This is a genomic window from Shewanella sp. SM32 (assembly GCF_025654235.1).
Lineage (GTDB): Bacteria > Pseudomonadota > Gammaproteobacteria > Enterobacterales > Shewanellaceae > Shewanella > Shewanella oncorhynchi.
This window is the reverse complement of sequence record NZ_JAKKRO010000033.1, coordinates 1-53641: the sequence shown is the minus strand read 5'-3', so window position 1 is coordinate 53641 and position 53641 is coordinate 1. Positions and strand designations below refer to the sequence as shown.

Annotated in this window: 45 protein-coding genes and 2 pseudogenes; 27 read left to right on the top strand and 20 right to left on the bottom strand. The window is 44.7% G+C overall.

Annotated features, from left to right (window positions below; translation table 11 throughout):
* The 4 genes and pseudogenes from L5M10_RS14220 to L5M10_RS14205 form a co-directional block, all read left to right on the top strand.
* A pseudogene (locus L5M10_RS14220) lies at nt 1-233 on the top strand (IS4 family transposase); the annotation flags it as partial.
* 110 nt (nt 234-343) lie between these two features.
* Nucleotides 344-1303, top strand: a complete 960-nt coding sequence (gene lepB / locus L5M10_RS14215; RefSeq protein ID WP_263138138.1) for a signal peptidase I — start codon at nt 344-346, stop codon at nt 1301-1303.
* A 278-nt stretch (nt 1304-1581) separates the two neighbouring features.
* Nucleotides 1582-2871, top strand: coding sequence for an acetyl-CoA hydrolase/transferase family protein (locus L5M10_RS14210; RefSeq protein ID WP_263255457.1), 1290 nt, complete (start codon nt 1582-1584; stop codon nt 2869-2871).
* Nucleotides 2872-3277: 406 nt separating this feature from the next.
* On the top strand, nt 3278-4180 hold the full coding sequence (locus tag L5M10_RS14205; RefSeq protein WP_107946996.1) for a cell division protein: 903 nt from the start codon (nt 3278-3280) through the stop codon (nt 4178-4180).
* A gap of 300 nt (nt 4181-4480) precedes the next feature.
* Here the strand turns inward: L5M10_RS14205 and L5M10_RS14200 are convergent, their stop codons facing one another.
* Together L5M10_RS14200 and L5M10_RS14195 are read right to left on the bottom strand one after the other, a co-directional pair.
* On the bottom strand, nt 4481-5029 hold the full coding sequence (locus L5M10_RS14200) for a DUF1415 domain-containing protein (protein WP_263255456.1): 549 nt from the start codon (nt 5027-5029) through the stop codon (nt 4481-4483).
* Between the two features lie 26 nt (nt 5030-5055).
* Nucleotides 5056-5649, bottom strand: coding sequence for a LysE family translocator (locus L5M10_RS14195; protein ID WP_263255455.1), 594 nt, complete (start codon nt 5647-5649; stop codon nt 5056-5058).
* A 400-nt stretch (nt 5650-6049) separates the two neighbouring features.
* On the opposite strand from L5M10_RS14195, the gene L5M10_RS14190 reads away from it, so the two are divergent.
* Nucleotides 6050-6733, top strand: a complete 684-nt coding sequence (locus tag L5M10_RS14190; protein ID WP_317630143.1) for a DUF4136 domain-containing protein — start codon at nt 6050-6052, stop codon at nt 6731-6733.
* 248 nt (nt 6734-6981) lie between these two features.
* Here the strand turns inward: L5M10_RS14190 and L5M10_RS14185 are convergent, their stop codons facing one another.
* From L5M10_RS14185 to L5M10_RS14175, 3 genes are all read right to left on the bottom strand, one after another.
* Nucleotides 6982-7803, bottom strand: coding sequence for a DUF2797 domain-containing protein (locus tag L5M10_RS14185; protein ID WP_105249677.1), 822 nt, complete (start codon nt 7801-7803; stop codon nt 6982-6984).
* Between the two features lie 161 nt (nt 7804-7964).
* On the bottom strand, nt 7965-8618 hold the full coding sequence (locus L5M10_RS14180; RefSeq protein WP_168823092.1) for a DedA family protein: 654 nt from the start codon (nt 8616-8618) through the stop codon (nt 7965-7967).
* Between the two features lie 469 nt (nt 8619-9087).
* Nucleotides 9088-9588, bottom strand: a complete 501-nt coding sequence (locus tag L5M10_RS14175) for a glycine cleavage system protein R (protein WP_028760534.1) — start codon at nt 9586-9588, stop codon at nt 9088-9090.
* Nucleotides 9589-9788: 200 nt separating this feature from the next.
* On the opposite strand from L5M10_RS14175, the gene L5M10_RS14170 reads away from it, so the two are divergent.
* The 4 genes from L5M10_RS14170 (at nt 9789) to phoU (ending at nt 15398) form a co-directional block, all read left to right on the top strand.
* Nucleotides 9789-12047, top strand: coding sequence for an ABC transporter permease subunit (locus L5M10_RS14170; RefSeq protein ID WP_263255454.1), 2259 nt, complete (start codon nt 9789-9791; stop codon nt 12045-12047).
* A 59-nt stretch (nt 12048-12106) separates the two neighbouring features.
* Nucleotides 12107-13765 (top strand): phosphate ABC transporter permease PstA, encoded by a 1659-nt coding sequence (gene pstA, locus L5M10_RS14165; protein ID WP_028760532.1) that lies wholly within the window; start codon nt 12107-12109, stop codon nt 13763-13765.
* Nucleotides 13766-13798: 33 nt separating this feature from the next.
* Nucleotides 13799-14617, top strand: coding sequence for a phosphate ABC transporter ATP-binding protein PstB (gene pstB, locus L5M10_RS14160; RefSeq protein WP_028760531.1), 819 nt, complete (start codon nt 13799-13801; stop codon nt 14615-14617).
* Nucleotides 14618-14687: 70 nt separating this feature from the next.
* Nucleotides 14688-15398 carry a phosphate signaling complex protein PhoU gene (gene phoU / locus L5M10_RS14155; protein ID WP_028760530.1) on the top strand — a complete coding sequence of 237 codons (711 nt, stop codon included), beginning with the start codon at nt 14688-14690 and terminating at the stop codon, nt 15396-15398.
* A 616-nt stretch (nt 15399-16014) separates the two neighbouring features.
* On the opposite strand, the gene L5M10_RS14150 is transcribed toward phoU, so the two are convergent.
* The 3 genes from L5M10_RS14150 to L5M10_RS14140 form a co-directional block, all read right to left on the bottom strand.
* On the bottom strand, nt 16015-16299 hold the full coding sequence (locus tag L5M10_RS14150) for a hypothetical protein (protein ID WP_198572159.1): 285 nt from the start codon (nt 16297-16299) through the stop codon (nt 16015-16017).
* Nucleotides 16300-16358: 59 nt separating this feature from the next.
* Complete coding sequence (locus L5M10_RS14145) at nt 16359-18107, bottom strand: caspase domain-containing protein (protein WP_263255453.1); 1749 nt, start codon at nt 18105-18107, stop codon at nt 16359-16361.
* A gap of 421 nt (nt 18108-18528) precedes the next feature.
* On the bottom strand, nt 18529-18924 hold the full coding sequence (locus L5M10_RS14140) for a VOC family protein (protein ID WP_219250221.1): 396 nt from the start codon (nt 18922-18924) through the stop codon (nt 18529-18531).
* A gap of 185 nt (nt 18925-19109) precedes the next feature.
* On the opposite strand from L5M10_RS14140, the gene L5M10_RS14135 reads away from it, so the two are divergent.
* From L5M10_RS14135 to L5M10_RS14125, 3 genes are all read left to right on the top strand, one after another.
* Nucleotides 19110-19691, top strand: a complete 582-nt coding sequence (locus L5M10_RS14135; RefSeq protein ID WP_028760527.1) for a DUF502 domain-containing protein — start codon at nt 19110-19112, stop codon at nt 19689-19691.
* A 398-nt stretch (nt 19692-20089) separates the two neighbouring features.
* Nucleotides 20090-22066: a BCCT family transporter gene (locus L5M10_RS14130; RefSeq protein WP_105249669.1), complete on the top strand. Its 1977-nt coding sequence runs from the start codon at nt 20090-20092 to the stop codon at nt 22064-22066.
* Nucleotides 22067-22226: 160 nt separating this feature from the next.
* A complete protein-coding gene (locus L5M10_RS14125; protein ID WP_028760525.1) occupies nt 22227-22589 on the top strand; it encodes a YajD family HNH nuclease in 363 nt (120 codons plus the stop codon).
* 44 nt (nt 22590-22633) lie between these two features.
* Here the strand turns inward: L5M10_RS14125 and L5M10_RS14120 are convergent, their stop codons facing one another.
* Nucleotides 22634-22867 carry a DUF1289 domain-containing protein gene (locus L5M10_RS14120; protein WP_263138148.1) on the bottom strand — a complete coding sequence of 78 codons (234 nt, stop codon included), beginning with the start codon at nt 22865-22867 and terminating at the stop codon, nt 22634-22636.
* A 177-nt stretch (nt 22868-23044) separates the two neighbouring features.
* On the opposite strand from L5M10_RS14120, the gene L5M10_RS14115 reads away from it, so the two are divergent.
* The 6 genes from L5M10_RS14115 to L5M10_RS14090 all read left to right on the top strand — a co-directional run bounded on the left by L5M10_RS14115 (nt 23045) and on the right by L5M10_RS14090 (nt 30193).
* Entirely contained in the window at nt 23045-24394 is a 1350-nt protein-coding gene (locus tag L5M10_RS14115; protein WP_263255452.1) for an SAM-dependent methyltransferase, read from the top strand.
* 253 nt (nt 24395-24647) lie between these two features.
* Nucleotides 24648-25697: a 3-oxoacyl-ACP synthase III gene (locus tag L5M10_RS14110; protein ID WP_028760522.1), complete on the top strand. Its 1050-nt coding sequence runs from the start codon at nt 24648-24650 to the stop codon at nt 25695-25697.
* A gap of 173 nt (nt 25698-25870) precedes the next feature.
* Nucleotides 25871-26779 carry an alpha/beta fold hydrolase gene (locus L5M10_RS14105; protein ID WP_263255451.1) on the top strand — a complete coding sequence of 303 codons (909 nt, stop codon included), beginning with the start codon at nt 25871-25873 and terminating at the stop codon, nt 26777-26779.
* A complete protein-coding gene (oleC, locus tag L5M10_RS14100; protein WP_263255450.1) occupies nt 26779-28623 on the top strand; it encodes an olefin beta-lactone synthetase in 1845 nt (614 codons plus the stop codon). The genes L5M10_RS14105 and oleC overlap by 1 nt, the downstream gene beginning before the upstream one ends.
* 149 nt (nt 28624-28772) lie before the next feature.
* Nucleotides 28773-29918: a 2-alkyl-3-oxoalkanoate reductase gene (gene oleD, locus L5M10_RS14095; protein ID WP_173245706.1), complete on the top strand. Its 1146-nt coding sequence runs from the start codon at nt 28773-28775 to the stop codon at nt 29916-29918.
* 35 nt (nt 29919-29953) lie between these two features.
* The gene (locus L5M10_RS14090; RefSeq protein WP_105249662.1) at nt 29954-30193 is read left to right on the top strand and encodes a DUF3624 domain-containing protein; all 240 of its coding nucleotides are present in this window, start codon (nt 29954-29956) and stop codon (nt 30191-30193) included.
* Nucleotides 30194-30218: 25 nt separating this feature from the next.
* On the opposite strand, the gene L5M10_RS14085 is transcribed toward L5M10_RS14090, so the two are convergent.
* The gene (locus L5M10_RS14085) at nt 30219-31844 is read right to left on the bottom strand and encodes a peptide MFS transporter (RefSeq protein WP_263255449.1); all 1626 of its coding nucleotides are present in this window, start codon (nt 31842-31844) and stop codon (nt 30219-30221) included.
* Between the two features lie 689 nt (nt 31845-32533).
* On the opposite strand from L5M10_RS14085, the gene L5M10_RS14080 reads away from it, so the two are divergent.
* From L5M10_RS14080 to L5M10_RS14045, 8 genes are all read left to right on the top strand, one after another.
* Complete coding sequence (locus L5M10_RS14080; RefSeq protein ID WP_263181162.1) at nt 32534-33520, top strand: TerC family protein; 987 nt, start codon at nt 32534-32536, stop codon at nt 33518-33520.
* A gap of 195 nt (nt 33521-33715) precedes the next feature.
* Nucleotides 33716-35254: a hypothetical protein gene (locus L5M10_RS14075; RefSeq protein WP_263255448.1), complete on the top strand. Its 1539-nt coding sequence runs from the start codon at nt 33716-33718 to the stop codon at nt 35252-35254.
* Between the two features lie 253 nt (nt 35255-35507).
* Nucleotides 35508-36386 carry an ABC transporter ATP-binding protein gene (locus tag L5M10_RS14070; RefSeq protein WP_263255447.1) on the top strand — a complete coding sequence of 293 codons (879 nt, stop codon included), beginning with the start codon at nt 35508-35510 and terminating at the stop codon, nt 36384-36386.
* Nucleotides 36387-36398: 12 nt separating this feature from the next.
* Nucleotides 36399-39956 (top strand): ABC transporter permease/M1 family aminopeptidase, encoded by a 3558-nt coding sequence (locus tag L5M10_RS14065; protein WP_263255446.1) that lies wholly within the window; start codon nt 36399-36401, stop codon nt 39954-39956.
* Nucleotides 39957-40128: 172 nt separating this feature from the next.
* Nucleotides 40129-41850 carry a phospho-sugar mutase gene (locus L5M10_RS14060; protein WP_263255445.1) on the top strand — a complete coding sequence of 574 codons (1722 nt, stop codon included), beginning with the start codon at nt 40129-40131 and terminating at the stop codon, nt 41848-41850.
* A 174-nt stretch (nt 41851-42024) separates the two neighbouring features.
* A complete protein-coding gene (locus L5M10_RS14055) occupies nt 42025-42408 on the top strand; it encodes a VOC family protein (RefSeq protein WP_263255444.1) in 384 nt (127 codons plus the stop codon).
* An 88-nt stretch (nt 42409-42496) separates the two neighbouring features.
* Complete coding sequence (locus tag L5M10_RS14050) at nt 42497-42946, top strand: GyrI-like domain-containing protein (protein ID WP_263204213.1); 450 nt, start codon at nt 42497-42499, stop codon at nt 42944-42946.
* A gap of 109 nt (nt 42947-43055) precedes the next feature.
* On the top strand, nt 43056-43769 hold the full coding sequence (locus L5M10_RS14045; RefSeq protein WP_028760503.1) for a helix-turn-helix transcriptional regulator: 714 nt from the start codon (nt 43056-43058) through the stop codon (nt 43767-43769).
* A 116-nt stretch (nt 43770-43885) separates the two neighbouring features.
* On the opposite strand, the gene L5M10_RS14040 is transcribed toward L5M10_RS14045, so the two are convergent.
* The 9 genes from L5M10_RS14040 to L5M10_RS14000 form a co-directional block, all read right to left on the bottom strand.
* Complete coding sequence (locus tag L5M10_RS14040) at nt 43886-45178, bottom strand: aerolysin family beta-barrel pore-forming toxin (protein WP_212599863.1); 1293 nt, start codon at nt 45176-45178, stop codon at nt 43886-43888.
* 702 nt (nt 45179-45880) lie between these two features.
* The gene (locus L5M10_RS14035; RefSeq protein ID WP_219250232.1) at nt 45881-46183 is read right to left on the bottom strand and encodes an AzlD domain-containing protein; all 303 of its coding nucleotides are present in this window, start codon (nt 46181-46183) and stop codon (nt 45881-45883) included.
* A complete protein-coding gene (locus tag L5M10_RS14030; RefSeq protein WP_263199264.1) occupies nt 46180-47025 on the bottom strand; it encodes an AzlC family ABC transporter permease in 846 nt (281 codons plus the stop codon). Before L5M10_RS14030 ends, L5M10_RS14035 begins: the two co-directional genes overlap by 4 nt.
* 125 nt (nt 47026-47150) lie before the next feature.
* A complete protein-coding gene (locus L5M10_RS14025) occupies nt 47151-47987 on the bottom strand; it encodes an AraC family transcriptional regulator (protein WP_263255443.1) in 837 nt (278 codons plus the stop codon).
* A 176-nt stretch (nt 47988-48163) separates the two neighbouring features.
* Nucleotides 48164-48820 (bottom strand): Vat family streptogramin A O-acetyltransferase, encoded by a 657-nt coding sequence (locus tag L5M10_RS14020; protein ID WP_263184591.1) that lies wholly within the window; start codon nt 48818-48820, stop codon nt 48164-48166.
* 30 nt (nt 48821-48850) lie between these two features.
* Complete coding sequence (locus L5M10_RS14015; RefSeq protein WP_263184589.1) at nt 48851-49366, bottom strand: ClbS/DfsB family four-helix bundle protein; 516 nt, start codon at nt 49364-49366, stop codon at nt 48851-48853.
* Nucleotides 49367-49423: 57 nt separating this feature from the next.
* Nucleotides 49424-49732 carry a hypothetical protein gene (locus tag L5M10_RS14010; protein ID WP_263181153.1) on the bottom strand — a complete coding sequence of 103 codons (309 nt, stop codon included), beginning with the start codon at nt 49730-49732 and terminating at the stop codon, nt 49424-49426.
* A gap of 354 nt (nt 49733-50086) precedes the next feature.
* Complete coding sequence (locus tag L5M10_RS14005; protein WP_263255442.1) at nt 50087-50539, bottom strand: hypothetical protein; 453 nt, start codon at nt 50537-50539, stop codon at nt 50087-50089.
* Between the two features lie 144 nt (nt 50540-50683).
* Nucleotides 50684-51058, bottom strand: a complete 375-nt coding sequence (locus L5M10_RS14000; protein ID WP_173245680.1) for a hypothetical protein — start codon at nt 51056-51058, stop codon at nt 50684-50686.
* A gap of 1049 nt (nt 51059-52107) precedes the next feature.
* Here L5M10_RS14000 and L5M10_RS13995 point away from each other — a divergent pair.
* Entirely contained in the window at nt 52108-53052 is a 945-nt protein-coding gene (locus L5M10_RS13995) for a hypothetical protein (protein ID WP_263255441.1), read from the top strand.
* A gap of 357 nt (nt 53053-53409) precedes the next feature.
* Here the strand turns inward: L5M10_RS13995 and L5M10_RS13990 are convergent.
* Nucleotides 53410-53641: pseudogene (locus tag L5M10_RS13990) on the bottom strand (IS4 family transposase); the annotation flags it as partial.

The window sequence follows — 53641 nt, the reverse complement described above, 5'->3', positions numbered from 1 at the left end:
TGATGGTTCAATGCCTGTTGTGGCTAGTTGGTTTACACGCACAGCAACAGGGCTGGGATAAGCATTTTCAGGCCAATACCATTGGGCATCGAACGGTACTCTCAACGATTCGCTTGGGATTGGAGGTACTCAGGCGGCCTGATTATCAAATCACGGAGAAAGAATTGCTGGCGGCCTGGGTATTATTCGCCAATCAGTTGCTCAAATATGGCTATGCTATGGCTGATTTATGAGGGGATCCTTCAGCGCATGGCAGGCTATCTGCAACTGGGAATGAGGTTGTGCTAGGTTAGGCAGTGAATTATGATGCCGTTTTCCAAATCTAGGGTGAAACGGAGTTCAATTGGATATTCAATGGAAGCCAAAAGCTTGGCTCGCAATATTATTAGGTCTATTTTTTCAGCCGTTTGTATTTTTATACGTTAATCAATTTAAATATTTTATTCGATATTTTATTGGTGCGCTGATTATCGCGGCCGTTGATGTATTTTTACACTCAAACTATTTCCCATTTAAATCGGGAAATATGGCTTGGCTTCAAAATATTTACCTCTCTTGGTTATTTATTGTTATTTGTCCCATTCACGGGTTTATGATCGCCCGTCGTTACGATATTACTCAACCCCGCCGCTGGTATGCTCGCTGGTGGATAGTGTTAGCGAGTTACGCTTTGATGATGTTACCGCTGATTGTGTTACGAGGTTTTTTCTTTGAGCCTTTTAGTATTCCGGCCTCTTCCATGAAGCCGACGTTAGCACCTGGCAATCATGTGTTGGTGAGCAAGTATGGTTTTGGTAACTATCGATATTTAGGTTTTCAACTGGCTAAGTCGACGCCATCGGTAACACCCGCAAGAGGGGATATATTGGTATTTCAATACCCTGCAAACCCGACGATTGACTATGTAAAACGTGTAATTGGTCTACCCGGCGATAGGATTATCTATCGCGACAAAACCATTTTTGTGCAGAAAGCCTGCAATGTATCGAGGGAAGCGTGTGCAGGATTGGACTCTCAATACGATCTTATCGATAAAATCTTATTACCCGAGTTGAGTACTGAGACTCAAGCTGTTTACCAAGAGTCGCTGGATGATATTCGCTATCAGGTATTATTACTCCGCCATCAGAAAGAACTGGTTGATCGCTATTATGTGCAGGAAAACACATTAAGGGATGAATGGTTAGTTCCCGCTGGTCAGTATTTCGTCTTAGGTGATAACAGAGACAATAGCTTAGATAGTCGATATTTTGGGTTTATTCCTCAAGACTTGATTATTGGTAAAGTAATATATATTTGGTAAGGCTGAGCGCTGATGGGGATAACCAATACGGGCTTATTGGTGTTATCCCTAATCAAATTTCTGCAAAGCATTTTAGCCAGAGGCTTTATTACCCTCTAGTGCCAAAACAGGTTGAATGTGTATTTTGCGATCCAATTAATAATCTAGAGTTTGATATAGCGCAAACTATAGATAAACAGTCGCGCTAAGCCATTGAAATCGATGTTGCTTAATTAGGATATCCCTTACACTGCCGCTAGGGCGATTGCCGCCATCATGCTTAGCGAAGGGAATTCATTATGCCTCCAATCATTTGTCATAGCGCGCTCGATGCGGTTGCTTTAATTCAAAGCGGCGAGACGCTGTGGACTCATTCCATGGGCGCCACTCCGCGCATTTTATTAGATGCGTTGGCGCAGCATGCACTCACCAAAGAAAATCTCACCCTGTTACAGTTACATACTGAAGGCGCCGAATCCTTAAGCCATCCCAGTTTACAGGGGCATTTACGCCATCGATGTTTTTTCGGTGGGCTGCCAACGCGGGCATTACTGCAAAGTGGTGACGCGGATTATGTGCCGATTTTCCTGTCTGAAGTGCCTAAGTTATTTCGTTCCGGCGAGCAAAAAATTGATACCGCAATTATCCAAGTGTCGCCACCCGATAAGCATGGCATGTGTTCCTTAGGCATTTCGGTTGAAGCAACGCTCGCAGCTTGCCAAGTCGCGGGTAAGATCATCGCTCATATTAATCCACAAATGCCACGCACCCATGGTGACAGCTTTATCCATATCGACCGTTTTGCCGCTGTGTATGAGCAGAGCGCGGCGTTGCCCATTCATTCCTTCGCGACGGGCGATGCCGTGAGTCTGGCGATTGGCAAAAATGTCGCCCAATTGGTGCGTAATGGCGATTGTTTGCAAATGGGTATAGGTGCGATCCCCGATGCCGTGCTGTCTTGCTTAACCGAACATAAAGACTTAGGCGTCCACACAGAGCTATTTTCTGACGGCATATTGCAACTGGTTGAAAAGGGTGTGATTAACAACAGCAAGAAGTGTTTTTATCCGGGAAAACTCGTCACAGGTTTCGCCTTGGGGAGCCAGAAATTATACGACTATGTTGATGATAATCCTGCGGTCATCTTTATGGACATAGAGCAAGTTAACGATACGGCCATTATCCGTAAAAATCCCAATGTGATGGCGATTAACTCGGCGCTGCAGGTCGACCTTTCAGGCCAAGTGTGTGCCGATTCCATTGGCACTAAAATCTATTCTGGTGTCGGGGGCCAGATGGATTTCATCCGCGGAGCAGGGTTATCTGAAGGTGGTCGTTCTGTGATTGCGCTGCCCAGCACTGCCGCGGGGGGAACGCTTTCTCGCATTGCCAGCGTGTTATCACCTGGCGCAGGGGTTGTCACCACTCGGGCCCATGTGCATTACATTGTGACCGAATACGGCGCCGCCAATCTACGCGGCCGTTCACTGCGCGAACGGGCACAAGCGCTGATCGCCATCGCTCACCCAGATTTTAGGGAACAATTAAGTCGTGATGCCTTTGAGGTGTGGGGATTAAGACTTCTTTGAGTGATTGCTTGAATCTGAATCGTTGCCTGTTGTAAATCGAGTGCAGTTGCTTCCGTGACACGCCGTGAAGCCATCCATGGCGGCTCTACGATGACATCCATGTCATCGAAGGTCACGTCAGCTACTACATTCGATTCTTATTATAAAATTTGATATTTATCATCATCTTTGAGTCGGTTTAAAGAATAGTTAAAATTTTAATTTGATAGAGGTGCTAACCATTTGAAAATTTTTGGGGCTTACTTTTATTAATATTGCTAAGTTTAGCGGCATTTAAAATCAATCATATATTGTAAGGTTGATGTTCAGGCTGCAGGTTTGGAGGCTGAGCGTGTGCATTTTGTTGGTTTAGTTAAGGTAAACGTGCAGTACATCAATTAAAGGTTAGCTTCAAAAAGGAATCTGAATGACCAAGGATCAAGATTGTAATAGTAGGAATATACCTCTCCCTATTCAACGAGAGGTTAGGCAACGTTGTGGCTTCGGTTGTGTTATCTGCGGAATGCCACTCTATGAATATGAGCATATGGAGGAATGGGCTAGCGTTAAGCGCCATGTCGCTGAAGAAATAACGCTATTGTGCGATCAACACCATAGAGAAAAAACGGGTGGGTTCCTGCCCAAAGAAATGGTACGCAATGCTGATTCAGATCCATTTAATCTTCGTGAAGGCGTTTCTAAACCATACTGCCTTCATTTTTCGGGAAAAACTGCTGAAATTGAGATTGGCGGAAATAGCTTCACATGTGAGGATCAAGGATATGGAACCGCAATGGTACCTATTAGCGTAGATGGTACTCCCTTGATTGGGCTGGTTATGGCGGATGGACATTTACTCTTAAATCTTGTTATTTTTGATGAATTTAATGCACCAGTTCTTCATATTAAAAATAATCAGCTTTATTACTCTACTGCACCATGGGATATCCAGCTAGTTGGTACAAGGCTTTCAATTCGGGAGGCACATCGTAAGATACTTATAGAGATAGACTTCAAACCACCAAATAAAGTTGTTATAAAACGAGGCCGATTTTTAAGAAATGGGGTAGAGATTTTAGTAAGGCCGAGTAATATTTTGATTACAAATAATGCAACCTTGCTCAGTGGTTGTCATGCGCATAATTGTTACGGCGGCTTAATTGTCGGTCATCACGAACAAAGTTTAGGTGGCTTTATGGCATTAGGTTGTCTACCTCGGTATCTCGGTGATCGTTCCGAAGCTCTTAAGTTTGAACGTGAATCAATGGCTGAAATTGAAGTGAACAAGTCTAACAATAATAAGGGTGGTGTGAATGCGACCCGCTGTTGATGTGTCAGCCGTTATTGATAAGTTTATATAAGAAGATCAAAGAGTTAAGGTAGTGACAGTGTATTTGGGTTAAATATTTGTTCTGGCTGGGTCGAAGATATGTGCAAAGGTTAACTGAATTAAGCACTGGCATGTAAGTGACCGTTGGCGGCATGGATGCCGTCGTCGAGCCCTCATGGACGAGTTCACGGCGTGTCACTGGAATGATAGTGCTTAATGTCTAACTTGGAATAACGTCAACAGCCCAATAAATCCTGTCTTGCTTTGTATAACTGCTCTCTGTTGTTTAAAGAAACGAAGCTATTTCCCCATGCATTCTGCTAACAGTTTGACGAAAAAGTCGCTGCCTTTGCGTTCGCAAAAGGCGATATTGCGCTCTGGGATGGTTTCGGGATCGTTGTAGTTAGCAAGGGCTAACTCCATGCTGGCTTCGCGGATGATGTGCAGGGTTGGGTAGGGCGCGCGGTTGGTGAAGTTGGCTGCCCCGTCCTGTGGTTCGCCATCGAAACAATAGTCTGGGTGGAAGGTGGCGAGTTGGTAAGTGCCTTCGTACTCGTGTTCGATAAGCGTATCGGTTGCCATGTCGATGAGGTCGAGATAAGCATAAAACCCCTCAAAACCACGGGGTAGAATAAACAGTGTGGTTTCGGCTTCGGGGTGGGCGTCGAGGTATTGGCATTCTTCAATCAATGCCTTGAGTACGAGTTTGACTTTAGTTTGTTCCACCACCAGATACCGAATACTGCCGCGCTCGACTTCTTGTCTGGCGAAGGGGCAAATATTGTATTTCATGATCACTTTTTTCACCCAGTTGTCGGTTTGTTGAGTGATCATGTCAATTTCGTTCATGGCGGTCGTTTGCTCGTGCTTAAAAATTAGGGGGCGATCATAGGGATGATAGACGCCACAAGCAAGAGCGCCATGCTGATATTAAAAATCTTCTGTTGGCGCTCATTTTTTAAAATGCGTTTAAGGGCTACGCCAAAGCCGAGCCAGACGATAGCGCAGGGAAAGGCGACGCACAAAAATACCGTTGCAATAGTGATGACCTGCGGGGTCAAATCCTGCTGTACTGACGTGAACGTCGCAATCGCGCCCACGGCCATGATCCAGCCCTTAGGGTTGACCCATTGAAAGGCCGCGGCTTGGATAAAACTGAAGGGTTTAGCAATGGCTTTGCCTTCCATCTTGCTACTGCTGTTGGCAATCAACCAAGACAGATACAAAAGGTAACCTATGCCGACGACTTTAATCACTTGATGGATGATAGGATAGCTTTGGAGTAGGGCGCTCAAGCCCAAACCTATCGCGAGGATCATGGTCGGGAAGCCAAGGCATATTCCCATAAGATGCGGAATACTGCGTTTTACGCCAAAGTTTACCCCTGAGGTCATCAGCATAATATTGTTAGGCCCCGGGGTGATCCCCGATGAAAAGGCAAACAACGCGATAGCGAGTATTAACTCCATAGATAGATCCACACCTTTTATTTTAGTTTTATGGCATTGTGATTATTTGCCGCATTGAGCCTGCGATTTACTCATCTGACGTTACGCAATACTGTGTTGCTATTATTTATAATTGCGACATTTGATTGCAACGCAGGCGAGGCATTCTAGCGATTAAATGTTGCCGCGCCTATACGACATAGTGAGTTTATAAACTAAAAAGAATAACAAAATATGTACATGCCTCGATGGGATTAATGGCGTGAGAATAGGGCTAGCGCAGTTTGATGGTTTTCTGTGTTAGTACGAAAATCAAGATATATTGGAATATGCTGATTTAACACTATGATGGATATCAGCTTTCAGTTTTAGTAATAGCAACTATCCTTAGACAGCATTTTATAGATTGAGGTAACAGGGCATGATGAATCCATCATTACATAGTGAGCTAAGTGGAGTGCTAAATCGACAGTTCAGTCGAGTTCCTTGCTGGGCTCCCGACCGAGTGTTAAGTCGGTATTTGAGAGTGTTAATACTGCTTTTTAGCAGCGTTTTAGGTCTTACTGGGTGCGTAACTGTGACGGATAACGCGGCGCAGCCGTTGCGAACCACAATCGTGATGTCTGGTGATCTCAGTGAATTACCGTCAACGGCAATGACATTCACTTGGCATCCTAAATTTCAAAAAATCATCACAGATAAACGCTTAGATCCGCAGCCAGTGTTGCAACACATGCAAGCCGTATTAAAGCAAACTTTGCAGAGTAAGGGATATCGCTGGGTTGAAGATCCACTACTGGCGGATTTTCAGGTTGGCTTTGGCGTCGCTATGGGAACTGAAATGAGCGATGAACAAATTTTGGCAGTGACAGGGTTAGTCGCTGGGCTGTCAACCGACGGTGTGAATACCCAAAAGTATGACAAAGGTACCGTGGTGATAGCGCTCTTTAAACCCACTAAAATACAGGGCGTTGATGAGCCAATTTGGCGAGTGCTTGCCCAAGGTTTTGGCAACATTAAAAAGATGGATGAACTAACCGAAAATTTCGACAGTCTCATTGCCAGTATGTTGGCTAATATGCCGTCGGTTAATGTGGCTCCTTAGTCAGCGTTTGAGCTTTAGTTCAGTTCTAAGTGAATTGAGTCAGCATTTGGGTAGGAGCATTCGCCAGATAAACGGGATTAGTGCTTAATTGAGGTATCTTGGTCCCATGTTTGCGGTGCTAGCTCCCATTTTTGAACTGTGGAACATGGTACTTTAGTGACAGCCATCTCAATAAAGGGCGCGACAGTGAAAACTGCCGCGCTTTTTCATTTTAATGGAGGGAAGTTCCATTTTGATTTCAGACTGTTTCAGTCGTGCTCGACTGTGATCTCGTAGGATGAAAATTTACGAATGTTAATCACGCCCGTATCAAACATTAAATACTGTCCCTTGATCCCCTGCAAAATTCCGCTGACGACCACATCTTTATCGAAATTGTGCGAAGTGATCTTCTTCGGGAAGGTGTCAATTGGATAATGAATTGGCTGAATCGTTTCGTGCAAACGCTCGATACTGTAATCGCCTTTTTGCATGCCGATTTCGTGCAACTTAGCCTCAATTTGTGGGATCAGTTCCGCAGCCTTAGCATTTAAATCAATATCGTCGGCATGGCCTTTTAACATGGCTTGCCAATGGGTTTTATCATTAACCAGTTTTGCCAATTCTACTTCGACTAAGCCTGAGAGCTGTCTTGTTGAGACTTTAAAAATCGGTAAACCTTGGGTAGCACCTTGGTCAATCCAACGGGTGGGCAGTTGAGTGTGGCGGGTAATGCCGACTTTAACGCCCGAAGTATTCGACAGATATACATAATGTGGCACAAAACAGTGGCTCTGGGCCCACTCTGGTTCGCGGCAAGTGCCTTGGTCGTAATGACAAGTTTCCGGCTTCATGATGCACATATCGCAACTCGCCAGCTTTTGCATACAGACAAAACAATGGCCCTGCGAGTAACTCTTCTTGCTCTTTTTACCGCAGTTGCAGCAGAAGATATTACCCGTGTGGGTCAAGGTTAATTGCTTGCCTATCAATGGATTGAGCGGGAGTAACTCATCACCAACAACGAGTTGATATTGCACTTGTTGCGCGTCATCTAACTGTACGCGCATCTTTTTTAGCGTTCCTAACATGGTCATCCTAATGTGTTGCGTTCTGGTGCAGCTTAGTCGCTCATCATGCGTTCTAGTGCACGCTTTCGTTATATCGTCATTGCGTGACCGCCAGTATACAAGATTATCCAAGCCAGTTTAGATAGGATTTTTCGATAAGTAAGTCGATTGTCTGAGTGCACCTAAACCTCTTTTGTTTTACTTAACCATTTGTACACTAAGGCAATAATACCGAAAGTAAGCAATGCTACTGGTAAGTAAATGATTATGCTCATAAATTGTGTTTGGTATTTTGTTGCTAATTGGGTATGGCTAATGAGATACCCAAAACCAACAACGGAAAAAATCCACACCATTGAACTGATGAAGTTAATGAGTAAAAAACGACGGGAAGAAATACCCGTTGCACCTAAAATATAGGGGTAAACGGTACGAACAAAAGGAATATAACGTGCGAGTAGCAGGGTTATCACTCCATAGTTATCAATAAGGTGGGTCGCTTTTTCCTGATGTTTGATATCAATATTCGACAGCAGTTTTTGGTAAATTTGGGTATGCCCTAAAAATCGACCCTGTAAATAACCTATAGCTGTACCTGTAAAGGTTGCTAGAACCAATAACGGCATAATACCGATATGAAGAATATCTTGATAAATCAGCACTCCAGTGAGAAAGAGTAGGCTATCTCCGGGTAAAAATGCGGTGGGAATAAAGCCATTTTCTAACACTAAAAAGCCACAAATTAATGCGCTGACCATGAGGGCGATTTTAGGATTGGCTAAAACCGCTAGATCATTGTGTATCATGGCTTGGGCCAGTTCGTATAACTGCTCCATACGTACTACTCCCTAAAATAATTGATAAAACATAAAGATGGAAAAACTCGAAAGCGGCAATTTTGAACCTGAGCTACGGTGTTTCGTGGGTTATTCTACCAAGGGAGCATGAATCGAAAGACAGTTACAACATTAAATTTTGTTGGTGTTAGTGTGTTTATGGTTCAGTAATCGGGTTTTGTGGGCTTTTTATAGTAAAAATATTAAGCATTATTATACGGTTAATAAATTTCGAATGATGGCATCAACTTACAAACCCATTTGCCAGATTCCTATGCGTATTCTAACGATTCCAACTATCCAGTATTGATTGCACTGGCTTAACTTAATTTGAACACCTTGCCGCGAATATCGGTTTTTAAGCATTGTTTTAAGCGCTCTTAAAGTGCTGTTTGAAAGTGCCATTGCGAGTGCACTCTCTAAATGTGTTGACGTCCTAAGTGTTAGCTTGCCGTAAAAGCTAATGGCATTAACGGCTTAATCTATCTAGCACGAGATCATCCCCAAGAGCATAGAGGGATTCAACTAATTGATCTTCTTGTGCGAGATCAGTCAATCCAAGGCCAATGGTCGCCCGAAATAGGGCTATACCTGTGTGGCCTGCGGTTTCATATTGACTACTAAACTGCTCGATATTGATGCCAATTGCATTGATTTTGTTAGATATATCGAGCACAAGTCCGGGTCTGTCATAGGCCACTAGGTTGTAACTTAAGCGTTTGATGGGCTTAAGGGCGACCGAGGTTTTGGAGTAGGTGAGGGACAGGCTATCGATGCATTCTAGGGCCTCAATAAGCTCATCCATGCGCAGTGAAGGCACTTCGAGTAACAATATCGCGGCAAAGACACCGTCAATATGGCGTAATTCTGAGTCGAGCCAGTTGCCGCCATGACGACTTACAGCATGGGCGATTTGTTCTACTAATCCTTTTCTATCAGGTGCTTGTAGTGTGATTAAGTATCGTAGCATAGTGACTGACTCCTATTTTTTGTAAAAGGCACCTGTTTTAAAACGGGGTGTAACACAACTGTCATCTTTGCGTCATATAATCCAACGCACTTAGAATAAAGGATGTTGTTATTGCTCAGTTTACGTTCAAACAGTGTAAGCATAGCACTCGGCAAATCCTAGCGAAAAAACTCGCTAGCTATTAATAATAGAGGTTCTTAATGGAAAGTCAGGTCACTCAACCTGGTTCTGCATCGCACAGTATGCTTAAAGGCGGACGCTCGAATCGCAGGGCATTTAAGGATAAAGCGGCGCAAATCAGCGTCACTATCGGCGGCACTATGGTATTTGTCGCCTTATTGTTGATCTTCTTTTATCTGTTGTATGTGATTAAACCCATTTTCGACAGTGCTGATGTCATACCCGTTAAGAGTGTGAGTTATCAACACGCGGATGTGCCGACCTTAATGGTGGGTGCTGAAGAGCAAAATGAGGTGATGTACCGTGTGAGCGTTCATGGTCAAGTGGACTTCTATACTGTTGCCGACGGTAGCTTACTTTCTAGCTTTACCCCGACGTTACCAGCGGGTGTTACAGTCACCAGCGCCGCCGTTGCTGTACCGAGCGAACAACGTTTTGCGCTGGGATTAAGTAATGGTCAGGTCATAGTGGCGGGCCTAGAGTTTGGTTTAACGTACCCCAATAACAAACGTTTAATCACACCTAAACTGCGTTATCCCGCAGGTGAAACCCCCATTACCGTCGATGAGACGGGCAGCGCGATTCATAAGCTGACCTTCACTTATAGCTCAGACAAAATGAGTTTTGCTTATCAAGATGAAAGTGGTGTTTGGCGCCTCACTCGTCTCGAAGGGCAAGAGAACATGATGACTGAAGAAGTGGAGTGGGTTTCTACGACGTCACAAATTCAAGATGCGCCGAAGAAAGTCTCCCACGAGCTGATGACGCCCGATCAACGTCAATTGATGCTGCAAACTGGCAATAAAATTTTCGTGTACGACATCCGTGATACTGACAGCTTAGATCTGCTGCAGGTGATTGATGTTGAACGTGCTAAGGCACAAGTCAATAACGTGGCTTTGCTGGCGGGAGCGAGTTCATTACTGGTCAGTTATGACACAGGTATTGTGGCGCAGTACTTCCAAGTTAATGGTGAAAAAGGGCGTTTATATCAAGAGATTCGTCAGTTTGATGACTTACCGCCCATCAGCTCAATTACCTCTGAATTCTACCGTAAGAGTTTTGCGACTGTGAGCCCTGAGGGTGAGCTAACCCTACTCTATACCACGAGTCATCGTGAACTGTTTGATGCAAAGTTTGACCTTAAAAATCCCGGTAAAATGGGCTTTACCCCACGCTCAAACGGCATAGTCGTTGAGGCGGACAAAAAGCTGCATATCTTCAGTGTGGAAAACTCCCACCCAGAAGTGTCATGGAGCGCCATGTGGGACAAGGTGTGGTATGAAGGTTATCCAGAGCCACAATATGTATGGCAATCGACCTCAGGCTCTGACGATTTTGAAGCTAAGTTGAGCTTAATGCCATTGGCCTACGGCACAATGAAAGCGGCATTTTATGCCATGTTATTTGCTGTGCCTTTATCCGTTGCTGGTGCGATTTACACGGCTTACTTTATGTCGCCTAAGGTGCGCGGTTTCGTGAAACCGACCATTGAAATCATGGAAGCATTACCAACGGTGATTTTAGGCTTCTTGGCGGGTCTGTGGTTAGCGCCACTGATTGAAGAACATCTCCCCGGCATTTTAATTCTACTGATCTTATTGCCGACCTCGATACTCACATCTGCCTATGGCTGGAGTAGGTTGCCGGGTAAGTGGAAACAACGTTTACCCGAAGTGTACCAAGAGCTGATGTTGATCCCTGTGGTCTGTTTCGTGGGTTGGTTCTCTTTTGCAGTCAGCCCAATCATCGAAGTGGCGCTGTTTGATGGTAATACCCGTCAATTCATCACTAATGAACTAGGGATCACCTTCGACCAACGTAACGCGCTGGTGGTCGGTATTGCCATGGGCTTTGCGGTGATCCCAACGATTTTCTCCATCGCTGAAGATGCCATTTTCTCTGTACCGCGTCATTTATCTAACGGCAGCTTAGCCTTAGGTGCGACGCCTTGGCAGACATTGACACGCGTGGTGTTGTTAACCGCCAGTCCGGGAATTTTCTCGGCCATTATGATGGGCCTTGGCCGCGCCGTTGGCGAGACCATGATCGTACTGATGGCCACTGGTAACACTGCCATCATGGAATGGAGTGTGTTCGAAGGGATGCGAACCTTGGCGGCAAACATTGCGGTTGAAATGCCTGAATCGGCTATCGGTAGCTCGCATTATCGTGTGCTCTTCCTTGCTGCGTTCGTACTATTCATCTTTACATTCTTCTTTAACACCATTGCAGAAGTGGTGAGACAGCGTCTACGTGAACGCTATAGCTCGCTGTAACGGGGATAAGACAATGACATTAAATACTATTTCGCCAGTGACCTTGAGAGGTTTGTGCAATGGGTAAGTGGGTAAAATCAGGCTCGCCATGGATATGGATGACGGGCGGTGCTGTGAGCATCAGTTTGATTGCCGTCTTAGGCTTATTATTGTTAATCGCATGGCGTGGCTTAAGTTACTTTTGGCCTGCAACCGTTTACCAGTGGGAGCTTGAAGATAACACGGGTGTACGTTCGACCTTAATTGGTGAGGTTTACGATAGGGAAGAAGTACCGACTGAGCGTTTGATTGCTGCTGGCCATGTGTTTAAGCAACATCCGGGCGAGTTTGTGACCCGTTACTTAGTGAAAACCGGTAACCGTGAATTTGTGGGTTTGGATTTCCGCTGGATATTAGGTACGGACATTGTTAGTCGTTCTGTGCCAAGCGAGGTCGCACTGATCGAGCGGGCTAAAAACGGTAACTTCTACGGTTATCCGATAGCCGTGATTGAAAATGGCAAGCGTCTTGATTTAGTGAATGATGCGATTGAATCTTCCTTAATGGAGCATATCGAACGCGCAGTTGCCTTATCGGACAAAGCGGTTGATTTGCAGAAGCAAGATATTGGCTCGATTAACTACGCCATTGAAAAATTGCGTTTGCAGGAGCGTCGTTTCGAGCTAGATGGGGAACTGACCGACAGTATTAAAGCTGAGTTGGTCGCCAAGAGAGCTCAACTGCAAGAAGATTACTTAGTGCTTGAAAAAGCGTTATTTGCCCTGCGTGATGATGCGGCGCGTGACTCGGTTATCGTCCGAGATATGCGCGGCGAAGAAGTTGAACTGAAGCTCGATACTGTTCTGGATGTGACCTATGTGAATCACTTAGGACTCATAGGCAAAATTGGTAAGTGGTTTGTCGGTATTGGACGCTTTATGAGTGACGATCCGCGTGAAGCCAACACTGAGGGCGGCGTGTTCCCCGCGATTTTCGGCACTGTATTTATGGTGATGTTGATGGCGGTTATCGTGACGCCATTTGGCGTGGTCGCGGCGGTTTATCTACATGAATATGCTAAGAAAGGCCCTATTACTAAGATGATCCGTATCGCGGTAATCAACTTAGCGGGTGTGCCCTCGATTGTGTATGGTGTATTCGGTTTAGGTTTCTTCGTGTACATGATGGGCGGTTCCATCGACCAATTGTTTTACGCTGAAGCTTTGCCGGCTCCTACCTTTGGTTCACCAGGGGTGATTTGGTCGGCATTAACCCTCGCGATTTTGACACTGCCAGTGGTTATAGTGTCGACTGAAGAAGGGTTAAGTCGTATTCCAAGCGCGGTGCGTCAAGGTAGTTTGGCATTGGGCGCGACTAAGGCTGAAACCCTGTGGCGGATTGTGATCCCGATGGCGAGTCCAGCGATCATGACGGGTTTGATTTTAGCGGTCGCTCGTGCTGCCGGTGAAGTGGCACCGCTGATGTTGGTGGGTGTCGTTAAATTAGCGCCAACTTTACCACTGGACTTTAACTTCCCGTTTGTGCATTTAGAACGTAAGTTCATGCACTTAGGGTTCCATATATATGATGTGGGCTTCCAGAGTCCTAACGTTGAAGCGGCACGTCCTCTGGTGTATGCGACCTCTTTCTTGCTGGTGTCTGTGATTGTGGCACTCAACTTGACGGCCATTAGCGTGCGTAACCACTTACGTGAAAAATATCGTTCGCTTGAGCACTAATCAGCGATTATCCTGAAAGTATTAGGACTAAATATGATTTCTATAGATTCGACAGCAATGAAAACCAATAACTTTGATTTAGCTAACTTAAGCCAGAACGACACCGCGCTGGAGATCCGTAACTTAGATTTGCGCTATGGCGATAAGCAAGCGCTGTTTAATGTATCGATGAAGATCCCCAAGAAGCAAGTCACTGCCTTTATCGGCCCCAGTGGTTGTGGTAAATCGACACTATTGCGCTGTATTAACCGCATGAATGACTTAGTTGATAATTGTCATATTGGCGGCGAGATATTGCTGCACGGCCAGAATATTTACGACAAGAAAATCGACGTCGCGGCCCTGCGCCGTAATGTCGGTATGGTGTTCCAACGCCCAAATCCTTTCCCTAAGTCGATTTACGAAAACGTTGTTTATGGCTTGAGATTGCAAGGGCTGAATAACCGTCGTGAACTCGACGAAGCGGCTGAGCGTTCATTGCGCGGCGCGGCGATTTGGGACGAAGTTAAAGACAGATTGCACGATAACGCCTTTGGTTTGTCTGGCGGTCAACAGCAACGACTGGTGATTGCCCGTGCGATAGCCATTGAGCCAGAAGTGCTATTACTCGACGAACCAACATCGGCACTCGATCCGATTTCGACGCTGACGATTGAAGAGTTAATCACTGAGCTTAAGACGAAATACACTGTGGTTATCGTGACTCACAACATGCAACAGGCGGCGCGGGTATCGGATCAAACGGCCTTTATGTATATGGGTGAATTAGTTGAATATGCTGATACTAATACGATTTTCACCACGCCGAAAAAACGTAAGACTGAAGATTACATCACAGGACGTTACGGTTAATCGCTTGAGTATCGGATAATGCCACCACGGCTTGGTATGGGTCAACAGTTAAGTAACAGGTTGGAACGCAATGGAAAACATGAATTTAAGTAAGCACATTTCGGGTCAGTTCACCGCTGAGCTGGATGATATCCGTAATCGAGTGCTCGCCATGGGTGGCTTGGTTGAACGTCAGCTAGAGCAAGCGATTGATGCCTTAAGCGCCCTCGATGCCGAGTTAGCCCAGCGGGTGATTGCAGGCGATCATAAGGTCAATGCGATGGAAGTCTCCATTGACGAAGAATGCACGCGTATTATTGCTAAGCGTCAACCTGCGGCCAGTGATTTACGCTTGATTATCGCTATTTCAAAAACCATCGCCGATCTTGAGCGTATTGGTGATGCCTGTGTGCGGATTGCAAAAGCGGCATTAGATAAACGTTTGAATAATCAGCAGCCTTTGTTAGTTAGCATTGAAAATATGGGGCGTCATGCGACTCGGATGTTGCATGCGACTTTAGATGCCTTGGCCCGTATGGATGCCGATACTGCGTTAGAGCTGCATAAAGAAGATGCTAAGCTTGACCGTGAATATGAAGGCATTATTCGCCAGTTAATGACCTATATGATGGAAGATCCGCGTTCAATCCCAGACATACTCGACGTATTATGGGCAGCACGTGCAGTTGAGCGTGTCGGTGACCGCTGTAAAAATATTTGTGAATACATCATCTACTACGTGAAAGGCAAAGACGTTCGCCATACTTCCTACGAAGATATGGAAAAGGACATGAAAGGCTAACACAAGCATTAATCTGCAGTTTTAATGCCTGAATAAAACGCTCCGCAGTCTCTGTGGAGCGTTTTGCTTTTAGGGCTTTTAAATGTGGTTTAATAAATGCTGACTGCTTTTATAGACTGATTTGACAGTACTAATAGCAATGATGAGTCAATTCGATTTGGTAAAAACGCATTGGAAAATTCTGCAGGCTAGTATAGCTGAGTGAACTGTCATTTTAGTTGCTAGGCGTTGGCTGGTATCCACACATACAGGCTTGCCATGGTACTTACTCACCGACACGGTGAATAGAAACCTAGGGTTTCTGAGCTTATGAACGAGAGCCATGGACGGCGAACTGGCTGTTAAATAGGGATGTTGTTCAAGTCCGTCCTTGGATGCTCGACCGCCCCGTCCATGGGGCGGACGGTCGTCTCGCTAATCACCATGGCTCACCTTTTGTGCATTCGTGTAATCTGTAGATTTAAAAGACATACGCAACATGCTTTTGGATATTTCCGAGTTAGACTTTTAGATCTAATTCGTGAGTTTCGGATTAGAATTTCTATGGATTAACGTTTGGTTAAGGGACGGACTTTAGCCCGTCCCAGTGAGCGCAGCTAGTGGTTTGAACCAGTTATTAGGCCTTGTCGTAGGCCCTATGAATTTCAGCCAGCGAGAATGGACGAGAGATTCGCTCTTCATCAAAGGCATCAGCTTGTTCAAATGTATCGTGGGATGACCCGCGTAGAGTCCTTGTTACACCATTCGGGAATATCACCTGATAGTTTGGCATGATGCCTTGTCCTGTTTTACCAAAACGTACTGTTGATTTGGAATGTCCGCGCATGTGATCAATCACATGTCGAAGAAATACCCTGCCAAGGGTTGGCACGGTTTCTTCATTCCACTCGATTCCTGACATAGTTACTCCATATTGTTTAGGGCAGTTTTAGGCGTCTGCGTGGAGCCGTTTGTTAGAGTTTAATACCATCTTAGGTTGGTCAATATCTCTTTTTGATAAAGTTCGGCTACCTCTTCATACCTTTCGTATTGACCTCCGAACATCCCAGCTTTTATAGGTCCCCAATCATTTCTATGCTGAGCCGCCTCATTTCTCAACTTTTGAAAAGGAGAAATACGACCCCTGCGATTTTTCCAACCAAACCTACCTATTGGCCCCCAAAAATGGCTGTCTTCTTGTTTCCTGAGGTCAGCCACAACTAACGCGAAAAGGACCTCGAATTCGTCAAAGACATCCTCATACCCCTTACCAAGGAAAAGCATGTCGTCTAGTTCTGGCTGGACTAACTTATACAGGTATTCACTCAAGGGGGTGTATTGGCGTTCGTGATCAGGAATTTTTTTGAATGCATCTGCCAAATCACCTGCGGCATTGCCGGCCTTGTGTACAAAATATGAAGCGCTGCTGTCGTAATCAGTTGACCCCAGCTTTGTAAAAAAAATTGAAGCTAAACTTTTGTAATTTTTTCCCTCTAAAGCAGCAATTCCAGCATGGTACATTACTAAAAGAAGTGGATACCACCTTAGGTTTACCCAAATCACTAATCCCCCGCGGCTCTCTAATAAGCGGTCGCAAGATCTAGAAATAATCTTTGTCAGTGAGTTTAATTGGATCTCGTTTGCCCAGTGTGAGAGACAAGCCACTATCATGGAGAGATCTTTCGAATAAAGCTCATAAGATGATATACGCTCCAAAAACTCTTCTTGAGAGAATTGGCCACTAGTAGCAAAGCTATCTTCACTAGTGGCAGATAAGAAGCGACGAACTTCTTCTATTGCAAAGTCATGGAGTTTAATTTGTGAATTATTTGAAGATATAAGTTCTTTAACGTATCCCACTTTTTCTTCAGTTGTTTTTGAAGATCTAACTTCATCTACGTACGGAATGGTGATTAGCTCATCGGTATCTTTCGTTCCATCATTTTCAACAGTTTCTTTTACTGGTACTGAAATTATAAAATCACCGTCACCATCAAACTGGCCGTAATGCGGTGTTTGATCTGAATTTATGTCATTTGACACTTTTGAATAAACGTAAGCCATTAAACCACTCGCAGTGATAACGCCGTATTCGTTTGAAGCTTTACCTCTAATTCCTTCGATAAAATGGCCCGTAAAGACCGAATGGTTAGGCAGCGGACCACCAGCATCGGCGACAACTTCATTAGCCTTTCCAGCGGTAATTACCTGCCTTGAAAATCTTTGATACATATCCCTTAGGAATCTGCTGCTGCCTGGCCGCAGATCCCTGTGAACGGCGAGACCGCCATAGCATGCATCCATTACGAATAAGATATGCTTTGCCCGAACTAACTCGGCGTTTCTAGTTAATTCGTCCCAGCGAATAAATGTAGAATAGTCAGCCATATCAGCGTCATAGGGAACTAGGTAGCCAACTTCACCCTTTACTCCTGATCTTGTGTGGCCGTGGCCTGCAAAGAAGACAAATAATCGGTCATCTACTTTTACATCGTCGTTTGAAAACCGTAGAAATGCTTTAAGTATGTTAGATTTTGTTGCATTTTGGTCTACAAGGTATGTGACATTATTCTGTTCGAAGCCAAGTTCTTCTACAAGAATCTCACTGACTTCACGAGCATCATTTACTGCATAACCCAAAGGCGAAACACTCTTGTATTGGTTTATGCCAATAACTAACGCTCTACTTGTTTCATACTTTTGTTGAAGTATAAATTTCAAATCACGCACTGAGTTTATTCCTTATGTACTCTAACGTCTTAGTATTTATGCGTTGCGCTGTTTGCAGGGCATAAATCACTTCTTGGCTCAATCTCAAATATGGCCGCTGCCACATCCATGTCAAATGGTATAAATGATGCTATAGGAATTTGCTTTTTTGCGGTAGCGGTTTTTTATACAGTTTGATGGGTAATCACTTGATATCGTTTTAGCTTTCTTATTTCGCTTGCTTACTTTTTTGCTGATTAATTGCGTTCTAATGACTCAAAATCCCAAGGAATACGCCATCCCCTCGGAGTGCCGCAGGGCGAATAGAGCTCTTGATTAAAAAATTAAAATGAAGTTTTGAAAGCTTAACGTCGATATTCCTCGTACTCGCTAGAACTATATAGAAACTAAACTTTAATAAAAATGAAGTTTTTAACTTCGCTTATCCCGTGCAGGCGGGCAGATATTCTGATAACTCAAGCAGGTTATAATCTGGGTCGCGGATATAGACAGAGTTTATCCGGCCTGTGGCGCCGGTTCGTAGCACTGGGCCTTCAATGATTTCAATCTGAAGTGCGTTTAAATGGGCGATCACTTCTTCTATATTGTGGCTGACCACAAAACACAGATCGGCACTGCCGGGTGTGGCTGCTGCGGCTTTAGGTTCAAATTCTGCGCCCGCTTGGTGCAAGTTAATCTTTTGGTCGCCAAAACTTAACGCAATACGCTGATTGCCAAATACCACTTTTTTCATCCCGAGCACGGTTTGATAAAATTCGACACTGACGGCGATGTCTTTTACGGTTAAGACCAAATGATCTAAGCGGGTTACGCGCATTTTACTTTCCTTAGAATTGTTCAGAGTGGGCTCTGAATTTGAACGCTGTCTCTATGCTTGAGACTATTACTGCCAGATACCTTACATCATGTGCTGGTGCAAAAGTGACTCTGTGGTAGCATTTGTGGCGTTTTTTGCGTAAATATTTTATGCCTTCTATATCCCTATGACTGAATGAGAGTGTGATGAAAAAAACCTTAGCCCGCGGCTTAATGAATCTATTACCTATGGCCTTGAGTTTGTGGCTGTTTTGGTCGTTGTTTGTATCGTTAGATGGTTTAGGAATTGTAATTTTAGAGTTGGTAGGGATTAACCAACACTTTGTCGGCGCGGGATTTATGCTGGTGGTGGCATTAGTTTTTGCCGTGGGCCTGTTGTTTTCAGTCAGCCCGATTGTGTGGCTTTATGGCTGGCTTGAGCGCCAGTTGATGCGCTTCCCACTGTTTAAGTCGGTTTATGGCAGTATCCGTGATATCGCCTCTTTGATGAATCGTGATGGTAAGCCAACAAGCCAAAAGACAGTGTTAGTGAAACAGGCGAATGGCAGTTTTGTGGTGGGCTTTATTATGACGGATACGCCGCCACAGCCCTTGTTAGATGCGCTACCAGAGGGCGATTGGGTGCCTGTGTTGTTCCAATTGAGCTATCAAATGGCGGGCGTGACGAGCTTAGTTAAGCGGGATGATTTAATTATGGTTGATTGGTCGTTTGAGGAGGCGATGCGCTTCAATTTAACTGCTGGTATCTCGCAGTCACCGACTAAGTAATCAGATGAAGGTTTGTGCGTTTTAGCGTTTAAAATTAAATTTGATGATTTTTGTGGTATAATTTTTTGGCGACCAATATGGTCGCCATTTTTTATGCTGAATATTCTAGTAATATATTTGTTTTATGCTAAAGGTGGGCGTTAGCTGCCTTAGTGGTGTTAATTCTGTTTATCCATCAATCATTGGCTTAAAAAAGTCGAGTGTTGTTAATCCCGTTGTTCAGATCCTGTCGCGTTTAGCCATAGCGAGTCGTTGCCATGATCTTTGGGATTTCCCCCATACTGGTCATAGATGAGCCACGCAGTATTAACCAAATTTTAAGTATAAGTTTTGTCCTATCTCGCCGTTGGTATGTTGAGATATTTGGAGTGTGAACCCGCTAGAAATAGGGAGAGTCAATGTCAATCAAGTCTAGTATTAATCCGCCGGTATTTTATTCGTCGGTCTTTTTCATCATCTTGATGGTGATGATTTGCGCAGTATGGCCCACAGAGGCAAACACCTTTTTTAGATCAATGCAGTCATGGATAGAAATGAAAGCCGGTTGGCTTTACATTCTAAGTGTGGCGTTTTTCCTGATTTTTATCATATTTGTCATGGTCAGTCGCTTCGGCGATATCAAACTAGGACCAGATCATTCAGTGCCTGACTACAGCTATAAAAGCTGGATCGCCATGTTGTTTTCGGCGGGTATGGGCATAGGTTTGATGTTTTTTGGGGTAGCCGAACCTGTGATGCACTATCTGGCGCCGCCGGATGCAACTCCAGAGAGTCTTATTGCCGCAAAAGAGGCAATGAAGATCACTTTCTTCCATTGGGGACTGCATGCTTGGGCTATTTACGCGGTGGTGGCATTGAGTCTGGCCTATTTCTCTTATCGACATAAGTTACCGTTATTGCCGCGAAGTGCGCTTTATCCCTTAATTGGTGAACGCATCTATGGTCCTATTGGCCATACAGTGGATACATTTGCTGTGCTTGGCACTATGTTTGGGGTGGCGACATCACTGGGCTTTGGGGTGTTGCAGGTCAATTCTGGGTTGAGTTATTTATTCGAAGGCTTACCTAATAATGCTGTGGTGCAGGTGTGTTTGATTATCGGCATTACTTTATTGGCGACATTATCGGTATTTTCTGGTCTCGATAAAGGCGTGAAACGCTTAAGCGAACTCAATCTGGGTCTCGCGATTATTTTATTGCTTATCGTCTTGATCCTTGGCCCTACGGTTATGCTGTTGCAGGCTTTTGTGCAGAATACCGGTAGTTACTTAAGTGATTTAGTGGGCAAAACCTTTAATTTGTACGCTTATGAACATAAGGAAGATTGGCTAGGAGGCTGGACCTTGCTCTATTGGGGCTGGTGGATTTCATGGTCTCCTTTTGTCGGTACCTTTATTGCGCGTGTGAGTCGCGGCCGTACCATCCGTGAGTTTTTGATTGGTGTGTTATTTGTGCCATCGGCGCTGACCTTTCTGTGGATGACGGTATTTGGTAATACGGCGATTGATTCAATTATGAATCACGGCGCGACCTATCTTGCCGAGGCGGTGAATACCGATGTGTCAGTGGCCTTGTTTGTGTTTTTCGAGCACATGCCGTTTCCTACGTTACTTTCTGGGATTGCGATTTGTTTAGTCGTCACTTTCTTTGTGACCTCGTCGGATTCGGGATCCTTAGTGATTGATAATCTAACCTCGGGCGGCGATAACAATGCCCCCGTATGGCAGAGGATCTTTTGGGCACTGTTGCAAGGGGTCGTTGCTTCGGTATTGTTGTTAGCGGGTGGGTTACAGGCGCTGCAAACGGCGGCAATCGCCAGTGCTATGCCGTTCTTAGTGGTGATGCTATTCATGTGTCTGGGCCTATTTAAAGCCCTGAAAAATGATTGGCTGAAGATTAATAGCGTGCAGTTACACAATACTAGTGTGCAATACGCCAAAACTAATATGAGCTGGGAAGAGCGTATTGGGGTTTTAGTCTCGCATCCTACCCATGAAGAAGCGCAAGTGTTCTTGAATAATGTGGCTACGCCAGCTTTGTCTAAAGTGTGCCAACACTTTATGGCTAAAGGCATAGTGGCCGATCTTGAATATTTAGATGGCCGCGTGCGATTAGTGATCAGCAATGAGGTGAACTTGCCCTTTGTTTACGGTGTACGAACGCGTTGTTTTGACATCACTAACCCGATAGGGACTGAAATCGAGCAGGGCAATACCTTGTATTACCGCGCCGAAGTGTACCTTGAACAAGGTGGTCAGCATTACGATGTGATGGGTTATACCGAAGAGCAAATCCTCGCGGATGTGGTGACTCAGTATGAAAAATACTTACACTATTTGCATCTGTCGAATGCTGATCATGCCCACGTAAGTTAAGTAACGTAAGTAAACTAAGCCAGTAACCTAGGTCGGCTTAGCCATTTACGTCTACAAATCGCGCACGATTAACCCGCAAAGTGCGGGAGATATTGCCCCAAGTGATAACTCGGATTATCCTTGGGGCAATTTTTTTAGGGTTTGTTTTAGGGATTACACTATGTCATCAGTGCCAGGCCAGAGTAAGTTAGATAAAGTATTAGCCGATGCGCGGGAGTACAAAGCTAAGCGTGAGAGCGGTTACCGTGAGCAAGCGTTAAAACTCTATCCTTGGGTGTGTGGTCGCTGTACCCGCGAATTTACCCCAAAAAACTTAAGTGAACTGACTGTGCATCATAGGGATCATAACCACGATAACAACCCGTCAGACGGTTCAAACTGGGAATTATTATGTCTTTATTGCCATGACAACGAACATTCTCGCTTTGAAGAATTGATCCGTTACGGTAGCACTACAGAAACCAAGCAAGCGGCGGCGACCTACAATCCCTTTGCTGACTTGAAATCAATGCTGAAAAAATAGTCTTGCAGGTTTTTAGCAGGATGAGCTTGCGCAGAGGGCGGCGTTTAGTCTTTGTCGGTTAAACGCGCTTCGGCAGCTAACCATTTATCACGACTTAAAATATGCTGGTTTTCACTGCCTTCAAATAAAGCTTTACGGGCGGGAAGTTGCTGACAAATGGCCGCCTGTTGCGTTTCGCTGCTCGTGCGCCAACTGACGATTTCATCGATATGTCGAAAGCAGCCCATGCAGTAGTCTTCGTCATTTAAACCGCAGCGTGCGACGCAAGGTGAAAGCATAGGTGTCCTCTTTAGGTATTGCTGACCGCGGTTTGCAGTTAACAGTCAGTTTGCAGTTAACAGTCAGGTTGAGTGCTTTTAATGGGCGCGATACTAACATTTTTTCGCATAAAGTCATCCGTAGGGCTGATTCGCTCAGCCTAATACGAGACAAGTATTTTTTACACTGGGCATGACGTGAACCAAGATAATCTGCAGCAACAATTCACTTACTCACAGCCATTTAGCAAGCTTAATCAGTTGCTTGAAAAGAGTGCAGCCCTGTGGCAAGTGCGTGCATTTGAAGTGAACGCTTTACCTTGGGCACAGGATTTTCCGCAGTTGGCCGAAGCTGTGTGGGCGCTGGCTGATGATGAGCTTGATGGACTCGATGCCGAGCAATCTTTACTGGTTAAGGCGCTGTCACCGGCATTAAGTCACGATCTTATGGCATTAGGCCAAGATTGGGACTTGTCATTGCTCACCACTGCCATTGCTGATATTGCGATTACCGATACCACAAAGGTAGATACAGCGCAGGACCGCGGCTTGTCCTTTGATGATGAGGCGCACTTTAGTGCTCACATTAAAGGCCGAAAATGGCAGCAAATTACCGCCTTTGTGCAGCATTTACCGCAGCTTAATTTACCTGTGCTGGAATGGTGTGCGGGTAAAGGGCATTTGGGCCGCTTGATCGCTAAAGCTCGCGGCGCCGAAGTGGTGAGTTTAGAATGGCAAGCGCCGCTGTGTGAAGCAGGGCAGGCCTTTGCTGATAAGTGGCAGTTATCGCAGACTTTTATTTGCGCCGATGCCTTTGCTATTGGCGCTGAGCACAGGGCTATAGCCACTGTCGAAACACCAGTTGAACATCCCTCAGCAGCGAATCCGTTAACAACTAACCCCTTAACCGCACAGCAGCAAGCGGTTGCTTTGCATGCCTGCGGAGATTTGCATGTTCGGTTGTTAACGCTGGCGGCCGAGGCGGGCACGCAGGCATTGGCGATTTCTCCCTGTTGCTATCATTTAATTCAAGCGAGCCATTATCAGCCGTTATCCATTCTTGCTCAGCAGAGCAGCCTAAAGCTCAGTCGCCATGATTTACAGTTACCGCTACAGCAGAGTGTGATAGCTAATCCCAAACAGCAGGCGCTACGCCATCAAGAAATTGCGTGGCGCTTAGGCTTTGATGCACTGCAACGTGAATGTCGACAAATCGACGAATATTTGCCTTTACCCTCGTTAAAACAGAGTCAATTGAGCGGCAGTTTTACGGATTTTTGCCTGTGGGCAGCCGAGACTAAGGCCGTTAATCTTGCAAAAAACAGGGATTTTGAAGCTTGGCTTGACGTTGGACGACAAAGACAACAATTAACTCGCCGTATTGATTTAGTCGCGCATTTATTCCGCTGCGCACTGGAGCAGTGGTTAATCTTAGATCGCGCTTGTTTTTTGCAAGAACAAGGATATGGTGTTTGCGTGGGTGAATTTTGTGCAAACAGCGTCACACCAAGAAATACGCTGATTTTAGCGCAAAAAATGGCGGTATAATTCTGCGCGTCTAAAAATATGCTGTACTGTGATGTTTTTTATGAATTATTTCTATATTAGCGCATTTAAGTTTAGTGATAGTGAATTCAGGGCCGTCGTGTTTGGAACCTGCGCTGTGAGACAAGTCTTACACTCAAGATGGTTTTTTATTGAATCATCGGGCTTTTCTTGTTCAAATGTCGCATTAATGACGAATAACAACTGAAAGCTGACCTGCTGGTCAGTCATTCTAGTGAGCGAATAAAACAGTTTCATGAAATATTCCCGCGTATTTATTAATAGCCTGGCCTATGAACTGGCGCCTGTTGTGGTTTCCAGTAGTGAGCTAGAGTCTCGTCTTGCTCCTTTGTATCAAAAGTTCCGTATTCCTATGGGACAGCTTGCCGCATTGACTGGGATTACCGAACGCCGCTGGTGGCCAAAAGGACATCAATTGTCCGACGGTGCGATTAAAGCTGCCCGTAAAGCCATGGTTGAAACTGGGATTGATGTCGCCGATTTAGGTGCTGTTGTCTATACCGGCGTGTGCCGCGATCAACATGAGCCCGCGACCGCGTGTCGTATTGCTGCCGAATTGGGGGTGTCAAAAGACACTGCGATTTACGATATCAGCAACGCTTGCCTTGGGGTGTTATCGGGTATTTTAGATATCGCGAACCGTATTGAGTTGGGTCAAATCAAGGCGGGTATGGTGGTGTCCTGTGAGTCGGCGCGGGATATTGTCGATGTCACTATCGATAACATGTTGGCCGATCCGACCATGCAGAATTTTGCTCAGTCACTGGCGACCTTAACCGGTGGTTCTGGTGCCGTGGCGGTGATCCTTACCGATGGCAGCTTGCCGCTGACAAATGTGCGTCAGCATCAATTGCTGGGTGCATCGCACTTATCGGCGCCTGAGCATCACCAGTTGTGTCAATGGGGTCTGCAGGAAGTGGGGCATAACCTGTATCGCGAGTTTATGCGTACCGATGCCGTTACCTTGCTTAAAGAAGGCGTTGAATTGGCGAAGCACACTTGGGAGCATTTCCTTGAGCAGCGTAATTGGCTGGTTGAGCAAGTGGACAAAGTGATTTGCCATCAAGTAGGCGCTTCAAATCGTAAGCAAGTACTGAGTGCGCTCAATATTCCCCCCGAAAAAGAATTTCCAACGTATCAGCTGCTGGGCAATATGGGCACAGTGTCGTTACCTGTGACCGCTGCGATGGCGCACGATCAAGGCTTTTTACAAGCGGGCGATCAAGTGAGCTTTTTAGGCATAGGCAGTGGATTGAATTGCATGATGTTAGGCATTAAGTGGTAGGGTGCATTGCACCTTTTCACGCCTTTGCTTGATGGCTGGCATACATTCGAGTCAACCCAACCCAGTAAGTCCATGATTCAGTTGATAGCTTAGTCTTTAGTTCAGTCGATAAGCTAAGCCAGCTGTACATAACCCGTTATTCGCTCTCATAAAGAATCAAGATAGGAAGCGTCATGTTAGACACTCTGTTGCCTTTTAAACGTCATTTTCTTAGCCGTAATGGCAACAAGCTACATTATATCAACGAGGGTCAAGGCGAGCCTGTGGTGATGGTTCACGGTAATCCTAGTTGGTCGTTTTACTACCGTAATCTTGTTAGCGCCTTAAAAGATACTCACCAATGCATAGTGCCGGATCATATCGGCTGTGGCCTGTCGGATAAGCCAGACGATAGCGGTTATGACTATACCCTTAAGAATCGTATCGACGATCTCGAAGCCCTGCTCGATAGCCTGAATGTGAAAGAAAACATTACCTTAGTCGTACACGATTGGGGCGGCATGATAGGTATGGGTTATGCGGCGCGTTATCCTGAGCGCATTAAACGCCTAGTGATATTGAACACGGGCGCTTTCCATTTGCCCGAGACTAAACCATTCCCTTGGCCGCTGTGGATTTGTCGTAATACCCTGTTAGGCACAGTGTTGGTACGCGGTTTCAATGCCTTTTCGTCTATTGCTTCCTATGTGGGTGTTAAGCGCCAGCCGATGTCGAAATACATTCGCGAGGCGTATGTCGCGCCGTTTAACTCTTGGGCCAATCGCATTTCGACGCTGCGTTTTGTGCAGGATATTCCGCTGCGTGAAGGCGATAGAAATTATCAATTAGTCTCTGATATTGCTGCGAGTTTACCTAAATTTGCTAAAGTGCCGACCCTGATTTGCTGGGGGCTCAAGGACTTTGTATTCGATAAGCACTTTTTAGCAAAATGGCGTCAGCACATGCCCCATGCGACAGTGCATGAATTTGCCGATTGTGGTCACTACATTTTGGAAGATGCCAGCGATGAAGTGATTGCATATATCAAAGAATTTATGGCTGGCAACCAAGCAGCGGCGCCGTCCGAACAGGTCGCAGGTTAATGTCGACCTTGCTTGAGACTGAAGTTGCTCCTTTAGTGACGCCGTTGGAAAAGTCACTTTTAAGTGGCACTTCTGCGTCAGCAACGGTCAATGATGCCAATATTTGTCGTCATCTCAAGCAAGCCGCCCATGCCATTCCCCATCATCTTGCGGTCGCTGTACAAAGCGCTCAGGGCGCTTCTGTGGCGAATTTGCGTTACAGCGAGTTGGACTTTCTCAATCTAGACAGACAAAGCGATGCGATAGCCTTTGCGCTGAACGCCCATGGCATCGAGCGCGGCATGAAGGCTGTGCTTATGGTCACGCCGAGTTTGGATTTTTTTGCACTTACTTTTGCGCTGTTTAAAGCGGGGGTTATTCCTATCCTAGTTGATCCCGGCATGGGGATCCGCAATCTTAAACAGTGTTTTGCTGAAGCCGCGCCCGATGCCTTTATCGGTATTCCCAAGGCTCATATTGCTAGACGTCTATTTGGTTGGGGTAAGGGCAATATTAAGTCATTACTCAATGTTGATGACGGCAAAATAGGCTTAGCGGCAAAGTTAATCCGTATCGGTACTGGTGCGATAAGTTTATCGACTCTGCTGCAAAGCACCTCAGTGCAATCTTCTGCTTCAAAGTCTGAATATCCCATGGTGATGCTTAAATCTGATGAGATAGCGGCAATTTTATTCACCAGTGGCAGTACCGGCACGCCTAAAGGCGTAGTGTATAGCCATGGTATGTTTGAGGCACAAATTCAAGCGCTAAAAAACGATTATGGCATTTGCCATGGCGAGCGCGATTTAGCCACTTTTCCGCTGTTTTCACTCTTTGGCCCCGCACTTGGCATGGCGTCTATCGTTCCAGAAATGGATGCCAGCAAGCCCATTACCGCCAATCCTGAATTCCTGTTTGCCGCGATTGAGAAATATCAATGCAGTAATATTTTTGTTAATCCCGCTTTGCTCGAACGTTTAGGCCGCGCGGGGGAGCAAAAACAGCATAAATTGCCTAGCGTACAGCGGGTGATTTCCGCGGGTGCGCCAGCCACCATTGCCTCCATCGCCCGTTTTAGTAAGATGCTGAGCCAAGGTGTGCCGATTTTAAATTCCTACGGTGCAACCGAATCTTTGCCTATTAGTATGATTGCTAGCGATGCGTTATTTGCCACGACTGACATCACAGATAACGGCGGTGGTATCTGTGTCGGTCGCGCTATCGATGGCGTGACGATTCGCATTATTGCTATCAGCGAAGAGGTTATTCCCGAGTGGGATGATGCCTTACAGCTGAATAACGGTGAAATCGGCGAGATAGTCGTGCAGGGGCCTATGGTGAGTCAGTCCTATTATCTAAACAATAGTCAGCACGCTAGCCAAAACGAAAGCCAAGGCAAACGCGCGACTGCGGCGGCCAAGATTTGGGACTCGTCAACCAATACCGTTAGACACCGCATGGGCGATTTGGGGTACCTTGATGATCAAGGTCTTCTGTGGATGTGTGGTCGTAAGGCCCACAGAGTCGACGCTACCCTTAACGGATTGTTTGTTAAACGTTATTATTCCATTCCCTGCGAGCGCATTTTTAATACGCATCCCAATGTGAAGCGCTCCGCTTTAGTGGGAGTGAAAGTGGCGAACGAGATAGAGCCGTTAATTTGTATCGAACTCGACCAGTCATTGGTGTGCAATAAGAGTCAGCAGTTGTACCAAGATTTGATCGCCATCGCCGAGCAATTTACGCAGACTCAGGGCATAAGGCGGTTTCTTATCCATCCTGATTTCCCTGTGGATGTGCGGCATAATGCCAAGATTTTTAGAGAAAAATTAGCCGTTTGGGCACAATCACAAACGAAAGGTTGATTTAAAACTCCACGGCTTTTTCCTGCATTTTTTACGTTATATTCTGTGTTCATTTGAACAAACTCGCTTATTTTTAAGCCCTTGTGCTTATTTTAAACTTATTACACCGACTTTAAGTTCATGTAAATGTGCTGAAATGGATACCCTTAATGACGAAAGACCCAATCAAGAGCACGACGCTTGCCCAATTTGATACGGCTGAACAAACGGCACTTGCGCAGCTCGCGCTTAGGGTGCAACACGCCTTTGTCACGGGGGCGGGGGGATTTTTAGGTAAAGCGATTTGCCTGAGATTGTTAACCGCGGGCATTAAAGTCACAGGTTTTGCCCGTGGGCATTATCCCGAACTTGAAGCACTGGGCGTAGTCATGCTGCAAGGTGATTTAGTCAATAAAGATCTGCTGCAACAGGCGATGCAAGGCTGCGATATCGTATTCCATGTGGCGTCTAAAGCGGGTGTTTGGGGGGACAGAGACAGCTATTTTTGTCCGAATGTGAAAGGCGCTGCCAATGTGATTGCCGCTTGTAAGGCATTAAAAATAGATAAGTTAGTCTACACCAGTACCCCGAGTGTGACCTTTTCAGGGCAGGATGAATCGGGTATTGATGAGTCTACTCCCTATGCTACAAGATTCTTGAATCATTATGCCCACTCTAAAGCGATCGCTGAAAAGATGATGCTTGATGCCAATCAAGTGGGTGACATGCCACTTGAGAATCCTGATGTGACTCAAGTATCTAGCCAAGTGACGACTCAAGCCACTGCACCCTATGCGTTAAAAACCGTCGCACTCAGGCCGCATTTGATATGGGGGCCTGGCGATCCCCATCTAGTGCCTCGGGTATTGTCGCGCGGGCGTTTAGGTAAGCTTAAACTGGTTGGCCGCGAAGATAAGCTAGTCGATACCATCTACATAGACAACGCCGCCTATGCCCATGTGCTGGCCGCGCTAGAACTGTGCCAAGCAAAGCCTAAGTGTCAGGGGAAAGCCTATTTTCTGAGTAATGATGAACCCATCACTATGGCCAAAATGCTCAATCTGATTTTGGCCTGCGATGCTTTGCCGCCGGTGACTAAGCGTGTGCCTCAATCTGTGGCCTATGTAGTAGGCGCAGTATTGGAAAGTATACATTACCTCCTAAAGAAGCAAGAAGAGCCCATGATGACGCGTTTTGTCGCACGGCAGTTATCCTGCAGCCATTATTTTGATATCAGCGCAGCTAAACGAGATTTAGGTTATCGTGCGCTCGTCTCTATTAATCAAGGGATGGCAAGGCTTAAAGTGTCGCTTTAGTTTTAGATATACTGCCATCATGCTATTGGGGATTTATGAGTTGCGGTGATTGTAAAACGTCAATTTTCAGGCAAAAGATTGGTCGCTGCAAACGCTGTATGTGGCAGCTTACGGCTTTATCGGCCATTGGCTGGCCGCTGTGGTGGTGGCTTTATCGTGATGCGCCTAGGGATGTAAACTCGATTGCATTACTGTTTTTTTGCGCGGCTTTTACGGGGTTACTTGCTTTGCACCTCATCGTCTTGGCTTACCGTCGCCTCAGAGGGCGAAAGTAAGCCAACTGACTTTTTGTTTGTATGCTTAAACTGAGTTAGTTGCCATTTTCTCGTGCATCATTTTTTTCATTAATGGCGCAAGGGCAAAGAAGACTAATGCCATCACCACGCCAATTTGCGCCGAGAAGATAAACAGTTGCTCGTATAGCGCCATTGCACTCGGCACGTCACTTATCACGCCGCCTTGGGTATCAATCGCGGCGAGCTTGTTTAATTCGGCGGCTAAGATTTCAGAGTATGAAGTACCGAGGAACCAAGCACCCATCATCAGGCTGAGTACACGCTTTACCGAAAGCTGAGTCACGGCAGATAAGCCTATGGGCGACAACAATAACTCCCCGATTTCTAATACAAAATAAGCCGCGACTAAGAACCAAATACTCACTAAGCCATTGCTTAGCGGCATCTGGATCCCGAGCACTAGTACCATAAAGGATAAACCCGCGAACAAAATACCGAGTGCGGTTTTAACTGGTTTACTTAGGTCACAATTTTTACGGGCGAGGGCAGGCCACAACCAAGCGAAGATAGGCGACAAACTGATCACAAAGAAAGCGCCGAGGAAGGTTAACTGTCCCGCGCTCCATTCGAGGCCGAGCATATTGCGGTCCATCACGCGGTCCGAAAATGCTACCCATGAGCCGTAGGTTTGCTCATATAAGCCGAAGAAGACCAAACCTGCAACGATGAAAAGCAGCAAAGCCGACATCTGTTGACGTTCAATCGGATTACAATGTTTCACCATGAACCAGCCAATACCAAGGGCGAGCACTAGTGATACTGAGTGCAAGAACCAAATCACTGGGCTCACTGCGGGTAATAAACTGCTAATCGAAAGTACGAGGGAGTGGGTTTGAATCAACCCCCAGACTATGATTACGCTGCCAATTGCGCTTAAGTAAATCCATTGTTCTGTCGTTATGCCGGCGGTTTTCTTTAAAATCCGCGCGGGATCTCTGGGTTCGGCGAAACCTTGTAGATGTTTCTTGCCACGAATAAACACCAATAAACCCGCTAACATCCCTAAACCTGCCAAACCAAAACCGTACTTCCAGCCATAGGTTTCACCTAAATAAGCGCAAATTAGCGGGGCTAAGGTGGCGCCTAAGTTGATGCCCGCGTAGAAAATGGTAAAACCAGAATCTCGCTTAGCGGATGATTTAGGATAAAGCTGACCGACTATGGTGGAAATATTGGGTTTTAAAAAGCCCACACCGACAATGATTAAGGCGAGGGATAAATAGAATACTTGCAGCGCTTGTTCATCCCGTTGAATTTCACCTGCAACGATAACCGCTTGATGGCCTTCAAAGGCCATACCTAAGTGGCCGAGTACTAATAAAATACCGCCAAAGATTACCGCTTTGCGCATGCCGATATAGCGGTCGGCCAATAAGCCACCCACTACGGGCATGGCATACACTAAGGCACCGTAAGCGCCAATCACGTTGTAACCAAATTCATCGGTAAATAGATGATATTTAATCAGGTAAAGAAACAGTAATGCTTTCATACCGTAGAAAGAGAAACGTTCCCACATTTCGGTAAAAAAGCAGACAAATAAGCCCTTAGGATGCCCAAATAGCATTTCAGCAGGGGGCGAGCCTTGTGGGCCCTGCATTGCGTGCGGCGGGTTTTGTTCTATTGACACTTAAGACTCCCATTGCTGGCACTTTATGCGCCGAGCAGCTAATGATTCATTTTATCGTAATGAATTTTATTAATTATTTTTCATTATTTGTGATTATCGCGGCGCTTTTGATCGCTAAAAGACAGCGCTGTTGTAGCAGTTAATCACACTCGGATGATATGGAACAGCCAAGGGTCTTGAAAGTGATGAATATTTTGTATAACTAACATTTTTAGCCGTTCTTTAAGGCTCGCTATAGCAATACTAAGCGGTTAAATTAATTCATTTTCAGTTAAGAAATGAGTGCTAAATAGTGGCCATAATTCAACTATGGCAGTTTTATCTTAGCGGCTTTAGCCTTGATTTAGCTGTAGTTCGTCGTTTAATGGATAGTGTAAGTTTTATGATTGATAGCAATTTTGCATTATTGGAGAGCATCTACGCGCTTGTTCGAGGCTGCTATCTAAAGGAATGTCACGAATGGGTGGGTTAGATGATTTTCTCAGGGAAGCGCTGTGATTGAGAAGTGAACTTATTCGAGGCATAAGTATAAATAAACACCATAATTATATTGATTGTAAAAGAATTTTAATCTTGATAGTTGCATTTTTCATATAAGATTTCACAGTTTATATTTCTACAATGAGTCAATGTCTATCTGCTCAACTTTACTGATTTAGATCAGTCGTTATGTGTTACTAAGGAGACTTATGGAGTTTTTTACCACCCTATTTGTGGGTTACCCGCTTTGGGTTTGGTTAATGTTTTTCGGTTTTGTGCTGGCGTTATTAGCCTTTGACCTTGGCGTATTGCACAAGGATCAGCATGAAATTACCGTGGCTGAAAGTTTAAAGCTTTCAGCCTTTTATATCTGTATGGGCTTATTGTTTGGGGCCTGGCTCTGGTGGTACAAGGGTTCAACCGCCGGTATGGAATACCTAACGGGCTATCTGATTGAAAAATCACTGTCTATGGATAACGTATTTGTTATCGCGTTAATCTTCAGTAGCTTAGGTATCCCACGTTTATACCAACACAGAGTGCTCTTCTGGGGCATTATGGGCGTAATAGTGTTGCGCGCCATTATGATCGGTCTTGGTGCTGTGCTTGTTGCCCAGTATCAAGGTGTACTTGTGTTATTTGGACTCTTCTTGATTTTCACTGGCGTGAAAATGCTCTTCTCAAACGATGAGCACGGTGATATCCAAGACAATAAGTTTTATAAATGGTTACGCACTAAGATGCGTTTTACACCAACGCTGCATAAAGAAAAATTCTGGGTACGTGGCGAAGATCATCAGTTAATAAAAGGATGGTGGGCGACGCCGTTATTCTTGGCGTTGATCTTAGTGGAAACCGCGGATTTGGTGTTTGCAGTCGACAGTATTCCAGCTATTTTTGCGATTACCCAAGATCCTTTCATCGTTTATACCTCGAATATCTTCGCGATTCTGGGGCTACGTGCTTTGTATTTTGCGTTGGCTGCTATGGTGCACCGTTTTGAATACCTTAAATATGCGCTGTCAGTGGTATTAGTATTTATTGGGGTGAAAGTGGGTTTAGTGTATTTCAATCACGAGGGAATAGTGGACTTTACTATCCCAACAGCAGTGTCCCTTGGTGTGACTTTTGGTCTGTTAGTCTTAGGTGTCTTGTATTCGCTGTGGAAGACGCGTGGGCAAGAAGTTGAGAAATAGCTTGGACGGCTAGTCCAATAAGTAATATGTTTCGGCCGTTTAGTCATACTAAACGGCCTTTTTTATATCCTTAATATGTGAATCGTTAAGCTTTACAGAAGATGTTAAAAATTAGTCTATGCTTAATTCGAGCCGTTGTTAGTTTTGGGCTCACAAAGGGAGTTTTTAGGACTAATACTCTTCAAGGACGATATTATGAAACTCAACATTACCGCCATACTTCTGCTCACCGTTTGTTCATTGACCACAGTCAACGCAAAAGCTGCAGATAAGCAATCGCCCAACACTAGATCTAACGCAAATTCAACCTGTACTGGAGCCTATCCAAGTTACTTCCAAGATCCTGCTTTTACAAAAACAGGTATGTGGGATAATCAGGTCACCATCAATCAAGCTTATCCGGGCTGGAAGGGGCCTATTTTTAGCCTTAGTGATGCTTATTCAAGTGCCAAACCAGATAGCGCTGCACCTTGGCTTAAATTCAATCCCTTCGATAAGAATCTGAGTGAAAATGATAAAAATACCCAAGCTGAGCAATACCTCTGGGCTGTGATGAAGTACATCCAAGAGGGAAACATCGACAAAGGCGATGTCAGTAAAGACTGGGATCTGTGTAACAACAAGGTGCGCTCTTGGTACCATATTCCCTATCAGACCTATGATCCCATGAGTGGGCGGGAATTTATCCATGGCTTGACCCGAGAAGCCCCCGTTACTATGGAGATAAAAGGCCAAGGCTCCCTTAAAACCACTATGTGGGCGGTGGGCTTTTATAATCCTCAGGCGGCAAACAGCATTGGCAAGGTATGGACCGGGGCACCATCACCTGTGATGCCCCAGCAAAATTTTGCATTTAATGAAGGCAGTGTGATTGGCAAGTTACTGTTCACTACCGCAACGCCTAATAACTATCCTTTCCTTGAAAATGTACCTGTTTGGCAAGCCAATATCAGTGCCAGTGATTTCTGTGTATGTAAAAACGCCGATGGCAGTGCCTGTAGTTTCCAACAGGAAACAGAGCAATGCCCGCGCTCTGTCGCCGATGTGTACTTATTGCAGTTTGATATTGCAGTGCGAGACAGCCGTTCACCCGTGGGCTGGGCCTATGGCACTTTTGTCGCCGATGGTCAGTTTAAAGCGAAAGAGAAAAATCCTTGGGATCGTATCTCACCTCTGGGATTAATGTGGGGGAATGACACGCCGCCAGCAACAGTGGGAGCGGCAGCATTCCCTCAAAACCCAATCACAGGGCTTAAGGATAGCGCGGTATTTCAAGAGGTCGTTGGCCGTTTGAATGAGCACACCAATGCGGGACACTTAGGGTGTAATGGGCGTTTAAATGGCCCTGCAGATAATGCATTAAGTAGCTGTTTATCTTGTCATCAAACGGCTTCAGTTCCCGATAGTACCAATAATACACCGGCAATCCTGTACCAATTTGCCTCGTATCAAGAGCCGGGCAGTGGTCAATGTTTAACATCGCCCAGCGCCCTCGATTTATCGATTGACCAAGTGTATTTCAAAACCTTTATGTGTTCTGCGTCCTTCGTTGGACCCAGTAACATAGTCCCTGCACCTAAATATACTCAAGGGCAAAAACAGTGGATTTCTACTGATTTTTCATTGCAGCTTAGTATTAGTCTCACCCAGTGGCAAGAATGGCAACAAGACCAAGATAACCTAAAAAAGAATATCAAAGTGCGTGTATTTGATGGCACTTTACCCTCGCGCTAATGTTGGCGTTTATGTAACTAATTGTATTTGGTACGCCATATTTTAATTCGTGGCATATTTTTACTTTTATATTGTATTTCAATAGCAAGGGACTCAAATAGAGTCCCTTTTGCTATTTTAGGGATTAAGAATATGTAGTTTGTTTTGCTGGCTAGCATTCTGTAAGTACATGAATATCTTGATAACTACTGTAAAGGTTAATTTTATGTGATAGTTTGTCGGTATTTTGAACTCACAGACGCAAGAGGGAAGCATGCTGACTATTTCTAATCTCACTAAAACCTATGATAACGGTGTTAAAGCACTCGATGGTGTTGATTTAACGATTTCCAAAGGGATGTTTGGTTTACTCGGACCCAATGGTGCGGGAAAGTCATCACTGATGCGTACCATTGCCGCGCTGCAAAGTGCCGACAGCGGCAGCATAGTGTTTGACGGTATTGATGTATTAGCCGATCCTCAAGCGCTGCGTAAAATCTTAGGCTATTTACCCCAGGATTTTAATGTTTATCCGCGTATTAGCGCCTATGACCTGTTAGATCATTTAGCCATTCTTAAGGGCATTAATCAGAGCAAGCTGCGTAAAGAAGCGGTTGAAGGATTGTTGGCACACACCAATCTTTATCAGCATAAAAATAAAGCCGTGAGTGGTTTCTCTGGCGGTATGCGTCAGCGCTTTGGTATTGCTCAGGCCTTGCTTGGTGATCCTAAGTTATTGATTGTGGATGAGCCTACCGCGGGTCTCGATCCCGAAGAACGTAACCGTTTCCATAACTTGCTGGTGAGTTTAGGTGAGGAAAAAGTGGTAATCCTCTCGACTCACATTGTCGAAGATGTGTCTGAACTCTGCGCTAATATGGCAGTTTTGGCATCGGGTAAAATTCTGCTTCAAGGCAATCCACATCAATTGGTGGGTGAATTAACGGAAAAAATTTGGACTAAGACTGTGAGTCAAGCACAGGCGCAGGAGCTTGAAGCGCAATTACCTGTGATTTCTAAGCGTTTATTAGCGGGACGCACTGTCCTTAATGTGATGGCTGACACTTGTCCTGAGGGATTTATCCCTGCGACAGCAGGGCTTGAAGATTTGTATTTTTCTACTTTACTCAGTCACCGCCGTCAGGCTGCCTAAGGAGATATCAATATGTTGTTATCAATGCTTAGGTTTGAGTGGCGTTATTATTTGCGTCAGCCATCCTTTTATGTTGTTTCTTTTCTATTGTTTTTAATGAGTTTTCTATCAGTCGTCTCTAACAATATTCAAATTGGTAGCGGCGGTGAGGTGATGAAAAATAGCCCATTTGGGATTACTCAAACCATGTTGATCATGGGACTCATTTCCATGTTTGCCGTGGTGAATTTTGTGGGTAGTACGGCTATCCGCAATCATCAGCATTTGATGGAAGAGCTGATTTATAGCAAACCCCTATCACCATTTGCATACCAATTTGGTCGGTTTCTCGGCAGTTTTGTTGTGGTGATGATGGTATTTGCCTTTATTCCCATAGGGTTAATGCTTGGCTCTTTTATGCCATGGGTCGATGCTAGCCGTTTTGGGCCTTTTGCGTTATCGAATTATCTTGTGCCGTATTTTTTACTCGCCATGCCGACTTTGCTGCTGATCTCGACTCTATTCTATGCGATGGCAAGTCATTTTCGTTCCTTAATGGCGCTCTATCTGACCGCTGTAGCCATGTTGGTGCTTTATACCTTGACGGGCGAAATGGCGAGTCAGCCACAATATCGTACTATTGCTGCTTTGCTTGATCCCTTTGCGCTGCGCACCTTTGCCGAAGTGACCCGTTACTGGACCATTAGCGAGAAGAATAGCCAGTTAATTGAATTCTCAGGACTCGTACTGCAAAACAGGGCGATATGGTTTGGAATTGCCTGTGCATTACTGGCCGTTTCAGGGATTTTCCGTCAGCCGAGTTTGACTAAGAAACGTGAGAAAAAATCCGATAAAGCGGGGACAGTCCCCAGCTTAGTGCCTTTGGCACAATTGGCTATGGCAACTGAGCCTAATGGTCGCCAGCAATTTTGGACGCGGGTTAAATTTGAAGTACGGCAAGTACTATTTACCGCGCCATTTGTGGTGTTAGGTGTGCTGACTATTTTCAATTTAGTCGGCCCCATGTTCGATGATTTTGGTTGGTACGGCACATCTAATTGGCCATTAACCCAAGATATGGTGGATAACATTGCTGGCGCGACGGGGCTATTGATGGTGATAGTGTTGATTTATTACAGCGCAGAAATCGTCTGGCGTGAACGCAGTTCAGGAATGGGAGATATCGTCGATAGCGTTCCTGTATCAAACTTAAGCTTTTGGGGCTCAAAGTTAGTGTCTGTGGTCATAGTGATGACCTTGCTCTATGTGCTCGCAATGTGTACCACAATTGTATTTCAATTGATAAAAGGTCAAGCCAATCTTGAGATTGCTCAGTACCTTATTCGACTGGGATTTTATTACCTCCTGCCGCTGTTGATGACCGCTGTGCTGGCGTTTTTCCTGCAAGTGCTTAGCCCAAATAAGTACGCAGGTATGGGACTATTTGTTGCTTATTATCTAACGACATTTGTTATGGCAAGCTGGGGATTTGGCCATAGCTTATATAACTTTGGTCAATCACCGACCTTAATTTACTCGGATATGAACGGCTACGGTTGGGGTTTATTAAGTCATGCACTCTATATGATTTACTGGGGGGCTTTTAGCCTTATCCTGTTTGTTTTAGGTTATGGCTTGTACCATCGCGGACCGCAGCAAAGCCTTAAAACTCGTATGGGATTACTGAGTTATCAGCTTGGTTTTAGTGGCAAAGCTATTGTGAGCGTTGCTTTGGTGGTGTTTTTGGGTATGGGCAGTTATTTGTTCTACCAAACAAAAGTGTTGAATCATTATTTAACCCAAGATGAAACCACAGATCTGCAAGCCGATTATGAGAAGGCCTTCAAACAATACCAAAGCATGCCGATTTTAGTGGCCACTAAGGTCAATGCGAATATTGATATTTTCCCTGAAGAGAGAAAAATTGTTGCTAAGGTGATATTCGAATGGCAAAACAAGTCAGATAAACCAATCGAAAGGATGTTAGTGCAGTGGCCCGAGCATACTGAGGCCGAAACGGTAAAAATCAATATCCCAAATACAAACTTAGGTGAGTTAGATAGCCGCTATCGCAATGCTTGGTTGACCTTTTCGACACCTGTGCAGCCTGGGCAGGTGGTGCAAGGGGACATTCAATTAGTACGTCAGTCTGTGGGTATTGCCGAAGCTGGCTTTGATATGTCAGTGGTTGAAAATGGCACCTTCATCAACAACTTCGAACTATTGCCCCTCTTTGGTTATCAAGACGGCTATGAGCTGATGGATCGCCACGAGCGCGAAAAGCGCGATTTAGCCGAAAAAGCTCGAGCGAACAAGCTTGAAGACAGCCGTTACTACACGCAAAACTTCTTTGGTGTCGATGGTGATTTCATTCAGTTTGAAGCCACTATTTCGACAAGTGCAGATCAAATTGCATTAGCGCCAGGGTATTTGCAAAAACAGTGGCAGCAGGATGGGCGTGAGTATTTCCATTATTCAATGGATAGCCCTATGGTGAATTTCTACGCGATTATTTCGGGCCGTTATCAGGTGGAAAAAACTGAGCACAATGGTGTTGCGGTTGAGGTTTACTACCATGCGGAGCATCCTTGGAACATTGCGCGCATGATAGAGTCGGTTAAAGATTCTATCGATTACTACACACAAGCATTTGGGCCTTATCAGCATAAGCAAATGCGAATTATGGAGTTTCCGGGTTACCGTAGTTTTGCACAAAGTTTTGCTAATACAGTACCTTACTCAGAGCGTATTGGTTTTATTACTGATTTACGCAATGAGGATAATATCGATCCTGTGTATTACGTCACAGCCCATGAAGTGGCGCATCAATGGTGGGGACACCAAGTGGGCGCTGCGAATGTGCAGGGCAGTGCTGTGATATCCGAAAGCTTGTCGCAGTATTCGGCGCTGATGGTGCTGGAGAAAAAGTATGGCGATAAAATGATCCGTAAATTCTTGAAATACGAATTAGATAGATATTTACGCGGCCGTTCATCCGAGTCCATAAAGGAGATGCCTTTGCTGCGCAGTGAAAATCAGCAGTACATTCATTATCAGAAAGGCTCAGTGGTGATGATGGCCATTAAAGATGTGTTGGGTGAAGAGAAACTTAACGCTAATTTGAAGGCATTCTTAGCGCGTTATCAGTATCGTAACGATCCTTTCCCAACCACATTGGATTTAGTGAGTTACCTTGAGCAAGGCACAGATGAAGCGCAAGCCCGCTTTATCGATGAGTCTTTTAATGAGATCACACTCTACGATCTTAGGTTAACCAATGCGGTAATGACCACTCTGCCTGATGGTAAGACGCAAGTTGACTTGAGCATTTATGCCAGTCGCAAAGTCGCCAGTGGTAAAGGTGAAGAAACCGAACAATCTTTAGATGCCATCATCGATATCGGTGCCTTTAGTGCCGATCCCGATAAGCTAAAGGATGACAAACAGGTGTTATTGATTGAGAAGCATAGGCTGGTCAGTGGTGAAAACAAGCTGACGATCACTTTGGCTGAAAAACCCAGTTATGTGGGGGTCGATCCCTTTGTGAAGCTCATCGACAGAGATACGAAGGATAATATCTTTAAACTCTAAATCCGTTTTGAAACCAGTTTGTTAAAACCAACGCACTATCTGGCATGACCTGTTAGATAGTGCGTTTTTTATGGCAAAACCCTGGGCTCATTTTGAAATTAATGCAAATTAGCTTGTTCTTCTACGTGCTTTTTCCTAAGGTGATTGCAAATGATTTTCAATGAGGCGTGATATGAATACCCATCTGCAGTTACAGGTAAACCATTGGCTTGAAAATGATCCTGACCCTCGCACTCAAGCCCAGTTACAAACCCTAATTGATAGCGGCAATGAAGCCGAACTCGCAGCGCGCTTTGCGGGTCGCTTGGAGTTTGGCACAGCAGGATTACGCGGTGTCGTCGGTGCTGGGCCTATGGGGATGAACCGTTTGGTGATCCGTCAAACCTCTGCTGGTCTTGGTGCATATCTACTTGATCAGATTAAAGATGCAGCCGAGCGTGGCGTGGTGATTGGTTATGATGGCCGCCACGACTCATTCAATTTTGCCCATGATGCAGCGAGTGTGCTCACCGCTATGGGGATTAAGGTACGCTTAACGTCCAAAGTAGCGCCAACGCCGCTGGTGGCCTTTGGGGTAAAACATTTTAATGCGGCAGCGGGCATTGTGGTGACCGCGAGTCATAACCCGCCGCAATACAATGGCTATAAAGTCTATTGGGAGAATGGCGCGCAGATTATTCCGCCCCACGACTCTGGCATTGCCGCGCAAATTGAGCGCGCCGCGAATCAAGCTATTCCGTTTTTAGAGCATGATGACGCGGTAAAACAAGGTAAGTTAATTATCCTGCAGGACGATTTTTACCAAAGCTATCGTCATGGCGTGCAGCAAGCTGAGGTGCTGCAAAACCATACCGCCCCTGAAAAGGTGAGTTTAGCCTATACCGCCATGCACGGCGTGGGTGCCGAAATGGCCGAAACGGTATTGAAAGATGCCGGTTTCACCCAAGTGTATTCGGTTGCCTCCCAGCGTGAACCCGATGGCGATTTCCCGACGGTTAACTTCCCAAACCCAGAAGAAAAAGGGGCGATGGATTTAGTGATTGCCGAGGCGAAAAAACACGGCGCTATGCTCGCCTGTGCTAACGATCCCGATGCCGACCGTTTTGCGGTCGCAGTGCGTAAAGAGGATGGCGAGTATCAGATGTTGACGGGCGATCAAGTCGGTGTGCTCTTTGGGCATTACTTGTTATCTCACGCCAAAGATAATCAACGACTTACGGGCACAACGATAGTGTCATCGAGTCTGTTATCTAAGATTGCTCAAGGGTTTGGCACGCAAAGCTTTACCACGCTCACTGGCTTTAAGTGGCTGATGAATGTAGGGATTGCGAAAACTTCGCCTGAGGATCAATTCCTGTTTGCCTATGAAGAAGCTCTTGGCTACACAGTTGGCAGTATGGTGTGGGATAAAGATGGCTTGTCGGCGCTGGTGGCATTTGCCCAATTGACTGCCGAGCTGGTGGCGAAGGGGCAAACGATTTGGGACAGACTCGAGCAAATTTACCGTGAGCATGGGTTCCATCTCAATGCGCAGGTGAGTATTGCCTTAAAACCTGACACGCCCAATATTGGCGCCTATTTGCGCGAGCATCCACCGGTTAAGATTGGTGAGTTAGATGTGCTATCAACCGATGATTTAAAGGCACTTGAGCGTCGTTTTGTTGATGGCAGTGTTGAGAGAATCGACTTACCTCCGAGCGATGTATTGACTTACTGCTTAGCGGGCGGCGCTCGGGTGATCGTCAGACCATCTGGCACTGAACCTAAAATTAAGTGCTACTACGAAGTGGTAGAAACTATGGTTGATACAGATACCTTAGCTAGCGCCCAAGCGAGGGCGAGCAAAGCCATGGATGATTTTATTCAGGCTCACCAAGCCAGTTTGCCAAAATAATCTTGGTTGCTGGTTAAGTTAAAACGCCAAAATTCACTTTTATTAAAAGGCTACTGACATCATGCTGTCAGTAGCCTTGTTTTATTCTTGTTGTCGCCCGTTAATGATTCAGTCCTGAATTGTACTAATAAGGTTTTGAATCATTGATATTTTTTCAACAAGGAGAAAGTGAAAATGTTATCTATTGCACCGTTAGTTTGGGGTGAAATTCCTGTCAGTGACATGAACCGTGCCGTTGCTTTTTATCAACAGCATTTTGGGGTCGAGTTTAAACGTGACGATATGGAAGAAATGGAATATGCGAGCATAGTCACTGAGGATGCGAGTGCGGCGAGCATAGGGCTAGTCAAATGCAGCATGAGCCAACCATCGATGCAGGGCAGCACAGTGTATTTGCATTTCAGCACCCACTTACAACCGCTAGTGGATAAACTCGCTGCCGCCAATGTGAATATTTTGCTGCCAGTGACGCCGATTAATGGTGGAGAGTGTGGTTACATCGCGTTATTTGCCGATAGTGAAGGCAATAAAGTCGGTCTGTGGTCTAAGGATAAGTAGTCTCGAGTGTTAAATTTTTAGCGTCGTGTCCTTAAGGCACGACGCTAACATTAACCTATTGGTTTAGATTTCTATGGAAGAAACAAAGATGGATGTGGTTTATATTGATGCTCGACCGTTACTTGGACTAAGCACCCGCACGAATAATCGGGCAGAAATGTCTATCGATAGCGCTAAAATTGGCAGTTTATGGCAAGCCTTTTTTGAATCATCCCAGCTGACCGCTATGCTCAATTCGCCCATGTATGGCGTGTATTATGACTATGAGTCAGACATGAATGGCGAGTTTTCTGTGCTGGTGGGTAAGGCAATTGATGCCCCTGTTGATGCAAGTCATTTTACGCCATTGGAGCTTAACGCGGGCAAGTACCTAAAATTCACTGCTCAGGGTGATATGCCACAGTGTGTTATCGATCTTTGGGGGCAAGTGTGGGGTTATTTTAGCGCGGCTGATTGCTTTCATCAGCGACGCTATCAAACGGATTTTGAAGTCTATCTTAGTGCTACTGAGGTTGAGATCTATATCGGGATTTTATGATTCAAATCGTAAAAACACTCAAGTGTGTATTCAAGGACATACCAGCGATTGACCTAGGGTAATAATACTTAATCAATTGATTGATAGATAAAGGGTTAAACCAGAGCTAATGCGCCGCGCCGATCGCCTATTTCAAATAGTGCAAATTCTCAAACATAAACGCCTGACCACAGCCCAAGAGTTGGCTGAACGGTTAGAGGTTTCTACACGCACGATTTACCGTGATGTGCAGGATTTGTGTTTAAGTGGCATTCCTATTGAAGGGGAAGCGGGTGTCGGCTATTTGTTGCGCCACGAGGTGAATGTTCCGCCCTTGATGTTTAACGAAGCCGAACTCGAAGCGATTCAAGTTGGCATGCGTATGGTGCAAACTTGGGGTGGTAAGGAGCTTGGTAGCGCCGCGAGGCAGGCGATGATTAAAGTCGAAGCTGTGTTGCCTAAACGATTACAAGCCTATCAATCCTTAATGTTTTCACCGGATTTTTACCTCGATTCCAATGAGTTTCAATTCCTTGATCCCTTGCGTAATGCGGCTCAGCGCCGCGAATACGTCAAACTCTTCTACCAAGATGTCAAACTGGATGTTACCGAGCGGGAAGTTAGGCCGCTCGCCATCTATTTTTGGCGTGGTACTTGGACCTTACTGACATGGTGTGAGCTACGTGCTGATTTTCGTAATTTCAGGGTCGATCGCATCACAGGTCTTGTGCGGTTAAACCGTCATTTTGATCTCACTCTTGGGCAAGAGCTTGAAGATTATATTTGCCTGATGGATGAGCAATCGAAGGCGCGAGCAGAAGCGAAAGAAAAGCCACTCGAATGAGTGGCTTTGTATTACATTTCTAATTTGCTAGTAACTTTCTAGTAATTCGCTAGTTGTATCGAGATCTCTCTGATACTGGTGTCATAGTAGTTATTGAGAGCCTAAGCTCACCGTTTTTAATTGTTTAACATGACTTCACTTGATTGCGAAATATTCAGTTTTTTGATTAAACCATCTTCATCATTGTTTTGGAGCTCGCCGACGGCAACCTGAATATTACGACTCAGTCCTAATTTTTGAGCGCTTTTAGGACGATTAGCAATGTCTTCATCCGTTAGTGGATAGGATTCACTGGCATCGATATTAAATTGACTCGAATCTATTGCTGTAAATTTACCGCTGATAGGTGCGCCATGTTGTCTAACAATATTCGCCAATTGCCACTCAAAGCCACTTTTTGACTGTGCCGAATTAATCGCTGCAGGCCAATCCCATACACCATAACCGTTAATATCTTGATGAAGATATTGGTCGACTAAGGCTTCTGGTCCATTAAGATTATTCGCATTCGCTCCGCCAAAGGTGTAAGGAAAGTTAGGTCTATTTGTCGGATGATTAATATGCGCATTACCACCCCATTTTAAGAAGTTCTCATATTTTATATCGTACATCATATATAAACTTGAGGTGTATGGGACATCTGCCTTTTGTTTAAATAGGGTGATTGAAATATAACGTTTGCTGCGAGGCGGCATAATTGCGCGGTACTGCGCCTGACTCGAAATCGTTGTACTTTTGCCGTCGGTTTCACTCCAACCTTGGCTGGCAGAAAATTCGGCGCTGATTTCAGAACTCGCTCCACCTATTCCTGGAATACCCACTTCATATTTATTGGTTACGCCAATTTTTTCGGAGAAGGAGAAATTATCGGTTTTGGCCCAGCTAGTGGTGTAATCATAGTTAAGAGTGGCGACACCGGTATCTTCGGTATCGCCCCAGTTATAGATAACCACAGGAGCAGTATAAATAGCCTCACGATCATAAACTTGAGGTGAACCTAACTTTAGACTTTGAGGATTAGTGACGAAATGAATATTTTGTAAATTTACCTTCAAACGTTCATTCGCTCTGTAGCCGCTTGCATAAGGATCATTACCGTTATAGCGGGCTTTAAGACTGTATTCGTTGCTCGATTCTCTTCTGACTTCGATGTCTTCACCAACATACTGGGATGCTGTACCGCCAGCCCATGCATATCCGAGATGGTGTCCTAAGGAGAATAACGAGCTGATAAACGAGGGGTCGTTAATTGCATCATTTTTAAGCGAATCAAGATCAGGGGCTGCGTGTTCTACCATTGACAGTTTTGGAATAGTATTCGGAATAGCAGCTTCGGCCAACAAAGAAACAGTTCCAAGTGCGGTTAAACAGGATAAAGTTAATATACCCAGGCTAGATTTTGTTCTCATGATTGTTCCTTTATTTTAATAAAATACGTCCTTTCATTGAGAGCGCCGATGGCAATTATATGTAGTCCTGAATCATATAAATAATCATTACTGCTAGGCACATCTAAAAAGCTAACACTTTTATTTTTATTAAACAAAATAAAAATGAATTAATTTTAGGCGTGTTTTAATCTGGTTAAAAATGTTAATCACTTTATTTTTAAACGGTATTTAGAACTTTATAATATAGTGTATTTACTTTAATTTTTGGTTGGTTGGTTTTTGAATGTGGATTAATATTTATGCGGCATTTTATTATGTAAAACTTTTTAAATGGACTCTTCATTCCGAGAACTATACTGAGATGAGTGCTGTAATAGATGCTGTAAATAACATTTCTGAATGGACGTTTTAGAGACTAAATAGTTTGAATATGGTTAGGTTAAGTATTTTTTTTATTGTTTGAGCCTTTGTTATTGCTGATAAATATCATCACTCTTCCATTATCGTCGATGTGTGAAATACCGTTAAAGCCGATACTGTTAGTTGCACAGACATAAGAGTCTAAATATATGAAGATTGTGGAAAATCAAGATAACGTGGAAGTAATTTTCTAGGGGGCGATGTCTCAGAGGGGTTAGGCTGTGTAAAAGAGTGGTAGGGACAGTGTAAGTGATTGATGCAAGAGTCAGTGCCGTTGCTGAACACTGACTCTTTGTTGACTTAGTGGATAAAGAAAAACAGTCCCATACTCAGCACTGTTGTCAGTAAGGTATTACGGGTGACGAGCGCCAACACTGTAGCGACTAAGGCGCAGATGAGATAGCTGTTGTCTAGGCTCAGATCGAGCTGACCTTCCTGCACAAATACTATGGGCGCAAAGATCGCAGTGAGTACCGCAGGGGCCGAGTAACTTAAAAAGGTTTGGGTGCCCTTACTTAATCGCAGCGGTAGTTTAGGCTCAAGTAGTAAATGACGACTGATAAACACAACCGCCGCCATTGAAAAGATCATTAACCAAATCATGCTTTTTCTCCTGACAATGTTTTTGTCTTAATGTCAGTCCCAACTCCAGTATCCACTTCTGTTTTGGTCTGTGCGCTTGCTAGCTGACTGTGACTGGCGGATTGTTCTGCGCGTTCCGCTTCCTTGGTCACTTTGGCGTAAAGTACACCTGCCGTCATTCCCGCAATGGCGGCAATGAGCAGTCCCGCTTGAATTTTAAAAACGGCGCATACTACTGCTAGGGTGAGCGAGACTAATACACAGACGAGAATCGATGGCTTTTTTATGGTAGGAACGACCAGAGCGATGAAGGTGGCTGCGATGGCAAAATCTAATCCCATCTCATCTAAATTCTCGATCGCATTGCCCGCCACTATGCCAAGTAGTGTGGCTATGTTCCAACCGATATAGAAACTCAAACCGCCGCCAAGGGCGTACCAAGGGTCGAACTTATGTAACTTGCCTTGATTAGCGATGGCAAACAGTTCATCTGTGAGCAAAAAGCCCAATGTCAGGCGCCACTTTAACGGCAAAGGACTGATTTGACTGCGCATCGCCATTGCATATAACAGATGGCGTGAGGTGATGAGTAACGTCGTAATTAAGATACTCCACAGACCAATACCGGCTTTCACCATGCCGAGTGCCACTAATTGAGCCGCGCCCGCAAAGATAATCGCCGACATAGCTTGGCTCTCAATGGGCGTTAGCCCAACCTCAATGGCGAAGGAGCCCGCTAAAATTCCCCAAGGTACAACCGCTATTGTCAACGGCATCATGGCTAATGTACCTTTTAAAAATGCCTTGGATTTCGATGGATGCACAGGATAAACATTAGGTTCTATAAGCTTGTCGGTGGTCACTTTGGCTCCTAAAAATAGCGGCGACGGGGTTGCTGTTAAACAATAAATGCTTGGATAAGCTTGCTTGCTTAGTCAATCGAGGAGAAAGCAAGAATGAGCATGGCAGATTAACTTAAAGTGATTGTTTAGGCTTGGATAATATTGCGGCCTATTTCTTTGGCAAATTGCCCCGGGGTAACACCGACTGTCTTCTTAAAATGTCGATTCAAGTGACTTTGATCGTGAAAACCACAATCGAGGGCGACATCGAGCAGCCGTGTGCCTTGTTTGATTTTTCCTTTGGCGAGTCTCACTCTTGCTTGAATTTGGTAAGCGTGGGGCGGTAAGCCGTAATAACGCTGAAATTGCTTCAGCAAATAATAGGGGCTTAATCCCGCGAGTGTTGCCAGCTCTTCAAGGGAGATGTCGGCTGCAGGATGATCGTCGATAAAGGATTTCACCAGTGCTAACGCAGGCTTAGCGATTACAGCGAGGTCATCGCTTGGGCGATTCTTGCCATGGCGTGTCATCAACTGTGTCAAGCTTGAATAGACCAAGCTTTCGCGCAGTAAGCGATTGTCCGATGTATCTAAGGTAGTAAAGGTGAGGCGCAGCAGTTCGGCTAATTCAGGATCGTACACTACGGGCTCAGGGAAATAGGGCGCACCGCGGTTTGATGCTAGCTCACTGTTAATATTGGCAAACTGCGCGGGTACTGGATACATGGCACGATAGGACCAACCGCCCTCGGTGGCGCTACAGCCATTATGGACTTCGTCGGCGTTGACGAGAATGATGCTGTGCTTTGGCGCCACATGGTTGCCACCTGTGCGATAAAAACGCTGCGCCCCCGTTTCAATCACGCCGACTGTATAACCTTCATGGGTGTGCCGACTAAAGTTTTGTTTATGGTAGTGGGCATTGAGTAACTCGAGGCCACCTAATTCATCGGGAATCTGGTAGGCCGCATGTTCTGTGTTCACACTAGGCCTTCGTGTTTAGTGTATGAATGGGCGGGTTGTGCCTGATAGTAACCCAGAAACCCTCAGTGCTTTTGTACAAAATTGCGCATATTGGATTTTGTTTGCGTTTAATGGCGTTTTTTTTAATGTGTGTTGCTTAATGCTTGTCGTTCAGTCTTGCTCGCGATAGGCGTTATTTAGGTTGCCTGCTGTAATGTTGTGAGTTCTGCCCCCGCGATAGCCTCTAGGTGTTGAGTGATTTTCTCTATCGGCCAATCCCACCAAGCGATGGCAACAAGCTCATCTATCACAGTTTGCTCGAATCTCAGCTTGATCACTGTGGCAGGATTACCGCCAACCACAGCGTAGGGCGGTACATCTTTTGTCACTACGGATTGGCTGGCAACAATGGCGCCGTGGCCAATTTTCACCCCTGGCATGATAGTGGCGTTATAACCAATCCATACGTCGTTACCGATACAGGTGTCGCCCTTAAAAGGTAAATCTTCGGGCTTGGGCGCCGCTTTCGCCCAGCCATTGCCGAAGATATAAAAGGGATAAGTTGAAAAGCCAGATACTTGATGATTGGCGCCATTCATAATGAATTTCACGTCTTTCGCAATGGCGCAGAATTTACCGATATTCAGTTTATCGCCAATAAAGTCAAAGTGATAAAGTACATTCGACTCGAATCTTTCAGGACCAGCTGGATCGTCATAATAAGTGTAATCACCGACAATAATGTTCTCGCGGGTGATAAAATTTTTAAGAAAACCAACCTGAGGAAAGCCTTTCATCGGCGCTTTATCGTTGGGGTTAGGACCTAACTGCGGGTGAGTGTGGGTACTTGGCATGAATACCTCCGTGCTTAAAAGAGTTGTTTACTAGGGTAATGCATTGTCTTTTTTGAATCGTCGTACTTTGGTACGCATATTCTTCATCGGGGAATAAGTATTGAATTGGATCATACGGCCCAACGTCCATTTATCGTACCAAGTTATGCCGTACAGTTGCTGATCACTGAGACTCGCAATCAGCGCTGACAATTTTTCCATTGTCATTTCATATTCATCAAGTAAATCAGTATATTGCCATTGGCTATATTCATGATGAAATCGCTCTGCTAATAATCCCAGTTGATTCCATTTATAACCCGTATCGGGAAAATCAACGGGGAGTGCTTGCGATGTTAACTCGTACCATTTGAGCACTAATTTACCCCAGCCAATAAGGTAAGCGACTGTATCACTTACACTAATTTGTGTACCTTTGATGTTTCCTTCTATGCTGCACACACGGGACATTTGGGTTGGGATTGAACGATAGTCAGCCATCAGTTTGGGGAAAACTGAGTAAATAGCCAATTCAAGTTCTTGTTTTGATTGGGGGATAGATGTCATCACTACCTCGTTTATGTCAGGCGCTTAGGCTGAATTTCACATCGTCCATTGGGCAGTTTAGTATTCACCTGCCACAATAAGCACTTGTTCAATAGATTCAACAACTAAGGTAAGTGTACTATTGTCTCGCTTAACGCCGACAGAGCAAATGGCCATCGCGCCGTTACCACAGGTTATTTCAGGGTAATCTTCTGTCATTGGCGTTTCATCTTCTGCTACGGGCGCTAATACCCAGCCAGCAGCTAATAAACTCGATTTCACCTCAGCGTATTCTTTGCCCCATAACGCGCTGGTGTCCTGTGCTTGAGTAAAACCAGACCATGCACCAAGGCTTAGCATGAGCAGTGGTAGAATGATTTTTTGCATATAAAGCTTTCTAGTTCCTATGTGGTTTCTGTTGGTCGCTTAGTGCTTGTGAGCGTGTTAACAGCATATATTATTCATAGTCCCTCTGCGCATTATCCTTATGTGCATTAGTTGAGGGAATTATGGCTGTTCTTGTTTATTCGTTTTTCCCAATATTTTTCATACAGTATCTGTGTTGATATAAAAATAACAACGAACACCCCCGTATCAATAATAAATTTCAATGGATCAAAAGGATCGCTAAAAATATCGTAGTGAAAATCGAAGTATTTGAATAATAATTTGGAGCCAATAAAAGCAAAGATAAAAGAGATAAAGAACTTCAATGGTTTTTCCTTAAAATATGTTGATAAATTAACCATTCTCTTTGGCGCGTTTGTACTCTTGTTGGGATTGATAAATTCCCAGAATGATCAGGCCAAATACGAAATAGAACATTTTTTGCGCTGAAAACTCGATTGTCAACGTAGGATGTTCTAGGTGGCGGTATAGAATACTGTGAGAAATTGCCTCTGTTATCGTCAGAATAAATGGATAGCTAATTAATGCGATAGACGATATTTTCGCGAATATGTACGTTTGAGGTTGTTTAATGAATTTTGCAATAAATAGTAACCCAAATGATAGCGTCAGATTGCTTATCCATAAAATAGCCGCCGTAATTCGTACTTGAGTATGACTGGCTTGTTCCGCATCGGGATAAACCTCTAATATCTCCTGCAAGTAGCTTGCTGGGCTCACTAATCCCCAAACAGGGTAAAGGCATAGCAGCACGGCAGTGAGCATTAAAATATATCTGATAAACATCCTTTTTCTCCGACAGATTCTGCTTGGAAAGCTATACTTGTTGTACGAATCATTACCTTAGCATTGTTTTTTACAAGTGGCGATGCTTTAGCTAAAACTAAATTATTGTGACAAAATCCTTGTTGTTGGATTGCATACTATTTTTTAGGCGCCAACAGCAGAATAGATAAGTAACAAAGATAACGGGATGGAAAATAGACCAATTAAACGGAATTTATTGTTGAAGTATTGAGCAGACAATAGCGCAAACTTCCTATGTAACCTTGGAGGCGTTAACGCCAAGCCCATTCCAACACTGAACAATACAATACCTATCGCAAAAATGGTCTGTGGAAACTGAGTATCGGTTGAGTAATGGGTAAAAATGAGACCCGCAATAACTCGGCTAAACACTTCAGCAATATGGAAGTAGGGCTGCTCGCTAAATGAAATAATACCCTTCGAGAAAGACGCAGGTTTTACAACCATCACTAGGCTTAATAACAACATCAATAGACCAAAAGCTGCAATAAAGTACATAGTCGTTCCTTGATATAGTGATGTGTTGATGTTGAAACTATAAATTCAGCGACACAATTAAGCACTCTCATTCCAGTGACACGCTCTGCTTAAATAATAAAAGTCATCCCAGAGGGGTCGACGGCGGCATCTACTGCATATGGATGCGCGAATGCCACGGTCACATGGTCAATTATGTTCCCGACATAATAGTGATATTCCCCCTACTCCTATGGGTCAGATATGAATGAGCGGCCATGCCGCCAACGGCCACTTCCATAAGAGTGCTTAATTTCGTTAATTCCTGGGTACCTTTTTAGCCAGTTCCCGCACTATCAGTTTCCCTTTTCAAGTCGGTACATCAGGGCATATATTCATTTTTAATCTTAAAAACATGTGGGTGTCCTCACTCTTTTCTGTCGTGGCATAAAAAACAAAACAAGGTCGTGGGGCTTCACCCCACACCTGACCAAGGAGGACTGCTCGTCCTATCCTCCTTGGATGCTCCAAGACGCCCCAACGGAGTTGAAAGCCCCTTGTGCTCATTGCCAAATTTGCTATCGCTTCCGAAGGATGCATTCCTGCACCTGCGAAAGCTAGCTTGCCATCCATGGCAAGACTCACGCAATTTGTCTATTCGCCCTGCGGCAACTCCGAGGGGAAGGTGAACTCCTTCTGCTATTGTGTTGTTTGCAAGTCATGCAAAGTAAACCGAGTAATGCTTACAACCACTTTTAGACATTTAACAATGGGTGTCTCTTTAAATTATCGCCAAATCCGACAAATCCGCATTAGGTAATGCGACCATTATTCGCTGTGGTCGCCAAAGCCGCGCCGCCGACCGCCGTATGATGGCCGCAGAAATGGATATCAGCCCCAATGTGCTGGCGAAGCTGGTTCCATTGGATAATGTGATGAAGGATATGAATACCAATCAGGTAGTAAAGGAAATATTCAAGGAGGCAAAATAGAAATAGTTAAATTGTGCACATAAACTAAGAAAAATAGTTCATTGATTAAGTTTGTTCATATGATTAACATTAGTAAAACCAACCTACTATTATACATTTATGAGCACAGTAAAACTAAAAGACTACAGGCCTTTTCAAATTATTTTTATTATTGGTTTGATTATATTTACCATGTCATCAATCTCGATAATAATTAATGATGTTTTGGAATATGACTCTAAGCTGTGTGCCTCAAACATCTGCTTTTCCTATTTTACCAGTCTATTCAGTTTTCCAATTGATGTGGCGAAGGCTACAGTTGCATTACTTGCACTAGCAGCTCTCTTGCATAAAAGTGAGGAAACTCAGTATCAAATTAAAATATCAATATCACAAAATACTTATAGCAATTATTTTCATCATCGAAAAATAATTAATGAAGAGTTGGATAGTAAACTATTGGATAGTGATGTAAAGATTGTTAGCTTTAACTCTTTTTACAATCTTTTATTCCCAAAAAACAAACCAAATAAATTTGAATTTACATCAGACATAAATGATGTTGAAGTTCTATATAGGGATTTTTTTGACAATTTATTTAGTCAAAGTTCCTTTGCCAGAATTTATGGTCGTGGAGGTAGCTTAGGAACTGGTGTTGTTCGGCTTGGAAGTGTAAGCATTAAAGATAAATTTGATATTATTCGCGAGTTTGATGATGCGATTTTTGAACTGCTTGAGTCTCTTGGTTTAAGGGTTGCTACTGAACATTACACATTGAATAAAAGCTATGCAGTTTATAAAAGTAGAGCCCTTTCATTAGAGGAGTTTAGTACCGTAGAATATGAAAGTATATCAAGTTATGATATATCAAAAATGTTAATTCTTATACGGAACATTGGAGAGGTAATCAATAAATTATCTTACTCTAATAGAGAGTTAAGTTTTTTAACTGTCGGGGATGACATATTTAGACAAAATTTTAGCACTAAAGACACATTTTTTATGGTTGTGGGTAATATAGACGCTCAAAAGAAAAAAATAATTAAAGATATAATTCAACCATAATCACTCACGTACCCGTTAACGGGTACGCTTTTCTCCTGCCTAAAATCTTCGTGTACCTATAAGCGTATTTAGCCAACGCTGTGAAGCGTTGGCACGTTAGCCCGCCGTGAGGCAGCGTATCCCAAGGGGAAAACCATGCTTAACTTTTGTGGCGATTGCTGTCGGCGTGTTTGTGGCGTTAATCGCGTCCCGTCTGTTCGTCGTTTAATTGATTAAGGGGTAGAACAAGCGCAATAGCTAAACTTCCATCTTTTTAAAACGTTGCCGCAAATTACACCGAGATTTGCTAAGCCGAATTCGATTGCGGACGTGACCTTCGATGATATGGATATCATCGCAGAGCCCTGAAGGATCCCCTCATAAATCAGCCATAGCATAGCCATATTTGAGCAACTGATTGGCGAATAATACCCAGGCCGCCAGCAATTCTTTCTCCGTGATTTGATAATCAGGCCGCCTGAGTACCTCCAATCCCAAGCGAATCGTTGAGAGTACCGTTCGATGCCCAATGGTATTGGCCTGAAAATGCTTATCCCAGCCCTGTTGCTGTGCGTGTAAACCAACTAGCCACAACAGGCATTGAACCATC

Bases quoted from the DNA above. Each gene is read 5' to 3' on its own strand.
- L5M10_RS14000 (WP_173245680.1), bottom strand. From the start codon at position 51,058: ATGTACTTTATTGCAGCTTTTGGTCTATTGATGTTGTTATTAAGCCTA.
- phoU (WP_028760530.1), top strand. From the start codon at position 14,688: ATGGAAAACATGAATTTAAGTAAGCACATTTCGGGTCAGTTCACCGCT.
- L5M10_RS14175 (WP_028760534.1), bottom strand. From the start codon at position 9,588: ATGCTACGATACTTAATCACACTACAAGCACCTGATAGAAAAGGATTA.
- L5M10_RS14060 (WP_263255445.1), top strand. From the start codon at position 40,129: ATGAATACCCATCTGCAGTTACAGGTAAACCATTGGCTTGAAAATGAT.
- L5M10_RS14015 (WP_263184589.1), bottom strand. From the start codon at position 49,366: ATGACATCTATCCCCCAATCAAAACAAGAACTTGAATTGGCTATTTAC.
- L5M10_RS14050 (WP_263204213.1), top strand. From the start codon at position 42,497: ATGGATGTGGTTTATATTGATGCTCGACCGTTACTTGGACTAAGCACC.
- L5M10_RS14055 (WP_263255444.1), top strand. From the start codon at position 42,025: ATGTTATCTATTGCACCGTTAGTTTGGGGTGAAATTCCTGTCAGTGAC.
- L5M10_RS14185 (WP_105249677.1), bottom strand. From the start codon at position 7,803: ATGTTAGGAACGCTAAAAAAGATGCGCGTACAGTTAGATGACGCGCAA.
- L5M10_RS14150 (WP_198572159.1), bottom strand. From the start codon at position 16,299: ATGTCAGGAATCGAGTGGAATGAAGAAACCGTGCCAACCCTTGGCAGG.
- L5M10_RS14170 (WP_263255454.1), top strand. From the start codon at position 9,789: ATGGAAAGTCAGGTCACTCAACCTGGTTCTGCATCGCACAGTATGCTT.
- L5M10_RS14105 (WP_263255451.1), top strand. From the start codon at position 25,871: ATGTTAGACACTCTGTTGCCTTTTAAACGTCATTTTCTTAGCCGTAAT.
- L5M10_RS14045 (WP_028760503.1), top strand. From the start codon at position 43,056: ATGCGCCGCGCCGATCGCCTATTTCAAATAGTGCAAATTCTCAAACAT.
- L5M10_RS14080 (WP_263181162.1), top strand. From the start codon at position 32,534: ATGGAGTTTTTTACCACCCTATTTGTGGGTTACCCGCTTTGGGTTTGG.
- L5M10_RS14130 (WP_105249669.1), top strand. From the start codon at position 20,090: ATGTCAATCAAGTCTAGTATTAATCCGCCGGTATTTTATTCGTCGGTC.
- L5M10_RS14075 (WP_263255448.1), top strand. From the start codon at position 33,716: ATGAAACTCAACATTACCGCCATACTTCTGCTCACCGTTTGTTCATTG.
- oleC (WP_263255450.1), top strand. From the start codon at position 26,779: ATGTCGACCTTGCTTGAGACTGAAGTTGCTCCTTTAGTGACGCCGTTG.
- L5M10_RS14020 (WP_263184591.1), bottom strand. From the start codon at position 48,820: ATGCCAAGTACCCACACTCACCCGCAGTTAGGTCCTAACCCCAACGAT.
- L5M10_RS14210 (WP_263255457.1), top strand. From the start codon at position 1,582: ATGCCTCCAATCATTTGTCATAGCGCGCTCGATGCGGTTGCTTTAATT.
- L5M10_RS14200 (WP_263255456.1), bottom strand. From the start codon at position 5,029: ATGAACGAAATTGACATGATCACTCAACAAACCGACAACTGGGTGAAA.
- L5M10_RS14090 (WP_105249662.1), top strand. From the start codon at position 29,954: ATGAGTTGCGGTGATTGTAAAACGTCAATTTTCAGGCAAAAGATTGGT.
- L5M10_RS14040 (WP_212599863.1), bottom strand. From the start codon at position 45,178: ATGAGAACAAAATCTAGCCTGGGTATATTAACTTTATCCTGTTTAACC.
- pstA (WP_028760532.1), top strand. From the start codon at position 12,107: ATGGGTAAGTGGGTAAAATCAGGCTCGCCATGGATATGGATGACGGGC.
- L5M10_RS14070 (WP_263255447.1), top strand. From the start codon at position 35,508: ATGCTGACTATTTCTAATCTCACTAAAACCTATGATAACGGTGTTAAA.
- L5M10_RS14035 (WP_219250232.1), bottom strand. From the start codon at position 46,183: ATGATTTGGTTAATGATCTTTTCAATGGCGGCGGTTGTGTTTATCAGT.
- L5M10_RS13995 (WP_263255441.1), top strand. From the start codon at position 52,108: ATGAGCACAGTAAAACTAAAAGACTACAGGCCTTTTCAAATTATTTTT.
- L5M10_RS14135 (WP_028760527.1), top strand. From the start codon at position 19,110: ATGAAAAAAACCTTAGCCCGCGGCTTAATGAATCTATTACCTATGGCC.
- L5M10_RS14190 (WP_317630143.1), top strand. From the start codon at position 6,050: ATGATGAATCCATCATTACATAGTGAGCTAAGTGGAGTGCTAAATCGA.
- L5M10_RS14120 (WP_263138148.1), bottom strand. From the start codon at position 22,867: ATGCTTTCACCTTGCGTCGCACGCTGCGGTTTAAATGACGAAGACTAC.
- L5M10_RS14195 (WP_263255455.1), bottom strand. From the start codon at position 5,649: ATGGAGTTAATACTCGCTATCGCGTTGTTTGCCTTTTCATCGGGGATC.
- L5M10_RS14140 (WP_219250221.1), bottom strand. From the start codon at position 18,924: ATGCGCGTAACCCGCTTAGATCATTTGGTCTTAACCGTAAAAGACATC.
- pstB (WP_028760531.1), top strand. From the start codon at position 13,799: ATGATTTCTATAGATTCGACAGCAATGAAAACCAATAACTTTGATTTA.
- L5M10_RS14110 (WP_028760522.1), top strand. From the start codon at position 24,648: ATGAAATATTCCCGCGTATTTATTAATAGCCTGGCCTATGAACTGGCG.
- oleD (WP_173245706.1), top strand. From the start codon at position 28,773: ATGACGAAAGACCCAATCAAGAGCACGACGCTTGCCCAATTTGATACG.
- L5M10_RS14205 (WP_107946996.1), top strand. From the start codon at position 3,278: ATGACCAAGGATCAAGATTGTAATAGTAGGAATATACCTCTCCCTATT.
- L5M10_RS14005 (WP_263255442.1), bottom strand. From the start codon at position 50,539: ATGTTTATCAGATATATTTTAATGCTCACTGCCGTGCTGCTATGCCTT.
- L5M10_RS14180 (WP_168823092.1), bottom strand. From the start codon at position 8,618: ATGGAGCAGTTATACGAACTGGCCCAAGCCATGATACACAATGATCTA.
- L5M10_RS14010 (WP_263181153.1), bottom strand. From the start codon at position 49,732: ATGCAAAAAATCATTCTACCACTGCTCATGCTAAGCCTTGGTGCATGG.
- L5M10_RS14065 (WP_263255446.1), top strand. From the start codon at position 36,399: ATGTTGTTATCAATGCTTAGGTTTGAGTGGCGTTATTATTTGCGTCAG.
- L5M10_RS14125 (WP_028760525.1), top strand. From the start codon at position 22,227: ATGTCATCAGTGCCAGGCCAGAGTAAGTTAGATAAAGTATTAGCCGAT.